The organism is Pseudomonas sp. P7779, assembly GCF_013386315.1.
In the GTDB taxonomy this organism is placed as follows: domain Bacteria; phylum Pseudomonadota; class Gammaproteobacteria; order Pseudomonadales; family Pseudomonadaceae; genus Aquipseudomonas.
This window is the reverse complement of sequence record NZ_JACARZ010000052.1, coordinates 265-57,935: the sequence shown is the minus strand read 5'-3', so window position 1 is coordinate 57,935 and position 57,671 is coordinate 265. Positions and strand designations below refer to the sequence as shown.

50 protein-coding genes (1 of these 50 running past the window's edge) are annotated in these 57,671 nt (G+C 60.9%); 24 read left to right on the top strand and 26 right to left on the bottom strand.

Going from position 1 to position 57,671, the window contains the following annotated elements; all coding sequences use genetic code 11:
* Positions 1-2,693 carry the 3' portion of a nitrate reductase gene (locus tag HX869_RS16375; protein ID WP_178903344.1) on the top strand. The gene continues 16 nt to the left of window position 1, outside the view, so only the last 2,693 of its 2,709 coding nucleotides appear in the window; its start codon lies off the left edge, out of view; it ends in the stop codon at positions 2,691-2,693.
* A gap of 9 nt (positions 2,694-2,702) precedes the next feature.
* The gene (gene cobA / locus HX869_RS16370) at positions 2,703-3,446 is read left to right on the top strand and encodes a uroporphyrinogen-III C-methyltransferase (protein ID WP_003215019.1); all 744 of its coding nucleotides are present in this window, start codon (positions 2,703-2,705) and stop codon (positions 3,444-3,446) included.
* 60 nt (positions 3,447-3,506) lie between these two features.
* On the opposite strand, the gene HX869_RS16365 is transcribed toward cobA, so the two are convergent.
* The 8 genes from HX869_RS16365 to ppsA form a co-directional block, all read right to left on the bottom strand.
* The gene (locus HX869_RS16365) at positions 3,507-4,490 is read right to left on the bottom strand and encodes an OmpA family protein (protein WP_003215016.1); all 984 of its coding nucleotides are present in this window, start codon (positions 4,488-4,490) and stop codon (positions 3,507-3,509) included.
* A 107-nt stretch (positions 4,491-4,597) separates the two neighbouring features.
* A complete protein-coding gene (sigX, locus tag HX869_RS16360; protein ID WP_003215014.1) occupies positions 4,598-5,188 on the bottom strand; it encodes an RNA polymerase sigma factor SigX in 591 nt (196 codons plus the stop codon).
* Between the two features lie 87 nt (positions 5,189-5,275).
* The gene (locus HX869_RS16355) at positions 5,276-6,100 is read right to left on the bottom strand and encodes a mechanosensitive ion channel domain-containing protein (protein ID WP_008432650.1); all 825 of its coding nucleotides are present in this window, start codon (positions 6,098-6,100) and stop codon (positions 5,276-5,278) included.
* A gap of 2 nt (positions 6,101-6,102) precedes the next feature.
* Positions 6,103-6,348 carry a hypothetical protein gene (locus HX869_RS16350; protein WP_003215011.1) on the bottom strand — a complete coding sequence of 82 codons (246 nt, stop codon included), beginning with the start codon at positions 6,346-6,348 and terminating at the stop codon, positions 6,103-6,105.
* 86 nt (positions 6,349-6,434) lie between these two features.
* A complete protein-coding gene (locus HX869_RS16345; protein WP_003215009.1) occupies positions 6,435-7,430 on the bottom strand; it encodes a zinc transporter ZntB in 996 nt (331 codons plus the stop codon).
* 25 nt (positions 7,431-7,455) lie between these two features.
* Positions 7,456-7,947 carry a ribonuclease E activity regulator RraA gene (gene rraA, locus HX869_RS16340; RefSeq protein ID WP_003215007.1) on the bottom strand — a complete coding sequence of 164 codons (492 nt, stop codon included), beginning with the start codon at positions 7,945-7,947 and terminating at the stop codon, positions 7,456-7,458.
* A 222-nt stretch (positions 7,948-8,169) separates the two neighbouring features.
* The gene (locus HX869_RS16335) at positions 8,170-9,159 is read right to left on the bottom strand and encodes an alpha/beta fold hydrolase (RefSeq protein WP_178903343.1); all 990 of its coding nucleotides are present in this window, start codon (positions 9,157-9,159) and stop codon (positions 8,170-8,172) included.
* Positions 9,160-9,266: 107 nt separating this feature from the next.
* Positions 9,267-11,642 (bottom strand): phosphoenolpyruvate synthase, encoded by a 2,376-nt coding sequence (ppsA, locus tag HX869_RS16330; RefSeq protein ID WP_003215003.1) that lies wholly within the window; start codon positions 11,640-11,642, stop codon positions 9,267-9,269.
* 178 nt (positions 11,643-11,820) lie between these two features.
* Between ppsA and HX869_RS16325 the strand changes: the two genes are divergently transcribed.
* On the top strand, positions 11,821-12,639 hold the full coding sequence (locus HX869_RS16325) for a pyruvate, water dikinase regulatory protein (RefSeq protein WP_003215001.1): 819 nt from the start codon (positions 11,821-11,823) through the stop codon (positions 12,637-12,639).
* 190 nt (positions 12,640-12,829) lie between these two features.
* On the opposite strand, the gene HX869_RS16320 is transcribed toward HX869_RS16325, so the two are convergent.
* Positions 12,830-14,254, bottom strand: a complete 1,425-nt coding sequence (locus HX869_RS16320; protein ID WP_032899027.1) for a PLP-dependent aminotransferase family protein — start codon at positions 14,252-14,254, stop codon at positions 12,830-12,832.
* Between the two features lie 150 nt (positions 14,255-14,404).
* On the opposite strand from HX869_RS16320, the gene HX869_RS16315 reads away from it, so the two are divergent.
* The 7 genes from HX869_RS16315 to HX869_RS16285 all read left to right on the top strand — a co-directional run bounded on the left by HX869_RS16315 (position 14,405) and on the right by HX869_RS16285 (position 23,157).
* Positions 14,405-15,298, top strand: a complete 894-nt coding sequence (locus HX869_RS16315; RefSeq protein WP_166742189.1) for a DMT family transporter — start codon at positions 14,405-14,407, stop codon at positions 15,296-15,298.
* A gap of 1 nt (position 15,299) precedes the next feature.
* Positions 15,300-17,162, top strand: coding sequence for a molybdopterin-synthase adenylyltransferase MoeB (gene moeB / locus HX869_RS16310; RefSeq protein WP_178903342.1), 1,863 nt, complete (start codon positions 15,300-15,302; stop codon positions 17,160-17,162).
* A 24-nt stretch (positions 17,163-17,186) separates the two neighbouring features.
* A complete protein-coding gene (locus HX869_RS16305; RefSeq protein WP_043225528.1) occupies positions 17,187-18,101 on the top strand; it encodes a PLP-dependent cysteine synthase family protein in 915 nt (304 codons plus the stop codon).
* Positions 18,102-18,123: 22 nt separating this feature from the next.
* Entirely contained in the window at positions 18,124-19,116 is a 993-nt protein-coding gene (locus HX869_RS16300) for a serine O-acetyltransferase (protein ID WP_003214992.1), read from the top strand.
* A 2-nt stretch (positions 19,117-19,118) separates the two neighbouring features.
* On the top strand, positions 19,119-19,847 hold the full coding sequence (locus HX869_RS16295; RefSeq protein WP_177027950.1) for an alanyl-tRNA editing protein: 729 nt from the start codon (positions 19,119-19,121) through the stop codon (positions 19,845-19,847).
* 227 nt (positions 19,848-20,074) lie between these two features.
* Positions 20,075-21,820: an ABC transporter permease subunit gene (locus HX869_RS16290; RefSeq protein ID WP_178903341.1), complete on the top strand. Its 1,746-nt coding sequence runs from the start codon at positions 20,075-20,077 to the stop codon at positions 21,818-21,820.
* Positions 21,821-21,834: 14 nt separating this feature from the next.
* A complete protein-coding gene (locus HX869_RS16285) occupies positions 21,835-23,157 on the top strand; it encodes an AAA-associated domain-containing protein (RefSeq protein WP_008432668.1) in 1,323 nt (440 codons plus the stop codon).
* A 113-nt stretch (positions 23,158-23,270) separates the two neighbouring features.
* Here HX869_RS16285 and prpD read toward each other — a convergent pair whose 3' ends face one another.
* From prpD to HX869_RS16255, 6 genes are all read right to left on the bottom strand, one after another.
* Positions 23,271-24,755: a 2-methylcitrate dehydratase gene (gene prpD / locus HX869_RS16280; RefSeq protein ID WP_177116836.1), complete on the bottom strand. Its 1,485-nt coding sequence runs from the start codon at positions 24,753-24,755 to the stop codon at positions 23,271-23,273.
* A 166-nt stretch (positions 24,756-24,921) separates the two neighbouring features.
* Entirely contained in the window at positions 24,922-26,112 is a 1,191-nt protein-coding gene (gene prpF, locus HX869_RS16275) for a 2-methylaconitate cis-trans isomerase PrpF (RefSeq protein ID WP_178903340.1), read from the bottom strand.
* A 42-nt stretch (positions 26,113-26,154) separates the two neighbouring features.
* The gene (gene acnD / locus HX869_RS16270) at positions 26,155-28,749 is read right to left on the bottom strand and encodes a Fe/S-dependent 2-methylisocitrate dehydratase AcnD (protein WP_177116835.1); all 2,595 of its coding nucleotides are present in this window, start codon (positions 28,747-28,749) and stop codon (positions 26,155-26,157) included.
* Between the two features lie 201 nt (positions 28,750-28,950).
* Positions 28,951-30,078, bottom strand: a complete 1,128-nt coding sequence (gene prpC, locus HX869_RS16265) for a 2-methylcitrate synthase (RefSeq protein ID WP_008432675.1) — start codon at positions 30,076-30,078, stop codon at positions 28,951-28,953.
* Positions 30,079-30,118: 40 nt separating this feature from the next.
* Positions 30,119-31,012: a methylisocitrate lyase gene (prpB, locus tag HX869_RS16260; protein ID WP_003214976.1), complete on the bottom strand. Its 894-nt coding sequence runs from the start codon at positions 31,010-31,012 to the stop codon at positions 30,119-30,121.
* Positions 31,009-31,722: a GntR family transcriptional regulator gene (locus tag HX869_RS16255; protein WP_008432676.1), complete on the bottom strand. Its 714-nt coding sequence runs from the start codon at positions 31,720-31,722 to the stop codon at positions 31,009-31,011. Before HX869_RS16255 ends, prpB begins: the two co-directional genes overlap by 4 nt.
* A 272-nt stretch (positions 31,723-31,994) precedes the next feature.
* Between HX869_RS16255 and HX869_RS16250 the strand changes: the two genes are divergently transcribed.
* The 6 genes from HX869_RS16250 (at position 31,995) to HX869_RS16225 (ending at position 37,285) form a co-directional block, all read left to right on the top strand.
* Positions 31,995-32,528 carry an ATP-dependent zinc protease gene (locus HX869_RS16250; RefSeq protein ID WP_023659091.1) on the top strand — a complete coding sequence of 178 codons (534 nt, stop codon included), beginning with the start codon at positions 31,995-31,997 and terminating at the stop codon, positions 32,526-32,528.
* A gap of 5 nt (positions 32,529-32,533) precedes the next feature.
* Complete coding sequence (locus HX869_RS16245; protein WP_003214971.1) at positions 32,534-34,066, top strand: inactive transglutaminase family protein; 1,533 nt, start codon at positions 32,534-32,536, stop codon at positions 34,064-34,066.
* Entirely contained in the window at positions 34,066-35,052 is a 987-nt protein-coding gene (locus HX869_RS16240; RefSeq protein WP_003214969.1) for an alpha-L-glutamate ligase-like protein, read from the top strand. The genes HX869_RS16245 and HX869_RS16240 overlap by 1 nt, the downstream gene beginning before the upstream one ends.
* A gap of 5 nt (positions 35,053-35,057) precedes the next feature.
* Positions 35,058-36,398 (top strand): aminodeoxychorismate synthase component I, encoded by a 1,341-nt coding sequence (gene pabB / locus HX869_RS16235; protein WP_178903339.1) that lies wholly within the window; start codon positions 35,058-35,060, stop codon positions 36,396-36,398.
* 228 nt (positions 36,399-36,626) lie between these two features.
* Positions 36,627-36,929: a type II toxin-antitoxin system HigB family toxin gene (locus HX869_RS16230; protein WP_003214964.1), complete on the top strand. Its 303-nt coding sequence runs from the start codon at positions 36,627-36,629 to the stop codon at positions 36,927-36,929.
* Positions 36,929-37,285: a type II toxin-antitoxin system HigA family antitoxin gene (locus tag HX869_RS16225; protein ID WP_178903338.1), complete on the top strand. Its 357-nt coding sequence runs from the start codon at positions 36,929-36,931 to the stop codon at positions 37,283-37,285. The genes HX869_RS16230 and HX869_RS16225 overlap by 1 nt, the downstream gene beginning before the upstream one ends.
* Before the next feature lie 115 nt (positions 37,286-37,400).
* Here HX869_RS16225 and thrH read toward each other — a convergent pair whose 3' ends face one another.
* A complete protein-coding gene (gene thrH / locus HX869_RS16220; protein ID WP_102368354.1) occupies positions 37,401-38,018 on the bottom strand; it encodes a bifunctional phosphoserine phosphatase/homoserine phosphotransferase ThrH in 618 nt (205 codons plus the stop codon).
* A gap of 152 nt (positions 38,019-38,170) precedes the next feature.
* On the opposite strand from thrH, the gene HX869_RS16215 reads away from it, so the two are divergent.
* From HX869_RS16215 to HX869_RS16205, 3 genes are all read left to right on the top strand, one after another.
* A complete protein-coding gene (locus HX869_RS16215) occupies positions 38,171-38,905 on the top strand; it encodes a phosphoadenylyl-sulfate reductase (RefSeq protein ID WP_003214958.1) in 735 nt (244 codons plus the stop codon).
* 352 nt (positions 38,906-39,257) lie between these two features.
* Positions 39,258-40,787 carry an NCS1 family nucleobase:cation symporter-1 gene (locus tag HX869_RS16210; RefSeq protein ID WP_178903337.1) on the top strand — a complete coding sequence of 510 codons (1,530 nt, stop codon included), beginning with the start codon at positions 39,258-39,260 and terminating at the stop codon, positions 40,785-40,787.
* A gap of 13 nt (positions 40,788-40,800) precedes the next feature.
* Positions 40,801-41,529, top strand: coding sequence for an aspartate/glutamate racemase family protein (locus HX869_RS16205; protein ID WP_003214954.1), 729 nt, complete (start codon positions 40,801-40,803; stop codon positions 41,527-41,529).
* 118 nt (positions 41,530-41,647) lie between these two features.
* Here the strand turns inward: HX869_RS16205 and HX869_RS16200 are convergent, their stop codons facing one another.
* The gene (locus HX869_RS16200) at positions 41,648-42,571 is read right to left on the bottom strand and encodes a LysR family transcriptional regulator (protein ID WP_008432691.1); all 924 of its coding nucleotides are present in this window, start codon (positions 42,569-42,571) and stop codon (positions 41,648-41,650) included.
* A 114-nt stretch (positions 42,572-42,685) separates the two neighbouring features.
* On the opposite strand from HX869_RS16200, the gene HX869_RS16195 reads away from it, so the two are divergent.
* Both HX869_RS16195 and HX869_RS16190 read left to right on the top strand, forming a co-directional pair.
* Positions 42,686-43,432, top strand: a complete 747-nt coding sequence (locus HX869_RS16195) for a 3-oxoacyl-ACP reductase family protein (protein WP_003214950.1) — start codon at positions 42,686-42,688, stop codon at positions 43,430-43,432.
* 120 nt (positions 43,433-43,552) lie between these two features.
* A complete protein-coding gene (locus HX869_RS16190) occupies positions 43,553-47,023 on the top strand; it encodes a PAS domain-containing hybrid sensor histidine kinase/response regulator (protein ID WP_003214948.1) in 3,471 nt (1,156 codons plus the stop codon).
* A gap of 102 nt (positions 47,024-47,125) precedes the next feature.
* On the opposite strand, the gene rmuC is transcribed toward HX869_RS16190, so the two are convergent.
* Entirely contained in the window at positions 47,126-48,490 is a 1,365-nt protein-coding gene (gene rmuC / locus HX869_RS16185) for a DNA recombination protein RmuC (RefSeq protein WP_173406092.1), read from the bottom strand.
* A 175-nt stretch (positions 48,491-48,665) separates the two neighbouring features.
* Entirely contained in the window at positions 48,666-48,989 is a 324-nt protein-coding gene (locus HX869_RS16180) for a sel1 repeat family protein (protein ID WP_023659092.1), read from the bottom strand.
* Between the two features lie 846 nt (positions 48,990-49,835).
* Here HX869_RS16180 and HX869_RS16175 point away from each other — a divergent pair.
* From HX869_RS16175 to HX869_RS16165, 3 genes are all read left to right on the top strand, one after another.
* A complete protein-coding gene (locus HX869_RS16175) occupies positions 49,836-50,060 on the top strand; it encodes a hypothetical protein (RefSeq protein WP_003214941.1) in 225 nt (74 codons plus the stop codon).
* Between the two features lie 265 nt (positions 50,061-50,325).
* On the top strand, positions 50,326-50,808 hold the full coding sequence (locus tag HX869_RS16170; protein WP_178903336.1) for a hypothetical protein: 483 nt from the start codon (positions 50,326-50,328) through the stop codon (positions 50,806-50,808).
* Positions 50,809-50,954: 146 nt separating this feature from the next.
* A complete protein-coding gene (locus HX869_RS16165) occupies positions 50,955-52,244 on the top strand; it encodes an OmpP1/FadL family transporter (protein ID WP_177067724.1) in 1,290 nt (429 codons plus the stop codon).
* Between the two features lie 65 nt (positions 52,245-52,309).
* Here the strand turns inward: HX869_RS16165 and HX869_RS16160 are convergent, their stop codons facing one another.
* The 7 genes from HX869_RS16160 to cobU form a co-directional block, all read right to left on the bottom strand.
* Complete coding sequence (locus HX869_RS16160; RefSeq protein ID WP_008432697.1) at positions 52,310-52,861, bottom strand: glutathione peroxidase; 552 nt, start codon at positions 52,859-52,861, stop codon at positions 52,310-52,312.
* Positions 52,862-53,011: 150 nt separating this feature from the next.
* A complete protein-coding gene (locus HX869_RS16155) occupies positions 53,012-54,211 on the bottom strand; it encodes an MFS transporter (RefSeq protein WP_178903347.1) in 1,200 nt (399 codons plus the stop codon).
* A gap of 62 nt (positions 54,212-54,273) precedes the next feature.
* On the bottom strand, positions 54,274-54,678 hold the full coding sequence (locus HX869_RS16150; protein ID WP_178903335.1) for a MarR family winged helix-turn-helix transcriptional regulator: 405 nt from the start codon (positions 54,676-54,678) through the stop codon (positions 54,274-54,276).
* 42 nt (positions 54,679-54,720) lie between these two features.
* A complete protein-coding gene (locus HX869_RS16145) occupies positions 54,721-55,449 on the bottom strand; it encodes an adenosylcobinamide-GDP ribazoletransferase (RefSeq protein ID WP_003214923.1) in 729 nt (242 codons plus the stop codon).
* A 2-nt stretch (positions 55,450-55,451) separates the two neighbouring features.
* The gene (cobC, locus tag HX869_RS16140) at positions 55,452-56,027 is read right to left on the bottom strand and encodes an alpha-ribazole phosphatase family protein (protein WP_178903334.1); all 576 of its coding nucleotides are present in this window, start codon (positions 56,025-56,027) and stop codon (positions 55,452-55,454) included.
* Positions 56,024-57,079, bottom strand: a complete 1,056-nt coding sequence (cobT, locus tag HX869_RS16135; RefSeq protein WP_178903333.1) for a nicotinate-nucleotide--dimethylbenzimidazole phosphoribosyltransferase — start codon at positions 57,077-57,079, stop codon at positions 56,024-56,026. The genes cobC and cobT overlap by 4 nt, the downstream gene beginning before the upstream one ends.
* Positions 57,076-57,597 carry a bifunctional adenosylcobinamide kinase/adenosylcobinamide-phosphate guanylyltransferase gene (gene cobU / locus HX869_RS16130; RefSeq protein WP_178903332.1) on the bottom strand — a complete coding sequence of 174 codons (522 nt, stop codon included), beginning with the start codon at positions 57,595-57,597 and terminating at the stop codon, positions 57,076-57,078. The genes cobT and cobU overlap by 4 nt, the downstream gene beginning before the upstream one ends.
* Positions 57,598-57,671 lie beyond the last annotated feature (74 nt).

Genomic DNA, 57,671 nt, shown 5'->3' with positions numbered 1-57,671 from the left:
CCGCGTCCACCTGCTGCTACTGCGGGGTCGGTTGCGGCGTACTGATCGAGCATGATGGCTCGCAGATCCTCGGCGTCAGTGGCGATCCGAGTCATCCAGCCAACTTCGGAAAATTGTGCAGCAAGGGCTCCAGCCTGCACCTCACCGGAGACCTCACGGCCCGCGCGTTATACCCGGAACTGCGGCTGGGCAAAGGCCTGGCCCGCAGCCGCACCGACTGGGATACCGCCCTGGAGCACGCGGCGAACGTGTTTGTCGAAACCATCGCTGAACACGGGCCGGACAGCGTCGCGTTCTATATTTCCGGGCAGTTGCTGACCGAGGATTACTACAGCTTCAACAAACTCGCGCGAGCGCTGGTGGGCACCAACAATATCGACAGCAACTCGCGGCTGTGCATGTCTTCGGCGGTGGTCGGCTACAAGCGCAGCCTGGGGGCCGACGCGCCACCGTGCAGCTACGAGGACCTGGAGTCGAGCGACTGCGTGATGATCGTCGGCAGCAATATGGCCTACGCGCATCCGGTGTTATTCCGACGCCTGGAGGAAGCCAAGGCCCGCCGGCCACAGATGAAAGTGCTGGTAATTGATCCCCGGCGCACCGACACCTGCGACTTGGCGGACCTGCATCTGGCGATTCTGCCGGGTACGGATGTCGCATTGTTCCATGGGATCCTGCACTTGCTGTTGTGGGAAGACTGGATCGACCGCGACTTTATCCAGGCCCATACCGACGGCCTGGTCGAACTCAAACGCCTGGTTCACGACTACACACCGCAAATGGTCACGCAGTTGTGCGGGATCAGTGTCGAGCAACTGCGTCTGTGTGCGGAATGGGTCGGCACCTCGGCGAGTTTTCTGTCGTTGTGGTGCATGGGGCTCAATCAGTCCACCGCCGGCAGCGCGAAGAACAGCGCCTTGATTAACCTGCATTTGGCGACCGGCACCATCGGCCGCCCTGGCTGCGGACCTTTCTCCCTGACGGGTCAGCCGAATGCCATGGGTGGGCGGGAAACCGGCAGTTTGTCGAATTTACTGCCTGGCCATCGTGAGGCTGCCAACCCCGAACATCGGGCAGAAGTAGCCGCGTATTGGGGGGTCGACCAACTGCCGGCCATCACCGGGCTGACCGCCATCGAATTGTTTGAACAGATGCAGGCCGGCAAGATCAAGGCCTTGTGGATCGCGTGCACCAACCCCGCCCAATCCCTGCCCGACCAGAACACCGTGCGCCAGGCCCTGGAAGCGTGTCCGTTCGTGGTGCTACAGGAAGCCTTTCGTACAACCGAGACGGCGCGTTACGCCGACCTGTTGCTGCCAGCCGCGAGCTGGGGCGAGAAGGAAGGCACAGTGACCAACTCTGAGCGGCGCATTTCCCACGTTCGCCGAGCCATCGCCCCACCTGGGGAAGCGCGGCCGGACTGGGCAATCACCGTGGATTTCGCCCAACGCCTGGAGCAGCGTCTTTGTCCCGGAAAACCGGGGCTTTTTGCCTTTGAGCAACCGGCGCAGATCTTTGATGAATACAAGCTGCTGACCCGTGGGCGGGACCTGGACCTGTCGGGTATCAGCCACGCGCTGCTGGACCGGATAGGCCCGCAGCAATGGCCATTCCCGGCCGATGCGGTGGGCGGAACACCAAGGCTGTACACCGACGGATTTTTCCCTACGGAGACTGGCCGCGCGCACTTTGTCGCCGACCCTTATCGCGCCGCCAAGGAGCAGCGTGACGCGCGCTTCCCACTCACCCTGATCACCGGCCGCCTGCGGGACCAATGGCATGGCATGAGCCGCACCGGTACCGCTGCGCAGCTGTTCGGCCATGTCAGTGAAGCAGTGCTCAGCCTGCACCCGGACGAACTGCGTCGCCATCGCTTGAAGGAAGGGGATCTGGTCAGCCTGAAAAGCCGGCGCGGCAGCGTGATTGTGGCCGTCGGCAGCGATGACAGCGTGCGTCCCGGCCAGGCTTTCCTGCCGATGCACTGGGGCGACCGTTTTCTTAAAGGCGGCGTAAATGCGCTGACCCAGCCGGCATTCGACCCGCTGTCCAAACAGCCGGAACTCAAGCACAGCGGCGTGCGCCTGGAGGAGGTGCGACTGCCCTGGCACTTGTTTGCGCTGATTGAAGGCGATGTGCAGCAACACTTCGAAGCGTTGCGACCGCTGTGTGACGGCTTTGCCTACGTCAGCCTGAGCCTGACCGGACGCGAGCGGCCTGCCCTGCTGATTCGTGCGGCGCATCACGAGGCGCCCGCCCTTGAACTGCTCAAGCAGATCGACCAACTGCTGGGCCTCAACGACGGCCCCGTGATGGCGTACGACGACCCGCGGCGCTCCATTGGCAAGCGGGTAAAGATTGAAAAAGGCCGTATCACCGCGATCCGCCTGGCTGGCGAAACCCTGGCTCGCCACTGGCTGCAAAGCCTGTGGCTGGAAGGTCGCACCGATGAGCAGTTACGCCGCTGGTTGTTGGCGCCATTGAGTGCGCCACCGGGGGGCGGCTCAAGCAGCAACAAGACGCTGTGCAACTGCAAGAACGTCAGCGAAAGCGCGGTCTGCGCCGGCATTGCCCGGGGCCTGGACCTGAACGGGCTGAAGCAGGAACTGGGTTGCGGCACGCAATGCGGCTCCTGTGTGCCGGAAATCAAACGGTTATTGGCGAGTGGCAAGCAGCCAATCGCGATCAGAGTGTGAGGCAAGCATATGAGCGCAAAAGTCTGGCTGGTGGGCGCAGGCCCCGGCGATCCGGAACTGCTGACACTCAAGGCGGTGAGAGCCCTGCGGGAAGCCGATGTGGTGCTGATCGATGATCTGGTCAACCCGGCGCTGCTGGAGCATTGCCCCGCTGCACGGCTGATCACCGTGGGCAAACGCGGTGGCTGCCGTTCCACCCCACAGGCATTTATCCATCGCCTGATGTTGCGTTATGCCCGGCAGGGTAAGTGCGTGGTGCGGCTCAAGGGCGGCGACCCGTGCATTTTTGGTCGCGGCGGCGAAGAGGCGGCGTGGCTCAGGCAGCAAGGGGTGGAAGTGGAGTTGGTCAACGGCATTACGGCAGGGCTGGCCGGGGCAACGAACTGCGATATCTCGCTGACGTTGCGCGGTGTCAGCCGTGGCGTCACGTTGGTCACGGCCCATACCCAGGACGACAGCAGCCTCAATTGGCGGGCCCTGGCCGAGGGCGGCACGACGCTGGTGATCTATATGGGGGTGGCGAAACTGGGGGAAATCCGCCGGCAATTGCTGGAAGGTGGCATGAGCGATGACATGCCGGTGGCGATGATTGAAAACGCTTCACTGCCACAACAGCGCGAATGCCGCAGCAGCCTCGCCCGGATGCAGGATGATGCGCACGAATTCGCGCTCAAGAGCCCGGCTATCCTGGTGATTGGCCGGGTTGCGCAAGCGACGCAGGCGCTTGCGGCCCTGGCCAGCGCCACGGCCTGAGGCAAATTGCAGGCGAAAAAAAGCCCGGCCTAAGCCGGGCTTTTTTCTACAACTCAGTAATTACTGAGCTGCTTGTGCTTCTACCGAGGCTTCTACGCGACGGTTGATAGCACGGCCAGCTTCAGTTGCGTTGTCAGCAACTGGGCGGGATTTGCCATAACCAACCGAGCTTACACGGTTAGGAGCGATACCGTCTTTGACCAGGACTTGCTTAACAGCGTCAGCACGACGCTGGGACAGCTTCTGGTTGTAAGCGTCAGGACCGACGGAGTCAGTGTGACCTTCAACAACGGTGGTGGTTTGTGGGTACTGTTTCATGAAGTCAGCGAGGTTTTTCACGTCGCCGTAGCTGTTAGGCTTAACAACCGACTTGTCGAAGTCGAACTTCACGTCCAGCTCAACACGAACAACCTGAGCAACCGGAGCTTCTGGCTCTGGGGTTGGCTCTGGAGCTGGTGCTGGGGTAGGAGCTGGAGCAGTTTTGCCAGCGTTGCCGCCGAAGTTTACGCCCAGGCCAACCAGTGCGGAGTAGTCCCACTTGCCGTTGTCGATAGCGTAGTCAGCTTCAACACCAGCACGTGCGAACAGGTTGTCGGTGAAGTAGTACTTCACACCAGCGCCAGCGATAGCCAGGGTCGATTGATCGCGACCTTTGTGACCATCAGCTTCAACGTTGGTACGGCTCTGGTGGCCGAAACCGCCCTCTACGTATGGACGCAGGGAGTCGACGCCAGCTTGACCGAAGTGGTACTGGGCAGTAACGCTGCCGGTATCACCTTTGATCTTCTGGTTGCCAGTACCGTCGTTCGAACGGGTGTGGTTGGTAGTGTCGTAGTTCAGGTTGATCGACACGTCGTCGGTCAGGAAGTAACCGATGCTGGCGCCAGGATTGAAGCCGTCTTCGATATGTTTGACGCTATCGTTGAACTGCTTTTTGTAAAACAGCTGGCCTTCAACTGCGCCTTGGCCTTGTGCCAGAGCGCCGACAGAAGTGGCAGCAATAAGAGTACCAATGGCCAAGCCCAAGGTGTTTTTCAGTTTCATCCGTTAAATCCCCATCTGGTGATTGTAAAGCAGTCCCACATACCGGGGGACAACTCGGCGACAAGTCTAACAGAACTTGCCTACACGTAAGAGATATTTGCCACGCACTAAGTTTCAGTGCTGCCCGCAAATTTCTCACGTAATTTATCAAGAGCGCGTTTGTAACGCATTTTTGTAGCACTCAAACCCATATGCATGATGTCAGCGATCTCCTGAAACTCCAGCTCTGCGACAAATCGTAGCACCAGAATTTCCCGGTCAATCGGATTCACATGCACCAACCAGCGATCGAGTCCGCCCTTTTCTTCCGGGGTAGGCGCCTTTTCCTCAGACGCTTCCTCAAGGGGGTCCAGACTCAAAGCATCCATCAAGCGACGCTTTCGCCGTTCCTTCCGATACTGCGTGATGCACTCGTTGTACGTGATGCTATAGAGCCATGTCTTGAACTTCGATTTTCCCTCGAAGTTCTTCAGGCCGTATAGCACCTTGAGCATCACTTCCTGACAGACATCATCCGCATCTCTATCGTTCCCTAAATACCTTGAACAAACGTTGAACAGAGTGCGTTGATACCTGCGCATCAATTCTTCGTACGCGCGTGTTACGTGAAACAGCTCCGTGTGCGAGCGCGCGACCAACTCCTCATCAGAGAGCTCACGGGGGTCATAGCGCGTGGACAGCGTTTGGGCTTTATTCAAAACAAGTCGTGCCGACAGTCAGGTCAATGTCCGCCATGGCCTGGATACCCAGGTTTGCGGCGGCGTACATTAGCAGGATTCGCCGGGTTAGCGGCTAGTCACATGCTGTTCCAGCAGGATCCGGTTCGAAAGCGACACCAGTTCGCCATCGTCCGTCAGCACTGTCGTCTTGACCGTGCCGATCTCCTCGATCTGCCCTTCGACCTCGCCCACACGCACTTGTTGCCCAACCTGATATAGCTCACGCACATAGATTCCCGCAAGAATCTGCCCGGCAATTTCCCGGCTTCCCAGTCCCATGGCCAGCGCAACGGCCAGACCAACGGTAATCAAAACAATCACAATCACATGGTTCAGCAGGTCGGTCTTGACCTCCAGCTGGCTGATCGCGACCGAAATACTGATGATAATCACCAGACCCTGGGCAATTCGCCCCAGGCCGCTGGCGTAATCCAGACCCACGCCTTCAGCCGCGCCACGCACCAGGCCATTGGCCAGTTGCGCCAGCAAAACCCCTACCAGCAACACCAGCGCGCCACCGAATACTTTCGGCAAATACAGCGCCAGCATGTCGAGCGTAGCTGAAACTCGCTCAAGTCCAAGGGATTCAGCCGCAGAAACCAGAAAAATCAGCAAAACAAACCAATAAACGATCTTGCCGATCAGTGTCGAGATCGGCACTTGCAACCCGGCACGCCCCAAAATCTTGGTCAGGCCGGTGCCACCCATCAATCGATCAAGACCCAGCTTAGCCAGCAATTTGGAAAGCAGGGTGTCGAGCAGCTTGGCCACGACAAAACCCAGCAGTACCACCACCAGTGCACCAAACAGGTTGGGAATGAAATTCGCCACCTTGGTCCACAACGCAGTCATTGCAGTTACCAGACTCTGGGTCCAGAGATCGAGTTCCATATTCATTCAGCCTTATCAGCAGTGCGAGCAAGAGGTTTACGACGGGAAACCGGTGAGACATGGGCCGAACCATTGTTCAAGGCCATCATCAACGCCGGCAACCAGCGGCCAAGCAGACCGAACAGATCCCCCGCCCCGACCTGGCGGTTGGCGGTTTTCAAGACGCGACCCAGGCAAGCATCGTCGTCCCGGTTGGACGGCGAGGCATTGAGCATGTCACGCAAAGACTGTTCGAACGGATCGTGCATAAAAAACCTCTCGCAAGTGATTTAAAAGACGAGGGTAAAATTCTTCGGGTCACATGACCTCTTTCCACGTTCAGGTCACATTCAGCTCAAACCCAACGTAACCGTCGAAACAACCACCATTGCCCGACCGCCACCGTGACCATCATCAGGCAGGCAATCAGGAACCCGTAAGGGCTGGAAGAGAATGGAATTCCGCCTACATTGATGCCCAGCAAACCGGTCAGGAAACTCATCGGCAGGAAGATCCCGGTGATGATCCCGAAGCGGTACATGGTGCGGTTCATGCGCAGGCTCAAACGCCGGTCTTCGGTCTCCAGCACAAGCCCCACGCGCTCCCGGGCCAGCTCAAGCTCTTCCAGGTAGCGGGTCAGGCTGTTGTTCAATTCGTTCCAGTAGTCAGCATCGTCGTCACAGAACCAGGGCAATTTGATCCGGGTCAACTGCGCGAAAATATCCCGCTGCGGCGACAGGAAACGTTTAAGCCCGGCGGCGCGCCGACGGATCTGCAAAACGCTGCCGTGCTCCGGAGTATACCGTTCGTCGGCATCCAGTTTTTCTTCTTCGATATCGACGATTTCGGACAAGTCGCTGACCAGATCCTGAACCTTGTTGGTCAGGTACTGCGCCATATACAGGACCAGTTCCGAGGAAGTCTTCGGCCCCTTGCCGTCTGCCAGTTGCACCAGCAACTCGTCGGTGGCGCGCAATGGGCGCAAACGCAGGGAAATCACCCGCGCTGCCGAGGCAAAGATCCGCACCGAGACCATGTCTTCCGGTTCGGCGCCGGGATTGAGGTTGACCCCGCGCAAAAACAGCAGCAGTTCGGCATCCGGCAGCGGCAACAGGCGTGGGCGAGTGTTCTCCTCCAGCAGCAGGTCACAGGCGAATTCGCTGAGGCCGCTGGATTTGCGCAACCAGGTCTGGGTCTGGGGATGGCTACGGTCCCAATGCAGCCACAGGCTTTCCTGAGGCTGCAGTTGCAGCTCATCAAGCTCTGTCCGGGCAATCGAACGCGCACCACCTTTACCGTCCAGCACCAGGGCATGCACCAGCCCCCACTGCGCGTTTTCTTCCTCGAACATCCTCACCCCTGTCGGCTACTGCTGTTTATTCAGGCATTTTCAGCGGGCTTGGGGAGACGATCACGCCGTTATTGTCGGCGTACACGTACTCACCCGGGCGGAAGGTCACGCCGGCGAATGTCACCGCCACGTTCAAATCGCCAATACCGCGCTTGTCAGTCTTCATCGGGTGGCTGGCCAGGGCCTGCACGCCCAGGTCGGTCTGGGCGATTACGTCGACATCGCGGATGCAGCCGTAGATCACCAGCCCTTCCCAGCCGTTTTTCGCGGCTTTCTCGGCGATCATGTCGCCCAGCAACGCGCGGCGCAGGGAACCCCCACCATCGACCACCAGCACCTTGCCGGCCCCATTGAGCTCGGCTTGTTCCTTGACCAGGGAATTGTCTTCAAAGCACTTGATGGTCACGATCTCGCCACCAAAGGAGTCCCGGCCGCCGAAATTGCTGAACATCGGCTCAACCACCTGCACCAGCTCCGGATAGGCGTCACACAGGTCGGGGGTAAGGTAATGGTTCATCGAGAAACTCCTGTAGGTGAAAGAAGGTGTCAAACATCCCACTGTTTACTTACATTTGGAAACGCTTTGCCGTGAAGGTTCTTTAATCCGGGCCGAATAGTCGGGCCCATCGGATAGCAACGCAAGACCCACTGCGCGACTGAATATGACCAGAACCACCCAACGCGTCATATCTTAGCCTCTACGGCAAACAAGCGAAACGCCCCTGATAGAGCCTTGCGCTCAAACCGCTGCCAGTTCCTGCGCCTGCGCCCCCAGCAAAGGTGTAAGCGGATTTTTCAACCAGCGCTTCACCAGCGGCCACACTTCAGCCTGGGCGGCCTTGCTGACGAGCATCTCGACATGCCCGAAATCCCCGCTGAACCCTTGCTGGCGCCCCAGGCACAGGTATTGGCGATGCTCGGAGCCGACCTGCTCAAAGAGCTTGCGACAGGCCCAGTCCGGGTCCTGGTGATCGCCGGCGGCGCTCACCGCCAACAGCGGCACGTCAACCTCGGCCAGGCCCTTCCACCAATCCTGCTTACCTTCGCCAAAGCGGCCGAACAGCCCATTCCAGCGCATGGCTTCAATCAATACACCCGCCGGCTCGTCCTCCGGGCCGCGTTTCCACCGAGCGCCGGACAATTGGCCGAAACGTTTCAAGAGCAGGCGACCGGTCCACTCCACCGGTGGCAACTTCAACGGCCAATGCGTGCGACTGACCTGGCAGCCAAACAGCGCCACCGAGGCCACTGCCGGCGCGCCAAGGTGCTGCCCACCCAGGGCCGCAGCCAGGGTTGTGCCACCCAGGGAATGCCCGATCCAGTGGGGAATCTGCCCGCTTTGCTCACGCACGAAGGCGGCAATGGCCGGCAAGTCGTAGCGAGCATAGTCGGCGACACGATTCCTGGCGTAGTCCTGATTGCGCCGGGACAGCCCGTGACCGCGCATTTCCAGGATCCAGACGTCAAACCCTTCGCGCGCCAGGTAGGCGCCCAGGCCGATCCCCTTGGGCGAGTACCAGAAGCGGCGGTTGGAAAAACTGCCATGCAACAAAACCACCGGCACGCCCCGGTTTTCCGGGACGTCAGCCAGGCCCAGGCGGGTCACGGCCAGCTCGACGGTACCGTCAGGGCTGTTGCCGGGTTTCAGCCGATACACATCTTCACTCAGGTCGCCACGACGCTCAGCGCTGATCAAGGCGACGGGAAACAGGTTGCTGCTGCTTTGCATAATGCTCTTGCACAAAAAAGGGCGGCGTCCGGAAGGAGTTCCGCCCTGTACAGAATGAGAAATGCCGGCCAACCGCAAGGTTGACCGGCACTTTTGGGTGTTGCGTATTACGCCTGGGCTTGACCTTCAGCCAGGAAGAACCAAGTTTCCAGTACGGAATCGGGGTTCAGCGAGACGCTTTCGATGCCCTGCTCCATCAGCCACTTGGCCAGATCCGGGTGATCGGAAGGGCCTTGGCCGCAGATCCCGATGTACTTGCCGGCCTTGTTGCACGCCTGGATGGCGTTGGCCAGCAGCTTCTTGACCGCAGGGTTACGCTCGTCGAACAGGTGGGCGATGATCCCGGAGTCGCGGTCCAGGCCCAGGGTCAGCTGGGTCAGGTCGTTGGAACCGATGGAGAAGCCGTCGAAGAACTCCAGGAATTCTTCAGCCAGGATGGCATTGGATGGCAGCTCGCACATCATGATGACGCGCAGGCCGTTCTCGCCACGGGACAGGCCGTTTTCAGCCAGCAGGTCCACCACCTGGCTCGCTTCACCCAGGGTGCGCACGAACGGCACCATGATTTCGACGTTGGTCAGGCCCATCTCGTTGCGCACGCGCTTGAGGGCACGGCATTCCAGCTCGAAGCAGTCGCGGAAGGCTTCGCTGATGTAGCGCGAGGCGCCACGGAAGCCGAGCATCGGGTTTTCTTCTTCCGGCTCGTAAAGCTTGCCGCCGATCAGGTTGGCGTACTCGTTGGACTTGAAGTCCGACAGGCGCACGATGACCTTTTTCGGGTAGAACGCCGCTGCCAGGGTGCTGATGCCTTCCACCAGCTTCTCGACGTAGAAGCCCACCGGGTCGTTGTAGCCGGCGATGCGCTTGTCGACGCTTTCCTTGATGTCCGGCGGCAGGCCGTCGTAGTTCAGCAGGGCCTTGGGGTGCACACCGATCATGCGGTTGATGATGAACTCCAGGCGGGCCAGGCCCACACCGGCGTTCGGCAATTGCGCGAAATCGAAGGCGCGGTCCGGGTTGCCGACGTTCATCATGATCTTGAACGGCAGGTCGGGCATGGCGTCGATGGAGTTTTGCTTGATATCGAAGCCCAGCTCACCTTCGAAGATGAAGCCGGTGTCGCCTTCAGCGCAGGACACGGTTACGCCCTGGCCGTCTTTCAACAGTTGGGTGGCGTTACCGCAACCGACCACTGCCGGAATCCCCAGCTCGCGGGCGATGATCGCCGCGTGGCAGGTACGCCCGCCACGGTTGGTGACGATGGCGCTGGCGCGCTTCATCACCGGTTCCCAGTCCGGGTCGGTCATGTCGGAGACCAGCACGTCGCCTGGCTGGACCTTGTCCATCTCGGACACGTCCTTGATGATCCGCACCTTGCCGGCGCCGATGCGCTGGCCGATGGCACGGCCTTCCACCAGCACGGTGCCGGTTTCTTTCAACAGGTAGCGTTCCATGACGTTGGCCGAGGTGCGGCTCTTCACGGTCTCAGGGCGGGCCTGGACGATGTATAGCTTGCCGTCGTCGCCGTCCTTGGCCCATTCGATGTCCATCGGGCACTTGTAGTGCTTCTCGATGATCATCGCTTGTTTGGCCAGTTCGCTGACTTCGGCGTCGGTCAGGCAGAAACGCGCGCGTTCGGCCTTGTCGACATCAACGGTTTTCACCGAGCGACCGGCCTTGGCCTCGTCGCCGTAGATCATCTTGATCGCCTTGCTGCCCAGGTTGCGGCGCAGGATGGCCGGGCGGCCGGCTTCAAGGGTGTGTTTGTGGACGTAGAATTCGTCCGGGTTCACCGCGCCTTGTACGACGGTTTCGCCGAGGCCGTAGGCGCCGGTGATGAACACCACGTCGCGGAAGCCCGATTCGGTGTCCAGGGTGAACATCACGCCGGCGGTGCCGGTTTCCGAACGCACCATGCGCTGCACACCGGCAGACAGGGCCACCAGCTTGTGGTCGAAACCCTGGTGTACGCGGTAGGAAATAGCACGGTCGTTAAAGAGGGAGGCAAACACTTCCTTGGCTGCGCGGATCACGTTTTCCACGCCGCGGATGTTCAGGAAGGTTTCCTGCTGACCGGCAAAGGAGGCGTCCGGCAGGTCTTCGGCGGTGGCCGAGGAGCGCACGGCGACAGCCATGTCGGGGTTACCGGCCGACAGCGTGGCAAACGCGGTGCGGATCTCGGCGTTGAGCTTCTCGGGGAACTCGGCTTCCATGATCCATTGACGGATCTGGGCGCCAGTCTTGGCCAGGGCGTTGACGTCATCGACGTCCAGCGCATCGAGGGCGGCATGGATCTGATCGTTGAGGCCGCTCAACTCGAGGAAATCACGGTAAGCCTGGGCAGTGGTGGCAAAACCACCTGGCACCGATACACCGGCACCCGCAAGATTACTGATCATCTCGCCCAGGGATGCGTTCTTGCCCCCTACGTGCTCTACATCATGGACGCCGAGCTTATCGAGGGAAACTACGTACTCTACCAAGGTGATCTCTCCACTTTCTGTGTTGGAAAAGCTCAGGACGCCGGCGGCTCAGTAGGAGCGGTTACCGGCGTTTGTGGCCTGGACCTGGAAAATAAGTGAGAATGCGGCCCACTGCGGGACGGCAAAATCGCGCCTATCATATCCAAGATTCGTCATCAGCTTAAGGCCCAAGGCTCAAATGAAACGATCTGCTTTCTTTATCTCCGACGGCACCGGCATTACAGCCGAAACCCTGGGTCAAAGCCTGCTGGCGCAGTTCGAAAACATTACCTTCAGCAAATTCACGCGACCCTATATCGATAGCGTGGATAAAGCGCGAGCCATGGTACAACAAATCAATCTGGCGGCCGAAAAAGACGGATTTCGTCCGATCATTTTCGACACCATCGTCAATCAGGACATTCGTGAGATCCTCGCCACCTCCAATGGTTTCATGATCGACATCTTCTCTACCTTCCTGGCGCCGCTGGAACAAGAGTTAAGTGAACATTCGTCATACTCTGTCGGAAAATCTCACTCCATTGGCCATAACTCCAACTATATGGAGCGGATCGAGGCGGTGAACTTCGCCCTCGACAACGACGACGGCGCCCGCACCCACTACTACGACAAGGCTGATTTGATCCTGGTGGGCGTGTCCCGCTGCGGCAAGACGCCGACCTGCCTTTATATGGCCATGCAGTTCGGGATTCGCGCGGCCAACTACCCGCTGACCGAAGACGACATGGAGCACCTGACGCTGCCGAGCGCCCTGCGCGCGCACCAGCACAAGCTGTTCGGGCTGACCATCGACCCGGACCGCCTGACGGCGATTCGCAACGAGCGCAAGCCCAATAGCCGTTACTCCAGCTATGCGCAGTGCGAATTTGAAGTGCGGGAGGTGGAAAATCTGTTCCGCCGGGAAAATATTGCGCACATCAATTCCACGCATTTTTCGGTGGAAGAGATTTCGGCGAAGATTCTGGTGGAGAAAGGGGTGGAGCGGCGGTTCAAGTAACTCCGCGCCCTGGCCAAGGTGCTTGTGTGGCGAGGGAGCTTCTGTGGCGAGGGAGCTTGCTCCCGCTCGACTGCGCAGCAGTCGCAAACCAGACGACTGGTATTTAGTGAATGGCTTTGGGGCTGCTTCGCAGCCCAGCGGGAGCAAGCTCCCTCGCCACAGGGGTCATGTTCACAACAAGCTGTTGGGTTCACAGATGAAACCGCCCCCCGCCCTGCCCCAGCGCCGTCGCCAGCGCATCGAACCCATCCAGCAGCAACTGATCATCCCCCGACGTATTGCAGATGCTCGCCCGAATGAATTGCGGCACCGCCGTCTGCCCCACGGCAAACGCTTCGGCTGTCGCGATCAGGTAATTGTTCTGCTTTAACTCCGCCTCGATTTCCGACGCGCGCCATGGCTCCGGGACTTCGATCCAGAAGTGCGGGCTGTTCAGGTGAGTGCGGTACTCCAGCCCAATCAACAAACCTTCCACCAGTGCCTTGCGGCGGCTGATTTCCTGGATCTGCTGGTGCAACAGGTGTTCCGCCGTGCCGTTTTCGATCCACTGGGTCGCCAGTTCCAGGGTGACCGGCGTGGCCATCCAGCAGGTGGAACGCAAGGCCGCAGAAATCCGGCTGACCAGCGCCGGCGGTGCATGCACGTACCCAACGCGCAAGCCTGCCGATACCGCCTTGCTCAGGCTGCTGATCAGAATCGTACGCTCCGGGGCAAAATGACTCAGGGGCGGCGGACGGTCTTCCACCAGCACACCGTGGGCCTCGTCCTCGAGAATCAGCAGGTTGTGTTCCCGACAGACCTTCACCAATGCCTCACGGCGCGCGACCGATAGCACCGCTGTCGTAGGATTCTGGATGGTCGGCGTGCAGTACAACGCCGACACCCGGTGATTGCGGCAGACTTCATCCAGCGCCCCCGGCAGCAGCCCTTCTTCATCCATTTCCAGGCCGATCAGGCGGATGCCCAGCATGCGCGCGGCGGTGATCAGCCCCGGATAGGTCAACTGTTCGGTCACCACCGTATCGCCGGCTCGCAACAGCGCCATCATTGCGCAGAGCAACCCATGCTGGCCGCCGTTCACGCAAATCACCTGCTCGGGAATCGGGTGGAAATCCCGCTGCACCAACCACTGCGCACCCGCCGCCCGGTAACGCGGCAGCCCGGCATCCGGGGTGTAGGCACTGATGTCCTGCAAGAACTTCGCGTTGTTCGCCAGCGTCTGGAAGCTCTGGGCCAGGAACGTGGTCTCCTGCCCGGGGATGTGCATATTGCGGCTCATATCAAAGTATTGCCGCGGCTCGTCGCTGAAGTTGCGAAAGCCTTCATCCCGCTGGCGCTCCATCCCACGCTTGCGTACGAAGGTGCCGTCGCCGACCCGCGCAACTACCAGCCCCAGGCGTTCCAGCTCGCCGTAGGCGCGGCTGATGGTGCCAATGGTGACCCCCAGATTGTCGGAAAGCACCCGATGAGGCGGCAGTTTTCTTCCCGGTTCAATCAAGCCTTCAAGGATGCCTCGCTCCATGACATCGGACAGGCGCTTGTACTTCACGCCCTGCCCGTTGGAGAGTCCTTCTCGCATAATTGACACCATGTCAATATTTGTTTTGACAGCCATCATTCGCCCTAATAGTGTGCTTTTACGGGTTCAATCACCGAATCATGGCACTCAATATAGAGGTCAATTCGGTCTCATGGAAGCAATGTCACGATGCCAATGTCCGCCGTTCTCGAAAATGCTGAAAAAACAAAAACTCACAAGCAGTGGTTGGCCGGGCTGATTACCAGTGTGATGTTCCTGATCGTGTGTCTCAGCTGGGGCACTACCTGGCTGGGCATCAAGATCGCCGTGGAAAGCGTGCCACCGCTGACCTCCGCCGGGCTGCGGTTCCTGATCGCGTTTCCGCTGTTCCTGTGTTTCGCCTGGGTGCGCCGCGAGCCGATCCTGTTTCCCCGGGAAAGCCGCTGGTTCTTCGTGTTTGTGACGCTGTCCTACTTCAGCGTTCCGTATTACCTGCTCAACTACGGCGAAATGCATGTCTCGTCCGGCCTCACCGCACTGCTGTTCAGCTGCATGCCGGTATTTATCCTGATTTTCTCCGCGCTGTTCCTGCGCGAGCGCATCTACTTTTCCCAGGTGATCGGTATCGCCATCGGGTTCGGCAGCCTGTACATGATCATCAAGAGCCAGGGCCTGCACCTGGACCATGCCGAGTTCTTCGGCGTGCTGGCGATCCTCGCTGCGGCGATCATGCACGCCTTGTGCTACGTGATAACCAAGAAACAAGGCAGTGCCATCAGCGTGATCACCTACAACACCCTGCCCATCGGCATCGCCGGGTTGATGCTGTTTGTCGCCGGGCTGTGGTTTGAAACCCCGACCTTTGAAGACATCACCCTGCGTTCCTGGAGTGCGCTGTTCTACCTCGGGCTGGTGGCCTCGGTGGGCGGCTTTATCGTGTATTTCATGCTGCTCAAGCGCCTGAGCCCGATCATTTTGTCCTTCGTGTTCATCATCTTCCCGGTGTTCGCGGTGATCATCGGGGCCTGGTACGAGGGCGTGCAGATTTCCAGGGACCTGATGATGTATTCGGCGATCCTGCTGGCCGGCTTTGCCATCACCAAGCTGCCCATCGAAAAGCTCCTGGCGAAGAAAAACTGAGATGAAGGTCCTGAGCCCAAGCGCACTGGAGCAGATCTACGCCCACGCCGACCGCAGCTACCCCGAGGAATGCTGCGGCTTTGTTTTCGCCGATGGCAGCGTGTACCTGGGCAGCAACATCCAGAACGAGCTGCACCGCAAGAACCCCGAGATGTATCCACGCAGCGCCGCCAACGGCTACACCTTTTCGGTGGCCGACACGCTGATGATGAACAAGGCGTTTCGCGGTGATAACCCGGTGGTGGTGATCTACCACTCCCACCCTGACGTCGGCGCGTATTTCAGCGACGAAGACCAGGACAAGGCCCTCTTCATGGGCGAGCCGATCTACCCCGTAAGTTACCTGGTGGTGGATGTTCGCCAGGGCAAGACCCAAGGTTCCAAGCTGTTTGCCTGGGATGGCAAACGTTTCGCCCAAAACCCCTTCAACGACCTGCAAACGGAGTTGTGCATGAACGCTGTCTCTTTCCCCGACATCCTGGTCCGCGTGGCCAAGCTGCCAGCATCGACCCTCGAGGGTGCCGGATCGACATTGCGCGAAGTCATTGAAAACCTGTGCGATAACCATCCGAATTTACGTGCGCACCTGTTTCACGAAAATAACAACCAGATCAAGGAGCACTTCCTCTTTATCGCCGAAGAAGAGTTGATCAGCGCCGATGACAGGTTACCGGAAGAAGCCAAAATCGAAGTACTGCTGGCCACCTCCGGCGGCATGGACGTCGACCAACTGAGCAACGAAGAAGTGCAGCGCTACGTGCGCCACATCACCCTGCCCGGCGTCGGCCGCGAAGGCCAACTGAACCTGAAGAAAGCCAAGGTGCTGATCATCGGCACCGGCGGCCTCGGTTCGCCCATCAGCCTGTACCTGGCGGCAGCCGGCATCGGCACCCTGGGGCTGGTGGATTTCGACGTGGTGGAAAGCAGCAACCTGCAACGCCAGATCGTCCACGGCAACAGCACCCTGGGCCTGCCCAAGGTCGAGTCCGCCAAGCAGCGCTTGCAGGACCTCAACAGCCACATCCAGATCAACACCTACGACACCGCCTTCAACACCGACAACGCCCTGGAACTGGTGGGCGCCTATGACCTGGTGATCGACGGCACCGACAATTTCGAAACCCGCTACCTGGTCAACGACGCTTGCGTGCAGTTGGGCAAGCCGTTGGTGTACGGCGCCATCTACCGCTTCGACGGGCAGATCAGCGTGCTCAACTATAAAGGCGGGCCGTGCTATCGCTGCCTGTTTCCCCAGGCACCACCGGCGGAACTGGCGCCCAACTGCAGCGCCGGCGGGGTCATCGGCGTATTACCCGGGGTGGTCGGGATGATCCAGGCCACCGAGGCGATCAAGCTGCTGATCGGCATTGGCGAACCACTCTCGGGCCGGCTGATGCGCTTTGATGCGCTGGCGATGAAGTTCAGCGAGATCCGCTTCAAGCGCCGCGCCGACTGCCCTTGCTGCTCGGAACTGCGCCACAGCCAAACCATCGCCCCCGCCGTCTGCGCCGACGCCCTGCCAAGCCAACCTTCCCTGGCCGAAGAACGCTACATCAAGCCGCGGGTGCTCAAGCAACTGCTCGAGCAACACAGCAAGGCCGACGTACTGCTGGATGTGCGGGACGCCAGCGAGCTGGAAGTGTGCAAGTTGCCGGGGGTGGTGCACATCCCGCTGGCCGAGCTCGACGGGCAACTCGCCAACCTCAGCCGCGACAACACGCACTACCTCATCTGCTACGCCGGGACCCGCGCGGAGCAAGCCGCCAGCACCTTGCTGGCCGCCGGATTCGCCAACACCAAAGTACTGCAAGGTGGCATGAAACACTGGGTTCGCGACGTCGAACCCGACATGCCTTTGTACTGATCAGCGGCCATGGGCTCTTACTTGATGTTGCATAACTCGATACTCGACGCCATTGGCCAAACGCCCATCGTGCGCCTGGAACAGTTTTCCGAAGACCTCGGCATCGAGGTCTACGCCAAGCTGGAATCCCTCAACCCCGGCGGAAGCCACAAGGCACGCATCGCCCTGGGCATGATCCTCGACGCCGAGCGCCGGGGCATTCTGATTCGTGGCTCAGGGCAAACCATCATTGAGCCCAGCGGCGGCAACACCGGCATCGGCCTGGTGATGGCCGGTAACGTGCTGGGCTATAAAGTGGTGCTGGTGATCCCCGACAACTACAGCCCCGAGAAGCAGAAACTGCTGCGCCTGTACGGCGCCAGGGTGGTGCTGTCGGACAGCCGCCTGGGCAACAATTCCCACGGCGAAAAGTGCATGGAGCTGCAGCTGGAAAACCCCAGCTACGTGATGCTCAACCAGCAGCGCAACGGCGCCAACCCGCAGACCCACCGTGACACCACCGCCCGGGAAATCATCCGCGCCTTCGGCGAGCTGCGTGTGGACTACTTCGTCAGCGGCATCGGCACCGGGGGCCATATCACCGGCATCGGCGAAACCCTCAAGAGCACCTGGCCGGCGATCCGCGTGATGGGGGTGGAGCCGGAAGAGTGCGACCTGCTCAGCGACCGCCATGCGCCGCACCATATCCAGGGCCTGTCGATCGGCTTGATCCCGAGCATTCTCAACGTCGCGATCATTGACGGGATGCTCAAGGTTTCGCGCCAGGAATGCCTCGACATGATCAAACGCATCATGCGCACCGACGCCATCAGCCTCGGGCTGTCGTCGGCCGCCAACATGGTAGCCATCGCCAAGCTGGCGCCGGAGCTGCCCACCGACACCGTCGTGCTGACCATGGTCTACGACAGTGCCGACAGCTATCTGCCCTGTTTTGAATAACAACTATTGCGGGGGTGCCTCCATGGGGGGCTTTATCGACATGCAACAACTGCACGATGAGTTGCTCACCCACCTCATCACCACGCTCACGCCTGCGCAGTTGAAGCAGCTGGAGGCGCATCTCGCGCCGCTGATCCAGGCGGCGGCCCAGGCGGTGGCCGAAGACCTGATCGCCTATGCCTGGCGCGACCCGGCGTCCCGTGGGCGCGGAGAGCTGATCCTGGAGTCCTACGCCTCGTTCAAGGCCGTGCTGTATTACCGCCTGGCCCACCTGGTGTGGAATTTCCCGGACAAGAACAACGGCGTGTTTTCCGCCATCGCCCTGAAGCTGAGCAACCAGGGCAAGATCCTGTCCGGCGCCGAAATTCACCCCGCGGCGCGGATCGGCCGGCGCTTTGTGCTGGACCACGGTTACGGCACGGTCATCGGTGAAACCTGCGAGATCGGCAACGACTGCTACATCCTCTGCGGCGTGACCCTCGGCGCCCGGGGCATCGCCAACAACCCGGACGGCAAGCGCCACCCGCGGCTGGGCAACAACGTGGAAGTCGGCTCCGGCGCACGGGTGCTCGGTTACGTGCTGATCGGCGACAACGTGTTCATCAGCCCGTCCTGCGTGATCACCCAGGACGTGCCGGCCGGCACCAAGGTCAAGGTGGTCAACCAGATCCAGTTGCAGAAAAACGATGAGTCGGACCACAGCAATTACCTCGGCGCGTTTGCCCTCGACGAACGCCTGCACGTGGTGGGCGAAGTCAACGCCAGCCACAAGGTGACGGTATTGGACGCTGACTTTCATCCCCTGCCCGGCCTGCTGCTGGAGCCGACAGTCAAGGAACGTCATCACCTGCAATTCCGCCTGCGGCACATCGAAACCAACGCCTACCCGCCGCGCCTGCCGCTGAACCTGAAAGTGACCGGGCCCGAATTTGAAATCACCCTGCTATCTCCTCCTGGCTTGAGCGCGATGGTTCGTCGCCTGCTGCAAGCCAGCCCACTGATCGTCGGAGGTTGAACATGTCCGTGCACACCATGGAAACCCTCGCGCTGTTCGACAGCGCGCCTTACCAGAATGCCTTCAGTGCGCGGGTGATTGCCGTCAGCGAACAGGGAATCGCCCTGGAGCACACGCTGTTCTACCCCACCGGCGGCGGCCAACCGGGGGACACCGGTCATTTCATCCTGCCCGACGGCAGCCGCGTCGACATCACCGGCACCGTGCGTGACCCGGTGCTGCGCTCGATCATCTGGCACCAGGTAGAACACTGCCCCGAGCAACTGGCCGCCGGGATGCAGGTAGACGCCAGCCTGGACTGGGAACGTCGCTACCGGCACATGAAAATGCACACCTGCCTGCACCTCCTGTGCTCGATCATCGACGCTCCGGTGACCGGTTGCAGTATCGGCGCCGACAAGGGCCGCCTGGATTTCGACCTGCCGGAAATGACCCTCGACAAAGAGACCATCACCCGTGACCTCAATGCCTTGATCGAACAGGCTCATGGGGTGAAAACCCTGTCCATGCCCGCCTCGGAGTATTCAACCCTGCTGCAGATCACTCGCACCCAGGCGGTGGCGCCACCGGTCATCCAGGGGGCAGTTCGGGTGATTGAAATCGCCGGGATCGATATCCAGCCCTGCGGCGGCACCCATGTGACCAATACCGAGGAAATCGGCCGGGTGTTCTGCGAAAAAATCGAGAAGAAGAGCAAACACAATCGCAGGGTGATCCTGCGGTTTGAATAACCGCCGAGCGACGACCGGGGCGCCGACGCCCTAGTCGCCGTTCGTACAGGAAACTGACAGCAAATTTATGCGCTTGTAACATTCAGAAACGTACAATCCCGCCAGCAACGCCTCGTTGCCCCTGACTCGCGAAAACAGCGCCCGCCCTTCTCGGTGGGTCATTCGTGCAGCAGCTAAGCTCACTCCCATCACGCCCCTGAACCTGAACGCTGCAGGAATGACTGCCTATGAAAAGAGTGTTCCGTCACTACATCCCTGCATCCACATTGCGCTTGCTACCCAACCGCTGGGATTTGGTCGCCCTGCCCCTGGTGATCGGCTTTTTACTGTTTTTCTCCATCACTGCGCGGGAAACCTGGGCGCCTATCGCCACCCTGCAGAGTGAAGTGATCTCGCTGGACCCGGCCAACCTGCCGGAATACGCGATGCGCACCACGATGCGCATGCTGGCGGCGATGGTTGCAGCGCTGGTGTTCACCCTGTTGTACGGCACCCTGGCCGCCAAAAGCCGGCGCGCCGAGAAACTGCTGGTGCCCGTGCTCGACATCCTGCAATCAGTACCAGTGCTGGGTTACATCTCGTTCACAGTGACGTTCTTCCTGCTGCTGTTCCCCGGGCGTGTGCTCGGCGCGGAGTTCGCGGCCATCTTTGCGATTTTCACCAGCCAGGCCTGGAACATGACGTTCAGCTTCTACCAGTCGCTGCGCATGCTGCCCCATGACCTGGTGGAAGTGTCGACCAACCTGCGACTTTCCGGTTGGCAGCGGTTCTGGAAGCTCGACGTGCCCTTCGCCATGCCCGGGCTGGTGTGGAACATGATGATGAGCATGTCCGGCGGCTGGTTTTTCGTGGTCGCCTCCGAGGCCATTACCGTCGGCGACAAGACCATCACCTTGCCGGGCGTGGGCTCATACCTGGCCCTGGCGATTGCCCAGAAAGACCTGCACGCCGTGGGCTACGTGATCCTGGCGATGATTGTGGTCATCCTGATGTACGACCAGTTCCTGTTCCGCCCACTGGTGGCCTGGGCCGACAAGTTCCGCATGGAGACCACCGCCTCCCAGGGTGCCGCGCCGCAATCCTGGCTGCTGAACCTGATCCAGCGCACGCGCATCGTCCAGCGCATCCTGCGGCCTGTCACCCGCGCCATCAGCCGCATTGGCAACAAGCGCTTCAGCCTGGCGGGCGGTGCACTCAAGGCGCTGCCGGCAGAAACCCCGAAAGCGTCAAAAGTGATCGACTGGGTATGGGGCGCACTCATCGCGCTGCTGGCCGCTTATGCGCTGTACCACATCGTGCAGTACGTCGGCACCGAAGTGACCCTGGCCGAAGTCGGCCATGTATTCGTGCTAGGGCTGATCACGTTGTTGCGGGTGGTCGGCCTGATCCTGATCGCCTCGCTGATCTGGGTGCCGCTGGGCGTGATGATCGGCTTGCGCCCTGCGCTTGCGGAAAAAATCCAGCCGCTGGCGCAGTTCCTTGCGGCCTTCCCGGCGAACCTGCTGTTCCCGGTGTTCGTCATCGTGATCCTGCACTACAACCTCAACCCGGATATCTGGCTGAGCCCGCTGATTGTGCTGGGCACCCAGTGGTACATCCTGTTCAACGTGATCGCCGGAGCCAGCGCGTTCCCGAATGACTTCAAGGAAGCCGCCGCCAACTTCCGCATTCGCGGCTGGTTGTGGTGGCGCAAGGTGATGCTGCCGGGGATTTTCCCGTACTACGTCACCGGCGCCATTACCGCCTCGGGGGGTGCCTGGAACGCCAGTATTGTGTCCGAGTACGTGTCCTGGGGCCAGGACAACGTAGTCGCCCACGGGCTGGGCGCCTACATCGCCCAGACCACCGCGGCCGGCGACTTCCCGAAGATCGCCCTGGGCGTGGTGGTGATGTCGATCTTCGTGGTGGCGTTCAACCGCGCTGTGTGGCGGCCGATGTACGCCATGGCTGAAAACAAACTTCGTCTGAATTGATGGGACTCGCTGTGATGACTACCTATACCGAGCATGCCGCCGACACTCCGGAAATCTACTCGTTGAAAAACGTGAACCGGGTGTTCGGCAAAGGTAAAGACGAGCTGCAAGTCCTCAGCGGCGTGAACTTGAGCCTGCACGAAGGCGAGATTGTCGGCATGCTCGGCCGGTCCGGCTCGGGCAAGTCGACCTTGCTGCGCATCATCGCCGGGCTGATCCAGCCGTCGTCGGGCGAAGTGCGCTACAACGGCGCGCCGCTCACCGGCCCGGCCGAAGGCGTGGCCATGGTGTTCCAGACCTTCGCACTGTTCCCGTGGCTGACCGTGCTGGAAAACGTCGAGGCCGGCCTGCAAGCCTTGCAGGTCGAGCGCAAGGAGTCCCGCAGGCGCGCCCTGGCGGCCATCGACCTGATCGGCCTGGACGGCTTTGAAAACGCCTACCCGCGCGAACTGTCCGGCGGCATGCGCCAACGCGTGGGTTTCGCCCGTGGGCTGGTGGTGAACCCGACCCTGCTGCTGATGGACGAACCGTTCTCGGCGCTGGACGTGCTCACCGCTGAAACCCTGCGCACCGACTTGCTGGATCTGTGGAGCGGCAAGCAACTGCCGATCAAATCGATCCTGATCGTGACCCACAACATCGAAGAAGCGGTGCTGATGTGCGACCGCATCCTGGTGCTGTCGTCCAACCCTGGCCGGGTGGTGGCCGAGATAAAGGTGCCGTTTGCCCACCCGCGCAACCGCCTGGACCCGACCTTCCGGCAAATGGTCGACGACATCTATGCCCTGATGACCGACCGCCGCAGCGCTGACGCCAGCAGAGGTTTGCCTGAGCTGAAAATGGGCAGCCTGTTGCCGGAAGTCTCCACCAACCTGATGGCCGGCCTGATCGAAACCCTGGCCGCCGAGCCCTACAACGGCCACGCCGGCCTGCCGACCGTGGCCGAACGGCGTTTGCTGGAAGTCGACGATCTGTTCCCGGTGGCGGAGATGCTTGAGCATTTGGGCTTCGCCGAACTCAAGGGTGCCGATATCACCCTGACCGATGCCGGCAAACTGTTCGCCGACTACGGCACCCAGGAGCGTAAAACCCTGTTCGCCGAACACTTGATCCGCCACGTGCCATTGGCCGCGCGCATTCACCAGGTGTTGCTTGAGCGCAGCGGCCACCGGGCGCCACGGGTGCGCTTCGAGCAGGAACTGGAAGACTCGATGACGGAAGCCTTTGTGGAGAAAACCCTGGAAAGCGTGGTGGCCTGGGGGCGGTATGCGGAGATCTTCTCCTATGACGACCATACCGAGACGTTCAGCCTGGATGATGTGGAAGGCAGCATGTAGGTTTAATGTGGGAGCGGGCTTGCTCGCGAATGCGGAGTGTCAGCCAATGCATATATGGCTGATCCACCGCATTCGCGAGCAAGCCCGCTCCCACATTTGACCAGTGGTGTTCTTCAGATGACGAACAGGTCCACAAACCGGTTTACCGCAGTGGCCTCAAGCCGTGCCTGATCCTTGCACAGCGCAAAAATCTCGGCACTGCGCTGCGCGGTAAACCGGGTCGCCAGATTGGCCTTGAACTTGTCTTCCAGCAACGGAATGCCATCCACCCGACGGCGACGGTGGCCAATCGGGTATTCCACGGCCACCTGTTCGGTGCTGGAACCATCCTTGAAGAACACCTGCACCGCATTGGCGATGGAGCGCTTGTCGGCCTCCAGGTATTCGCGGCTGTAGCGCGGCTCCTCGACGATGACCATCTTTTCGCGCAGCTCATCGATGATCGGATGGGCCGCGTGGAATTCATCTTCGTATTGCTCGGCCACCAGGTTGCCAAACGCCAGCGGTACGGCGGTCATGTACTGCAGGCAATGATCGCGGTCCGCCGCGTTGGCCAACTGCCCGACCTTGGAGATGATCCGGATCGCCGATTCGTGGGTGGTGATCACAATCCTGTCGATCTCATGCAGGCGGTGCTTCACCTGTGGGTGCAGGGTGACTGCTGCCTCGCAGGCGGTTTGTGCGTGGAACTCGGCGGGGAAGCTGATCTTGAACAGTACGTTCTCCATCACATACGTGCCGTAGGGCTGCGACAGGCTGAAGGCGCGCTTGTCTTCGGGCTTGAGCGCCAGGTCCTTGTTGGTGTGGCTGAACAGCACGTCATAGAAGCCCCACTGCGGCGCGCTCAACACACCGGGAATGCCCATCTCGCCGCGCATGGCGATATCCGCCAGGCGCACCCCGCGACTCGACGCATCCCCCGCCGCCCACGACTTGCGCGAACCGGCGTTCGGCGCATGACGATAAGTACGCAATGCCTGGCCATCGACAAACGCCTGGGACAGGGCCGACAGCAGTTGCTCACGGTTGGCGCCCATCAGCTTGGCGGTGACGGCGGTGGAGGCGACTTTCACCAGCAGCACGTGGTCAAGGCCGACACGGTTGAAGGAGTTTTCCAGGGCAATCACACCCTGGATTTCGTGGGCCATGATCATCGCCTCCAGCACGGCCCGCACGGTCAGCGGTGCGTCGCCGTTGGCCAGGCGTTTTTGCGAGAGATGGTCGGCGACCGCGAGGATGCCACCGAGGTTATCGGAAGGGTGACCCCATTCGGCAGCAAGCCAGGTGTCGTTGTAGTCGAGCCAGCGCACGATGCAGCCGATGTCCCATGCGGCCTTGACCGGATCCAGGCGGAACGAGGTGCCCGGCACCCGTGCGCCGAACGGCACCACCGTGCCTTCGACGATCGGCCCCAGGTGCTTGGTGCACTCCGGGAAACGCAGGGCCAGCAGGCCGCAACCGAGGGTGTCCATCAGGCAGTTGCGGGCGGTGTCGAGGGCATCGCGGGATTCGATCCTGAAATTCAGTACGTAGTCGGCGATGTCCTGCAGGACCTGGTCGTAGTCGGGGCGGTTGTTCTGGTCGACGTTGGCGCTCATGGCAGTACTCCAAAGTGGGTTAGGTGTGGTCCATCCTCAGGGTCAGGGTGTTCGTTCCCACGCTCTGCGTGGGAATGCCGCCTTGGACGCTTCGCGTCCCGTACGGCGCAAGGGTGACGCAGAGCGTCACGGGATGCATTCCCACGCAAAGCGTGGGAACGATCGGTTAGAAAGCGTCGCCGGGGACGCGTACGAACCCTTCCATCAACACTCGCGCACTGCGGCTCATGATGGCTTTTTTCACGACCCATTCACCGTCGATCTGGCTGGCCTCGGCGCCTACGCGCAACGTCCCGGAGGGATGCCCGAACCGCACCGCATTGCGCTCCACGCCGCCCGCTGCCAAATTCACCAGCGTGCCGGAAATCGCCGCCGCCGTGCCAATCGCCACCGCCGCCGTGCCCATCATCGCGTGGTGCAACTTGCCCATGGACAGCGCCCGCACCAGCAGGTCGACATCACCCGCCTTGATCGCCTTGCCGCTGGACGCCACGTAGTCCGCAGGCCGCGCCACAAACGCCACCTTCGGCGTGTGCTGACGCTGGGCCGCCTCGTCCAGGTGTTTGATCAAGCCCATGCGCAGCGCACCATGGGCGCGGATGGTTTCAAACATCGCCAGGGCCTTGGGGTCGCCATTGATCGCGCCCTGCAACTCGGTGCCGGTGTAGCCCAGGTCCTGGGCGTTGATGAAGATGGTGGGAATCCCGGCATTGATCAGCGTCGCCTTGAACGTGCCGACACCCGGCACTTCCAGATCATCCACCAGGTTGCCGGTAGGGAACATCGAGCCACCGCCGCCCTCTTCTTCCGCCGCTGGGTCCATGAATTCCAGCTGCACCTCGGCGGCCGGGAAGGTCACGCCGTCGAGTTCGAAGTCGCCGGTTTCCTGCACCGCACCGTCGGTGATCGGTACGTGAGCGATGATGGTCTTGGCGATATTCGCCTGCCACACCCGCACCACGGCCACGCCGTTGTGCGGAATGCGCGCGGCATCTACCAGGCCGGCGCTGATGGCGAACGAACCCACCGCCGCCGACAGGTTGCCGCAGTTGCCGCTCCAGTCCACGAACGGTTTGTCGATGGACACCTGGCCGAACAGGTAATCCACGTCGTGATCGGCGCGGGTACTTTTGGCCAGGATCACGGTTTTGCTGGTGCTGGAAGTCGCGCCGCCCATGCCGTCGATTTGCTTGTCATACGGGTCGGGGCTGCCGATCACCCGCAACAACAACGCATCCCGCGCCGCGCCCGGCACCTGGGCCGACTCGGGCAAATCCTTGAGGCTGAAAAACACGCCTTTACTGGTGCCGCCACGCATGTAGGTGGCGGGAATCTTGATCTGCGGTACGTGTGCCATGGTGGTCCTCATGGGCCGGGGCGTTGACCCCGGCCGCAGTTATCAGGCAGTTACAGCCGATTCCAGGAAGTCTTGGGCAAAACGTTGCAACACGCCGCCCGCCTCGTAGATCGACACTTCTTCAGCCGTGTCCAGCCGGCAGGTCACCGGCACCTCGACACGCTCGCCGTTCTTGCGGTTGATCAGCAACGTCAGTTGCGCACGCGGGGTGCGTTCGCCGATCACGTCGTAGGTTTCCGTGCCGTCGATCTTCAGGGTCTTGCGGTCGGTGCCCGGCAGGAACTCCAGCGGCAGCACGCCCATGCCCACCAGGTTGGTGCGGTGGATGCGCTCGAAACCTTCGGCGGCAATCGCCTCAACACCGGCCAGGCGTACGCCCTTGGCCGCCCAGTCCCGGGACGAACCCTGGCCGTAGTCGGCGCCGGCAATGATGATCAGCGGCTGCTTGCGCTCCATGTAGGTTTCGATGGCTTCCCACATGCGCGTGACCTTGCCTTCCGGCTCCAGGCGCGCCAGCGAACCCTGCTTGACCTTACCGTCTTCAACCACCATTTCATTGAACAGTTTCGGGTTGGCGAAGGTGGCGCGCTGCGCGGTCAAGTGGTCGCCACGATGGGTCGCGTAAGAGTTGAAGTCGACTTCCGGCAGGCCCATTTTCGCCAGGTATTCGCCCGCGGCGCTGTCGAGCATGATCGCGTTGGACGGCGACAGGTGATCGGTGGTGATGTTGTCCGGCAGCACCGCCAGCGGGCGCATGCCCTTGAGCGGACGTGCACCGGCCAGGGCACCTTCCCAGTACGGCGGGCGACGGATGTAGGTGCTCTGCGGGCGCCAGTCGTACAGCGGCGTGACCTTCGGGCCGGTGTCTTCGTGGATCGCGAACATCGGGATGTACACCTGGCGAAACTGCTCCGGCTTGACCGACGCCTTGACCACCGCGTCGATTTCTTCGTCGCTTGGCCAGATGTCCTTGAGGCGGATTTCCTTGCCATTGGCGTCCAGGCCCAGCACGTCTTTTTCGATGTCGAAACGGATGGTGCCGGCAATCGCATAGGCCACCACCAGCGGCGGCGACGCGAGGAACGCTTGCTTGGCGTACGGGTGGATACGGCCGTCGAAGTTGCGGTTACCCGAAAGCACGGCGGTGGCGTACAGGTCGCGGTCGATGATCTCTTGCTGGATCACCGGGTCGAGTGCGCCGGACATGCCGTTGCAGGTGGTGCAGGCGAACGCCACCACGCCGAAACCCAACTGCTCCAGCTCGGTGGTCAGCCCGGCTTCGTCGAGGTACATCGCGACGGTTTTCGAACCCGGTGCCAGGGACGACTTGACCCACGGCTTGCGGGCCAGGCCGAGCTTGTTGGCATTGCGTGCCAGCAGGCCGGCGGCAATCACGTTGCGCGGGTTGCTGGTGTTGGTGCAACTGGTGATGGCGGCGATGATCACCGCGCCGTCGGGCATTTGCCCCGGCACGTCATCCCACTGGCCGGAGATGCCCTTGGCCGCCAGGTCGCTGGTGGCGACGCGGGCGTGGGGGTTGCTCGGGCCGGCCATGTTGCGCACCACCGAGGACAAATCGAAGCTCAGGCCACGCTCGTATTGCGCGCCCTTGAGGTCGTCCGCCCACAGGCCGGTGTGGCGAGCATATTGCTCCACCAGGGTGACTTGTTCGTCGTCACGGCCGGTGAGCTTGAGGTAGGCGATGGTCTGCTGGTCGATATAGAACATCGCCGCCGTGGCGCCGTATTCCGGGGCCATGTTGGAGATGGTGGCGCGGTCGCCCAGGGTCAGCGCGGAGGCGCCTTCACCGAAGAACTCCAGCCACGCACCGACGACCTTCTGCTTGCGCAGGAACTCGGTCAGCGCCAGCACCATGTCGGTGGCGGTGATGCCCGGTTGCAGCTTGCCCGTCAGCTCCACGCCAACACTTTCCGGCAGGCGCATCCACGAGGCGCGGCCGAGCATCACGCTCTCTGCTTCAAGGCCGCCAACGCCGATGGCGATCACGCCCAAGGCATCAACGTGAGGCGTGTGGCTGTCGGTGCCGACGCAGGTATCCGGGAAGGCCACGCCGTCACGTACCTGGATCACCGGAGACATTTTCTCCAGGTTGATCTGGTGCATGATGCCGTTGCCCGGCGGGATCACGTCGACGTTCTTGAAGGCCTTTTTGGTCCATTCGATAAAGTGGAAACGGTCTTCGTTGCGACGGTCTTCGATGGCGCGGTTTTTCTCGAACGCCTGCGGGTCAGAACCACCGGCTTCGACGGCCAGGGAATGGTCGACGATCAGTTGGGTCGGCACCACCGGGTTGACCTGGGCCGGGTCACCGCCTTGCAGGGCGATGGCGTCGCGCAGGCCGGCAAGGTCCACCAGGGCGGTCTGGCCGAGGATGTCGTGGCACACCACGCGGGCCGGGAACCACGGGAAGTCGAGGTCGCGTTTGCGCTCGATCAGTTGGCTCAAGGAGGCATTGAGGGTTGCGGGGTCACAGCGACGCACCAGGTTTTCCGCGAGCACGCGGGAGGTGTACGGCAGTGTGGCGTAGGCGCCGGGGGTGATTGCATCGACTGCCGCGCGGGCGTCAAAGAAATCGAGGCGGCTGCCGGGGAGCGGTTTGCGGTGTTCAGTGTTCATCGTCAGGACTCGGTCACGGTAGTTGCAAAAGGAAGAACCGGTGCTGATCCAAGGTGGAATGCGATCAAAATGTGGGAGCGGGCTTGCTCGCGAAAGCGGTGTGTTATGCAACACACATGGCGACTGTCGCACCGCCTTCGCGAGCAAGCCCGCTCCCACCTTTTTGATCCGTTTTCACCCCAAGATCAGCGGTTTCTCCACTCAGCGACGTTCGATTGGCACGAACTTGCGCTGCTCAACGCCGATGTACTCGGCGCTCGGACGGATGATGCGGTTGTTGGCTCGCTGCTCGAACACGTGAGCTGCCCATCCTGTCAGCCGCGAGCAGACGAAAATCGGGGTGAACAGCTTCGTCGGGATGCCCATGAAGTGGTACGCCGAGGCATGGTAGAAGTCGGCGTTGGGGAACAGTTTCTTCTGCTCCCACATGGTCTTGTCGATGGCTTCAGAAACCGGGAACAGCACGGTGTCGCCCACTTCGTCCGCGAGTTTTTTCGACCAGGCCTTGATCACCTCGTTTCGCGGGTCGCTGTCTTTATAGATCGCGTGGCCAAAGCCCATGATCTTGTCCTTGCGCGCCAGCATGCCGAGGGTGCCTTCCACCGCTTCCTGGGCGGAAGAGAAACGCTCGATCATCTCCATCGCCGCTTCATTGGCGCCGCCGTGCAGCGGGCCACGCAGGGAGCCGATGGCGGCAGTCACGCAGGAATACAGGTCCGACAGGGTCGACGCACACACGCGGGCGGTGAAGGTCGAGGCGTTGAATTCGTGCTCGGCGTAGAGAATCAGCGACACGTTCATCACCTTGACGTGCAAGTCGCTGGGCTTCTTGTCGTGCAGCAGGTGCAGGAAGTGCCCGCCGATGCTCGGCTCGTCGGTCACGCAGTTGATGCGCTGGCCGTCGTGGCTGAAGCGGTACCAGTAGCACATGATCGCCGGGAATGCGGCCAGCAGGCGGTCGGTCACGTCGCGCTGCACGGAGAAGTCTTTCTCCGGCTCGATATTGCCCAGGAACGAGCAACCGGTGCGCATCACGTCCATCGGGTGCGCGTCGGCGGGGATGCGTTCCAGCACTTCTTTCAGCGCCTGGGGCAGGTCGCGCAGTTTGCCGAGCTTGGCGGTGTAGGCGGCCAGTTCGGCTTTGGTCGGCAGTTCGCCGTAGAGCAGCAGGTAGGCGACTTCTTCAAACTGGGCATCGGCGGCGAGTTCGCGCACGTCGTAGCCGCGATAGGTCAAGCCGGCACCGGCCTGGCCCACGGTGGACAGTGCGGTCTGCCCGGCAACCTGGCCACGCAGGCCAGCTCCACTGAGTACTTTTGCTTCGGCCATGGTTATCTCCAATCTTTTAGTTATTAGTGAGGCGCTCGCGTTACTTCTTGGCGGCGAACAGCGCGTCGAGCTTCTGCTCGAAGGTGTGGTAGTCGATGCGATCGTAAAGCTCCATACGGGTTTGCATGGTGTCGATCACGTTCTGCTGGGTGCCGTCGCGACGGATCGCGGTGTAGACGTTCTCGGCGGCCTTGTTCATGGCGCGGAAGGCCGAGAGCGGGTACAGGACGATGGAAACATCCGCAGATTTCAGTTGATCGACGGTATAGAGAGGCGTCGCACCGAATTCGGTGATGTTGGCCAGGATCGGCGCTTTCACGCGAGAGGCGAACAGCTTGTACATCTCAAGCTCAGTGATGGCTTCCGGGAACACCATGTCGGCGCCGGCCTCAATGCAGGCGGCCGCACGTTCCAGGGCGGATTCCAAACCTTCCACGGCCAGTGCGTCGGTGCGGGCCATGATCACGAAGCTGTCATCGGTACGCGCATCCACCGCAGCCTTGATGCGGTCGACCATTTCCTGCTGGGACACGATTTCTTTGTTCGGGCGATGGCCGCAACGCTTGGCGCCCACCTGGTCTTCGATATGGATCGCCGCCGCGCCGAACTTGATCATCGACTTGACGGTGCGCGCCACGTTGAACGCGGAGGAGCCGAAACCGGTGTCCACGTCCACCAGCAGCGGCAGGTCGCACACGTCGGTGATGCGGCGCACGTCCGTCAGCACGTCATCCAGGCCGGTGATGCCCAGGTCCGGCACACCGAGGGAGCCGGCAGCCACCCCGCCACCCGACAGGTAGATCGCCTTGAAGCCGGCGCGCTTGGCCAGCAGCGCATGGTTGGCGTTGATCGCGCCGACTACCTGCAACGGGTGCTCGCTGGCAACCGCGTCACGGAAACGCTGGCCTGGAGTGGTGTTGTTATTGGAACTCATGACTCACCTCGTGATTGGGGAGCGCCGTCCGGGAAGTGACGGGCAATGTTGCGTTTGGAGGCACCGATATGCCGGCGCATCAACAACTCGGCCAGTTCACCGTCGCGATCGGCAATCGCGTCAAGAATGCGGTGATGCTCGGCAAAGGCCTGGCGTGGACGATTGGGGGTGGCGGAGAACTGGATGCGGTACATGCGCACCAACTGATACAGCTCGCCGCACAACATTTGGGTCAGGGTGCGATTACCGGCGCCTTGAATTATCCGGTAATGAAAATCGAAGTCGCCTTCCTGCTGGTAGTAGCCGACACCGGCCTGGAAGGCCGCATCGCGCTCGTGGGTGTGCAACACCTGGCGCAGCTCTTCGATCTCGGCGTCGGTCATGCGCTCGGCGGCCAGGCGGCAGGCCATGCCTTCCAGGGATTCGCGGATTTCGTAGAGTTCGATCAGTTCTTCATGGCTCAACGAGACCACTCGCGCGCCCACATGGGGGATGCGCACCAGCAGGCGCTGGCCTTCCAGGCGATGAATCGCCTCGCGCAGCGGGCCACGGCTGATGCCATAGGTGCGCGCCAGTTCCGGCTCGGAGATCTTGCTGCCGGGGGCGATTTCGCCCTTGACGATGGCGGCCTGGATACGCCGGAAGACGTTCTCGGACATGGTCTGGGAATCGTCTTGGGCCATCACTGGGGTTTCCAGTTGATCCAGCATATTGTCGACACCTTTAAAAGCAATGCCGCAAAAACTAGCCAATCAGCCCCGAATAGTCAAAGAATAAATACACATTGTCGACAATCGTCTAATAACCCGCCTTGCACTCTATCGGGGCATGGCCGGCTGCCAGCGCTGGCGCCAGAAAACCTTCATGTTAGAATGCCGGCCACTTTTGCCTCACATCCCTGGATGAAAAGGCGCACGAGGGAGCTTGCGCAGCAATGCCAGTCGCCTTGAATTGAACATCGCACTGCACCGCGTCAGGATTTATGAGACTCAAGCCCTTCCCCCTTTTGCTTCTACTGTTTATCCCGGGCCTTGGCGTTGCTGCCGAGAAGACCGTTTATGGACTCAATGAATACGCCAAGTTGGCCGGCATTGACCTGGAAGTGGCCGCCAAGCTCGACACCGGGGCCAAGACCGCGTCCTTGAGCGCCCGCGACATCAAGCGCTTCAAGCGCAACGGCGAGTCCTGGGTGCGCTTCTACCTGGCCATCGACACCGCACACTCCCACCCCATCGAGCGTCCCCTGGCCCGCGTGAGCAAGATCAAGCGCCGCGCCGGTGACTACGACCCCGATGAAGACAAGAACTACACCGCCCGTCCAGTCATCGCCCTGGACATCTGCATGGGCACCGCTTTACGCAGTATCGAAGTGAACTTGACTGACCGCAGCGCCTTCCAATACCCGCTGCTGATCGGCTCCGAAGCGCTGAAACGCTTTGATGCGCTGGTCGACCCCAGTCTTAAATACGCGGCGGGCAAACCTGCCTGCGCCTCCGACGCTCATACCGCTGAGTAATTTGAATGCGCTCTCTTAATCTGCACCTGAAAATCCTGATCGCCGTTTTGGTGGTCTTGGGCATTTCGGTCACCGCCTATCAGATTTTCGTGCTGGGGATTCCCGTCACCGAGGACGCCACCGACGACCTGTGGAACATCGACGCCAAGGTCGAGTTCGTCGCCAGCGCCAAGGACCCGGTGAAAATCCAGATGTTCGTGCCGCCCCTGAGCCGCGACTTCGTCAGCCTGAATGAAAGCTTTATCTCGAATAACTACGGCGTCAGCGTCAATCGCCTCGACGGCAACCGCAAGGTCACCTGGTCGGCACGCCGGGCCAAGGGCAACCAGACCCTCTACTACCGCCTGGTGCTGACCAAGCGTTACAGCGGTGAAAAGGTCAAGGTCAAGGGCCCGACCTTCCGCGACAGCATCGCCGTCGAAGGCCCGGAAAAAATCGCCGCCGAAGCCCTGCTGGCGCCGATCCGCCAGCACTCGGCCGACGTCGAGACCTTTATCAGCGAAGCCATCAAGCGCACCAACAACCTCAACGACGACAACGTGAAGCTGCTGCTGGCGGGCGACCCGTCGACGCCGCACAAGGCCAAGATCGTCGAGTTGCTGCTGTCCATCGCCCATGTGCCGGTGGAAAAGGTTCACACCATCCGCCTGGTGGCCGACCAGCCGCAAACCCCGGAACTCTGGCTGCGCAGTTTCAATGGCAACGACTGGCTGTACTTCAACCCCGACACCGGCGAACAAGGGCTGCCAGCCGACCGCCTGCTGTGGTGGACCGGTGATGAAAACCTGATCACCGTCGACGGCGGCAAGAAGGCCATGGTGACCTTCAGCCTCAACAACAGCGAAATGAACGCGATTCGCCTGGCCAAGCTGACGGACGAAAACACCGACGCCAACTTCCTCGAATACTCGCTGTACGGCCTGCCGCTGCAAACCCAGCAGACCTTCATGATCATGGTGATGATCCCGATTGGCGTGCTGGTGATCCTGATCCTGCGCAACCTGATCGGCCTGCAGACCCTAGGCACGTTTACCCCGGTGCTGATTGCCCTGGCGTTCCGCGAGACACAGCTGGGCTTCGGGATTGTGCTGTTCACCATTATTACGGCGCTGGGGCTGTCGCTTCGGTCTTACCTGGAACACTTGAAGCTGCAGATGCTGCCGAGGCTCTCGGTGGTGCTGACCTTCGTGGTGGTGCTGATCGCCGCCATCAGTCTGTTCAGCCACAAGCTCGGCCTGGAACGCGGGCTGTCGGTGGCATTGTTCCCGATGGTGATCCTGACCATGACCATCGAACGCCTGTCGATTACCTGGGAAGAACGCGGTGGCGGCCATGCGATGAAAGTCGCGATCGGCACGCTGTTCGCCGCTTCCCTGGCGCACATCATCATGAGCGTGCCGGAACTGATCTACTTCGTGTTCACCTTCCCGGCGATCCTGTTGATCCTGGTGGGCTTCATGCTGGCCATGGGTCGTTATCGCGGCTACCGCCTGACCGAACTGGTGCGTTTCAAGGCCTTCCTCAAGGCTGACTCGTAATGTTCGGCTTCTGGAAGACCTGGAAGGCCCTGGAAGCGCGGGGGATCATGGGCATCAACCGGCGAAATGCCGACTACGTGCTCAAGTACAACAAGCGCAGCCTGTATCCGATCGTCGATGACAAGATCATCACCAAGGAACGGGCCATGGCCGCCGGCATCCACGTGCCGGAAATGTACGGAGTCATTTCCACCGAGAAGGAAATCGACAAGCTCGACGAGATCATCGGCGGGCGCAGCGACTTCGTGATCAAGCCGGCCCAGGGCGCCGGTGGTGACGGTATCCTGGTGATCGCCGACCGTTTTGAAGGGCGCTACCGGACCGTCTCCGGCAAGATCATCAGCCATGAAGAAATCGAGCATCAGATTTCCAGCATCCTCACCGGCCTGTATTCCCTCGGCGGCCACCGTGACCGCGCGCTGATCGAATACCGGGTGGTGCCCGACCAGATCTTCAAGAGCATCAGCTACGAAGGCGTACCGGACATCCGCATCATTGTGCTGATGGGCTACCCGGTGATGGCCATGCTGCGCTTGCCCACCCGCCAGTCCGGCGGCAAGGCCAACCTGCACCAGGGCGCGATTGGCGTGGGTGTCGACCTCGCCACCGGCCTGACCCTGCGCGGCACCTGGCTGAACAACATCATCACCAAGCACCCCGACACCACCAATGCGGTGGACGGCGTGCAACTGCCCAACTGGGACGGGTTCATGAAGCTCGCCGCCGGCTGCTACGAGCTGTGCGGCCTGGGCTATATCGGCGTGGATATGGTGCTGGACCAGGAAAAGGGTCCGTTGATCCTGGAGCTTAACGCTCGCCCGGGGCTGAACATCCAGATTGCCAACGACTGCGGCCTGACCTTGCGCACCCATGCCGTGGAGGCTCGACTGGAAGAGCTGAAGGCGGCGGGCGTAACGGAAACACCGGAGGAACGGGTTAAGTTTGTGCAGGAAATGTTTGGGCATATTCCGGCGGTCGAGGGATAAACCCAGTGACCTGCTCCGTACACCCGCTGCCCTACCAGGCCAACCCTGCCGAATACTTTGCAGCAATCCGCCATGCGCCCGGCGCGGTGCTGCTGGACAGTGGCCGACCGGCGGCCGAGCGCGGCCGTTATGACCTGCTGAGCGCCTGGCCCGAGACGACCCTGGCGGTACTGCCCGACGAAAGCGGCAGTGATTTCCTACAGCGCCTGCGGGAAAACCTGACGTTGCTGGGTGAAGCCACGATCCCCGCGCCCTACGAACTGCCGTTTGCCGGCGGCCTCATCGGCTACCTGAGCTACGACTTCGGTCGTCATCTTGAGCACCTGCCGCACCTGGCGGTGGACGACCTGCACCTGCCGGATGCACGCTTCGGCCTGTACGCCTGGGCCTTGATCAGCGATCACCAGGCGCAGACCAGCCAACTGGTGTTCCACCCCAAACTGGCGGAAAGCGAACGGCAACGCCTGATTACCTTGTTCGGTCAGCCGACCATCAGCGCATCGGCCACCTTCAAGCTGCAAGGCCCAATGGCCCCGGACGTGACAGCCGACACCTACCAGCACGCCCTCGCCCGTATCCAGGACTACATCCAGGCCGGTGACTGCTACCAGGTCAACTTTGCCCAACGTTTCCGTGCTCCGTGCAGTGGCGATCCGTGGGTGGCCTACTGCGCCTTGCGCGAAGCCTGCCCAACACCGTTTTCCGGGTTCCAAAGCTTGCCGGATGATGGCGCGGTATTGAGTTTATCGCCGGAGCGCTTCGTCAAAATCAGCCAGCGCCAGGTGGAAACCCGCCCGATCAAGGGCACCCGGCCAAGGGGTGCGACGCCTGAGGAAGATGCAGCCAACGCCGCTGAATTGCTGGCCAGCCCCAAGGATCGTGCCGAAAACCTGATGATCGTCGACCTGCTGCGCAACGACCTGGGCCGCACCTGCCGTACCGGCTCGGTGAAAGTGCCGGAGTTGTTCAGCCTGGAAAGCTATCCCAACGTGCATCATCTGGTGAGCAGCGTCACCGGTGAGCTGGCGGACGATAAAGACGCCCTCGACCTGATCGCCGGCAGCTTCCCCGGCGGCTCCATCACCGGCGCACCGAAGATTCGCGCGATGCAGATCATCGACGAGCTGGAGCCGACCCGGCGCGGGTTGTATTGCGGTTCGCTGGTGTATCTGGACGTGCGCGGCGAGATGGACAGCTCCATCGCCATTCGCAGCCTGTTGGTCAAGGATGGTCAGGTGTGCTGCTGGGGCGGCGGCGGGATTGTCGCGGACTCGGAGTGGCAGGCGGAGTATCAGGAGTCGATGACCAAGGTGCGGGTGTTGTTACAAACCTTGGAAAGCCTGTAGCACCCAGCCCCTTCCTGGCTCGCTGACGTAGAGCCACGCAGCAGAAAAGACCTGAATCAGTACCGAAGTAGACGGGGTCGAAGCCGGAGGATAGCGTCCGGTTTCAACCGTCCACCAGCCGTCTGTGAAGGATCACATGAAACGACTGCCTACTTGTCAGGAAAGATTTCCGAGATTGCATCTGCCCTCAACCGCACCTATTATCTCCCAAATTGGGAGGTCGCAGCGATGCGGATAATCGCTCTGTCTGCCCTACGAATATTCTGGGAAAACCACCCTGGTTGCATGGATGCCAAAACGCCGCTGGTCGAGCTGTATCGCCATATGGAAAAAGCTGTTTACCCAACCCCTCAGGCCCTCAAGGCAGAGCTAAGGACAGCGAGCATTCTCAAAGGGGGCAGGGTTGTGTTCAACATAGGCGGCAACAAGTATCGAGTGATCATGGCGATCAATTATCAGCGACAGCTTGCGTTCATACGCTTTGTGGGGACCCACGCGCAGTACGATCAGATCAATGCGGAGACCGTGTGATGAACATCAAACCCATTCATTCCCAGGAAGACCTGACCGCTGCGCTCGCGCGCGTCGAACAGCTATGGGAAGCGGAAATCGGCTCGCCCGAGGGTGACGAGCTGGAAATTCTCGCGATACTTATCGAAAAGCACGAAGCGGAGCATTTCCCAATGCCGCCTTCGGATCCCGTAGAAGCGATTAAATTTCGAATGGAGCAACTAGGCCTGACCGCCCGTGACCTGGAGCCTTTCATAGGTCCGAGCGGGCGGGTTTCCGAAGTGTTGAATCATAAGCGCAAGCTGAGCTTGTCGATGATCAAACGCCTGCATGAAGGCTTGCGCATTCCTTATGAGAGTTTGCTGGCAGGGGTCTAGGCTGTGCAGTGGCCATACCGGCCCCATCGCGGGCAAGCCCGGCTCCCACATGGGAGCGCGGTCAACATGTGGGAGCTGGCTTGCCTGCGATGAGGCGTCAGCCACGCCAAATAACTTACAGGCTCAACTGCCGATTCGACGCCTTGATGAACTCTTTCTTCAAATCCTCAAACGTATGCACCGCCGGGAACTGCGGGAACTCGCGAATCACGTTCTCCGGCGCGTGGAACAGAATCCCACGGTCGGCCTCACCCAGCATGGTGGTGTCGTTGTAGGAATCACCGGCGGCAATCACCCGGTAGTACAGGGTCTTGAAGGCCAGCACCGACTGACGCTTGGGATCTTTCTGACGCAGCTGGTAGCTCACCACCCGGTCACTCTCGTCGGTGATCAACCGGTGGCACAGCAAGGTCGGGAAACCCAGTTGGCGCATCAGCGGCTGGGAGAACTCATAGAAGGTGTCAGACAGGATCACCACCTGGAAGCGCTCGCGCAGCCAATTGACGAACTCGATGGCGCCGTCCAGCGGCTTGAGGGTGGCGATCACTTCCTGGATGTCGGAGAGCTTCAGCCCATGCTCATCAAGAATGCGCAGGCGCTGTTTCATCAGCACGTCGTAGTCGGGGATGTCCCGGGTGGTGGCCCGCAAGGATTCAATACCGGTTTTTTCGGCGAAGGCGATCCAGATTTCCGGAACCAGCACCCCTTCCAGGTCGAGACAGGCAATTTCCACAAGACACTCCCATTTAAAGTTATTGAGTTGAGCGAGCAAAAGGACTGCCGAACTCTAGCGATTCACGCTGGCCGCCGCAACGCAGGCGGGATTTTGTTACCATCGCCCCCCTATAGAGCGCTCAGCGCCACTGACCTGTAGGAACCGTCCTGATGAACCAAGCCTTCGACGTCGCTGAACTCGCCGCGACTTACGCCAACAAATCCGCCCAGGACATTCTCAAGCTGGCCTTCAGCCAGTTTGGCGACGACCTGTGGATCTCTTTCAGCGGTGCCGAGGACGTGGTGCTGGTAGACATGGCCTGGAAGCTGAACAAGAACGTCAAGGTGTTCAGCCTCGACACCGGTCGCCTGCACCCGGAGACCTACCGGTTTATCGAGCAGGTGCGTGAGTTCTACAAGATCGACATCGAACTGATCTCGCCGGACCAGAGCAAGCTGGAACCCTTCGTCAAGGAAAAGGGCCTGTTCAGTTTCTACAAGGACGGCCATGGCGAGTGCTGTGGCGTGCGCAAGATCGAACCGCTGCGCCGCAAGCTGTCCGGTGTAAGCGCCTGGGCCACCGGCCAGCGCCGCGACCAGAGCCCCGGCACCCGCAGCCAGGTGGCCGCGCTGGAAATCGATACGGCTTTTTCCACCCCGGAACGCACCCTGTACAAGTTCAACCCGCTGGCGCAGATGACCAGTGAGGAAGTATGGGGTTACATCCGCATGCTGGAGTTGCCGTACAACAGCCTGCACGAGCGCGGTTTTATCAGCATCGGCTGTGAGCCGTGCACCCGTCCGGTACTGCCGAACCAGCACGAACGCGAAGGCCGTTGGTGGTGGGAAGAAGCAACCCAGAAAGAATGCGGGTTGCACGCCGGGAACATCATCAGCAAGGCGTAACGCCTGAGCCAGAATCCTGTACACAGAAATGTCACCATCGGTGCCATTTTTGTGTGCACTTATAAAATCCTGCACCGAAAAGTTACATCCTCCCTCGTCACACCTCTTCTAAAATCCCCGCGCATCTCTGCGCTACAAAATAAATAGCTGTTCAAACGGTCAATTTATATCGCTTCAAATTCAGCCGGTTATTTCCAATCACGCTAAAAACCAAATCGCCGTGTATTTCACCCGGCGAAAATCTGGCACGCATGTGGCTTAAGGCAAAACACACTTTGTATACAATTAATAAAAAAGATACATACACTTTGACATCAGCCGCTCTCCTGCTGATGTCCAGGAGCCTGCCGGAATGCGTACAAGTCTCTCCAATAACATCGCACTGGATCTGCCCTCCTCCACCCTGAACCCCGAGGCCACGAGCCCCGGCCCGTTGGTCCTCAGCCCGCGCCTGCACAACAAGGACCTGGCGCCTACCAAGGCCGAAGGCCGGCGCTGGGGCCGCTACAGCATCTTTGCCTTGTGGACCAACGATGTGCACAACATCGCCAACTACTCCTTCGCCATCGGCCTGTATGCGCTGGGCCTGGGTGGCTGGCAGATTCTGCTGTCCCTGGGGATCGGCGCGGCGCTGGTGTACTTCTTCATGAACCTGTCGGGCTATATGGGGCAGAAGACCGGCGTACCGTTTCCAGTGATCAGCCGCATCAGTTTTGGCATCCATGGTGCGCAGATTCCTGCACTGATTCGTGCGGTGATCGCGATTGCCTGGTTCGGGATACAGACCTACCTGGCCTCGGTGGTTTTCCGCGTGCTATTGACAGCGGTTCATCCAGGTTTTGCCGACTACGACCACAACTCGATCCTCGGCCTGTCCACCCTGGGCTGGGCGTGTTTTGTGGCGATCTGGTTTGTGCAGCTCGCCATCCTCGCCTATGGGATGGAGATGGTGCGCCGCTATGAAGCCTTCGCCGGGCCGGTGATTCTGCTGACAGTAGCGTCCCTGGCCGGCTGGATGTATTTCCAGGCCGGCGGCCAGATCGCCTGGTCGATCCGCGAGCCGCTGACCGGTGGTGAGATGTGGCGCAATATCTTTGCCGGCGGCGCGCTGTGGCTGGCGATCTACGGCACGCTGATCCTGAATTTCTGCGACTTCGCCCGCTCCTCGCCGTGCCGCAAGACCATCAAGGTCGGCAATTTCTGGGGCCTGCCGGTGAATATCCTGGTGTTCGCGGCCATCACCGTGCTGCTGTGCGGCGGGCAGTTCCACCTCAATGGCCGGGTGATCGAGAGCCCCACGGAAATCATTGCGGCGATTCCGAATACGTTCTTCCTGGTGCTGGGCTGCCTGGCGTTCCTGATTGTGACCGTGGCGGTGAATATCATGGCCAACTTCGTCGCGCCGGCCTTTGTGCTGAGCAACCTGGCGCCCAAGTACCTGAACTTCCGCCGCGCCGGGCTGATCAGCGCCACCGTGGCGGTGTTGATCCTGCCGTGGAACCTCTACAACAGCCCGCTGGTGATCGTGTATTTCCTCTCGGGGCTGGGCGCACTGCTGGGGCCGTTGTACGGGGTGATCATGGTCGACTACTGGTTGATCCGCAAAAGCCAGGTGGACGTGCCGCAGCTGTATAGCGAAGACCCGAATGGCGCTTATTACTACAGCCGCGGGATCAATTTGCGCGCCGTGGCGGCCTTCATTCCTGCCGCGGTGATCGCCATTCTCCTGGCCCTGCTGCCCGGTTTCGCCCTCGTCTCGCCCTTCTCCTGGCTGATTGGCGCCGGTATTGCAGGGCTGCTGTACCTGCTGTTCGCCAAGCGCCAGCCGTACTACGCCGATGTGAGCGGCGAAAGCATTGCAGTCGATAATATCAGTCATTAAGTAAGGACATTCCATGCGCATCCTTGTGGTCAACGTCAACACCACCGAGTCCATCACCGAGGCCATCGCCAAACAGGCACGGGCGGTGGCGTCCCCCGGCACCGAGATCGTCGGCCTGACTCCGTTTTTCGGTGCCGAATCGGTGGAAGGCAATTTCGAAAGCTACCTGGCGGCCATCGCGGTGATGGACCGGGTGATGGCTTACGACCAGCCGTTCGATGCGGTAATCCAGGCCGGCTACGGCGAACATGGCCGCGAAGGCTTGCAGGAGTTGCTCAACGTGCCGGTGGTGGACATCACCGAAGCGGCCGCCAGCACCGCGATGTTCCTCGGGCATGCCTATTCGGTGGTGACCACCCTGGACCGCACCGTGCCGCTGATCGAGGACCGGCTGAAACTGGCCGGCTTATATCAGCGGTGCGCGTCGGTACGGGCCAGCGGCATGGCGGTATTGGAACTGGAGGAAGACCCGCTGCGGGCCATGGAGGCCATCGTGCGCCAGGCTGAATTGGCGATCAGCGAAGACAAGGCCGAAGTGATCTGCCTGGGCTGCGGCGGCATGGCCGGGCTGGATGAGCAGATTCGCTACCGCACGGGTGTGCCGGTGGTGGACGGTGTGACCTCGGCTGTCACGATTGCCGAAGGCTTGGTGCGGTTGGGGCTGTCGACCTCGAAGATCCGCACGTATGCGACGCCGAGGCCGAAGAAAGTGATCGGCTGGCCCGGAAAGTTCGGACACTGAAGATCCAGAATGTGGGAGCGGGCTTGCTCGCGAAAGCGGTGGATCAGTCGATGCATGTGGTGACTGTCACACCGCCTTCGCGAGCAAGCCCGCTCCCACACTTTGATCCCCACAAGGATCAAATGGCGCTGAACCGCCGCCCCAACTCGCGTTCGACAAACTGCTCCAGGATGAAATCCACAAACGCCCGGGTCTTGCCGGGCAGCAGCTTGTGTTCGGCGTAGTACAGCGAGATGTTGCCGTCGTCGACGTACCAGTCGGGCAGCACTCGCACCAGTTGGCCGCTGTCCAGATACGGCACCGCCATCGGCATGCTGACCAGCGCAATCCCCAGGCCCTGGGCACTGGCGCAGCAGGCAGCGCCCGAGTCGCTCATGGTCATGCGCGGCTTGAGCACCAGCGGGCGTTGTTCGCGCGTGCGGTGGGTGAGTTGCCACGAACGCACGCGGCCGGTTTGCGGTGAGCGGATCAGGATGCCGTTGCACACAGACAAGTCCTCGGGCACGACCACCGGCTTGCGTTTGGCGAGGTATTCCGGTGAGGCCAGCAGGATCCGGTGCGCCGGCGCCAGCTTGCGCGCGACCACGCCCTGGGGCAGCTCAAAACCACCGCCGATCGCGGCATCGAAGCCCTGGCCGATCAGGTCCACCTGGCGGTTATCAAAATGCCAGTCGGGGTTGATATCAGGAAAGCGCTTTAGAAACTCCCCCAGCAACGGCACCACATAACGGTTGCCGAACACCGTGCCCATGCTCACTTTCAGCGTGCCCACTGGCCGCCCTTCGGCACTGGCCAGGTTAGCCACGGCGTTTTGAATGGTGGTGAGGCTGCCGCTGACTTCTTCGAGGAAGAGCTTGCCGGCCTCAGTCAGCGTCAGGCGCCGGGTACTGCGCTGGAACAGCCTTACACCCAGGCGCGCCTCCAGCTTGGCCACACTTTTGCCCACGGCCGCCGGGGTCAGGCTCAGGTGCCGGGCAGCTTCGGCAAAACTGCCGCCTTCGGCGCTGCGCACGAAGCATTCGATACTGCCAAAGCTTTCCATATCGCCCCACTCTAAACTTTTGGTTTACACAGACTATAGCAATCACGGTCTACCGGGCGCGCCGGGTGAGGTCGATACTCGACTCCAACCTCAACACACCTTTTGGAGATCGACATGACCACACAGAACCTCAGCGGCAAAGTCGCCTTGATCCAGGGCGGTTCTCGCGGTATCGGCGCCGCCATCGTCAAGCGCCTGGCCGCACAGGGCGCTGCCGTCGCGTTCACCTATGTCAGCTCGGCCGCCAAGGCCGAAGCATTGCAGAACAGCGTGATCAGCGAAGGCGGCAAAGCCCTGGCGATCCACGCTGACAGCGCGGACGCAGCCGCCATCCGCAGCGCCGTCAACGCCACCGTCGAAGCCTTCGGGCGCCTGGATATCCTGGTCAACAACGCAGGCGTGCTGGCCGTCGGCCCGCTGGAAGATTTCAAGCTGGAAGACTTCGACCGCACCCTCGCCATCAACGTACGCAGCGTATTTGTCGCCACCCAGGAAGCCGCGCGGCACATGGGCGAAGGTGGCCGCATCATCAACATCGGCAGCACCAATGCCGATCGCATGCCGTTTGCCGGTGGCGGCCCGTACGCCATGAGCAAATCGGCGCTGGTCGGCCTGACCAAAGGCCTGGCCCGCGACCTGGGCCCACGGGGCATCACCATCAATAACGTGCAGCCAGGCCCGGTGGACACCGACATGAACCCGGCAAGCGGTGATTTCGCCGAAAGCCTGATCGGCTTCATGGCCGTGGGCCGTTATGGCCATGTAGAAGAGATCGCCAGTTTCGTCGCCTATCTGGCAGGCCCTGAGGCCGGCTACATCACCGGCGCCAGCCTGACCATCGACGGCGGTTTCGGCGCCTGAACCAACGCTGCGACATCACACCACGCTCCGACCTTGGTCGACACTGACTAACGCCAAGCATCATGCGAGACTGTTCGCCCGGGCCGGGAATGCCCGGGCGTTCTTATGTCTGGAGTTCTCATGACGCTGTCCAGCGGGCTGATCGCCGCCGTTGCCCTGGCCTATATGGCCATTATGTTTGCCATCGCCTTTTACGGTGACCGTCGCCATGCGCCGCTGCCGCCGCGGATGCGTGCCTGGGTGTACAGCCTGTCGCTGGCGGTGTATTGCACCAGTTGGACATTCTTTGGTGCTGTAGGCCAGGCAGCCGAACAGTTGTGGGCGTTTTTACCGATCTACCTGGGACCGGTGCTGCTGTTGGTGCTCGCGCCGTGGGTCCTGCAGAAGATGGTGCTGATCAGCAAGCAGGAAAACATCACCTCCATCGCCGACTTTATCGCCGCCCGTTACGGCAAATCCCAATCCCTGGCGGTGGTGGTGGCGCTGATCTGCCTGGTGGGCGTCCTGCCTTATATAGCCTTGCAACTCAAAGGCATCGTGCTGGGGGTGAACCTGCTGATCGGCGCCAGCGCCGACACTACCGGCACCCGCTCCCAGGACACGGCGCTGATCGTGTCGCTGGTATTGGCGTTGTTCACCATTGTGTTCGGTACCCGCAACCTGGACGCCACGGAACACCACCGCGGCATGGTGCTGGCGATTGCCTTTGAATCGTTGGTCAAGCTGTTCGCGTTTCTCGCCGTCGGTGCGTTTGTGACCTACGGCCTGTACGACGGTTTCGACGATTTGTTCAGCCAGGCGATGCTCGCGCCACGGCTGGAGGAATACTGGAAAGAGACCGTCAACTGGCCCTCGATGGTGGTGCAGACCGGCGTCGCGATGATGGCGATCATCTGCCTGCCCCGGCAGTTCCATGTCACCGTGGTGGAAAATATCGACCCCCAGGACCTGCGGCTGGCCAAGTGGGTGTTCCCGGCCTATCTGATCCTGGCCGCCCTGTTTGTGATCCCGATTGCCCTCGGCGGGAAGATGCTGCTGCCGGGTTCGGTATTGCCGGATTCCTACGTGATCAGCCTGCCGTTGGCCGAAGCCCATCCGGCGCTCGCCGTGCTGGCGTTTATCGGCGGCGCCTCGGCGGCTACGGGCATGGTGATCGTCGCGAGCATCGCCCTGTCGACCATGGTCTCCAACGACATGCTGCTGCCTTGGCTGCTGCGCCGTTCCAGTGCCGAGCGGCCGTTCGAAGTGTTCCGTCACTGGATGCTGTCGGTACGCCGGGTGAGCATTGTCATCATCCTGCTGCTGGCTTACGTCAGTTACCGGCTGCTGGGGTCCTCCGCCAGCCTTGCAACCATTGGCCAGATTGCGTTCGCCGCCGTGACCCAGCTGGCACCGGCGATGCTGGGTGCGCTGTACTGGAAACAGGCCAACCGGCGCGGCGTGTTTGCCGGATTGGCGGCGGGTACGTTCCTGTGGTTCTACACCTTGGTCCTGCCGGTCACCGCGAAAAGTCTGGGCTGGTCGTTCAGCCTTTTCCCGGGCATGACGTGGCTGCATTCGCACCCGCTGGGCTTGTCTGTAACTTCTCTGACGCTGGGCACCGTATTTTCCCTGGCGGGTAACTTCACACTGTTTGTGTGGGTCTCAATGCTGTCCCGCACGCGCGTGTCGGAACATTGGCAGGCCGGGCGTTTTATCGGCCAGGAAATCAGCCAGCGGGCCAGCGCTCGCTCGATGCTTTCGGTGCAGATCAACGACTTGCTCAGTCTCGCAGCGCGGTTTGTCGGTGAAGAACGGGCTCACCAGAGTTTTGTGCGCTTCGCCTATCGCCAAGGCAAAGGGTTTAACCCCAACCAGAACGCTGACAATGACTGGATTGCCCACACCGAACGCCTGTTGGCCGGTGTGCTCGGGGCTTCATCGACCCGCGCAGTGGTGAAAGCCGCCATTGAAGGCAGGGAAATGCAGTTGGAGGACGTAGTACGCATCGCCGACGAGGCGTCGGAAGTGCTGCAGTTCAACCGGGCATTGCTGCAAGGCGCCATCGAAAACATCACCCAGGGCATCAGCGTGGTCGACCAGTCCCTGCGGCTGGTGGCGTGGAACCGGCGGTACCTGGAGCTGTTCAATTACCCCGAAGGCCTGATCAGTGTGGGCCGGCCGATAGCCGACATCATTCGCTACAACGCCGAGCGCGGGCTGTGCGGCCCGGGCGAGGCCGAAGTGCACGTGGCGCGCCGCCTGCACTGGATGCGCCAGGGCCGTGCGCATACCTCCGAGCGGCTGTTTCCCAATGGCCGGGTGATCGAGCTGATCGGCAACCCGATGCCGGGTGGCGGGTTTGTGATGAGCTTCACCGACATCACCGCGTTCCGCGAAGCCGAGCAGGCGTTGACCGAGGCCAATGAAGGCCTGGAACAGCGGGTGACCGAGCGAACCCACGAACTGTCGCAACTCAACGTCGCGCTGACCGATGCCAAGGGCGTGGCCGAGACCGCCAGCCAGTCGAAAACCCGGTTCCTCGCAGCGGTCAGTCACGACTTGATGCAACCGTTGAACGCCGCAAGGCTGTTCTCTGCCGCCCTCTCCCACCAGAACGACGGCATGTCGCCGGATGCCCGGCAGTTGGTGCAGCATCTGGACAGCTCGTTGCGTTCGGCGGAAGACCTGATCAGCGACCTGCTGGATATTTCGCGCCTGGAAAATGGCAAGATCAATCCGCAGCGCCAGCCCTTCGTGCTCAATGAACTGTTCGATACGCTGGGCGCCGAGTTCAAGGCGCTGGCTCAGGAGCAGGGTTTGCGCTTCCGCCTGCGGGGCAGTCGTTTGCGGGTGGACAGCGACATCAAATTGCTGCGGCGGGTGTTGCAGAATTTCCTCACCAACGCGTTCCGGTATGCCGACGGGCCGGTGCTATTGGGTGTGCGGCGCCGTCGCGGCGAGTTGTGCCTGGAAGTATGGGACCGTGGTCCCGGGATTCCCCAGGACAAGCAAAAAGTCATCTTCGAGGAATTCAAACGCCTGGACAGTCACCAGACCCGTGCCGAGAAAGGCCTGGGACTGGGCCTGGCGATTGCCGATGGCCTGTGCCGCGTGCTCGGGCACCGCTTGAGCGTGCGTTCATGGCCGGGCAAAGGCAGCGTGTTCAGCGTGCGTGTGCCGTTGGCGCGCACTCAGGTCAGCGCGCCTGCCAAGCCGGCGCAGGAAAGCGGCCAGCCGTTGAGCGGTGCGCAGGTGCTGTGCGTGGATAATGAAGAAAGCATCCTGATCGGCATGCGCAGTTTGCTCACGCGCTGGGGCTGTGAAGTCTGGACCGCCCGCGACCAGGCGCAATGTGCCGCGTTGCTGGCCGAGGGTGTGCGGCCGCAACTGGCCCTGGTGGATTACCACCTCGACCACGGCGAGACCGGCACCGAGTTGATGGGCTGGCTGCGGGCACAACTGGCAGAGCCGATTCCGGGTGTGGTGATCAGTGCCGACGGGCGGCCGGAGATGGTGGCCCAGGTGCATGCGGCAGGGTTGGATTACCTGGCCAAGCCGGTGAAGCCGGCGGCGTTGCGGGCCTTGTTGAGCCGGCACCTGCCGCTTTAGCCCATGTGGGAGCTGGCTTGCCTGCGATGGCATCGCCTCGGTGTATCTGGAGGAACGAGGTGTCTGCATCGCAGGCAAGCCAGCTCCCACAGAGACCGGTGACTATTCTGGCAACTGCGCCACGCCGTCTTCATCGGTCATCGCCCGTTCCAGCAGGTCGGCCGGCAGGCTTTTGCTGGCGCGGGCGCCGAGCAGCTTCAGTTGCTCGGTACGGCTCACCAGGTTTCCGCGTCCGTCGGTCAGCTTGTTGCGCGCTGCACTGTAGGCTTTATCCAGCTGCTGCAGGCGGTTGCCTACCTCGTCCAGGTCCTGGATAAACAGCACGAACTTGTCGTACAGCCAACCGGCGCGCTCGGCAATTTCCCGGGCGTTCTGGCTTTGCCGTTCCTGTTTCCACAGGCTGTCGATCACCCGCAAGGTGGCCAACAGCGTGGTCGGGCTGACGATCACGATGTTGCGGTCGAAGGCTTCCTGGAACAGGTTCGGCTCGGCTTGAAGCGCCGCCGAAAATGCGGCTTCAATGGGCACGAACAGCAGCACGAAATCCAGGCTGTGCAGGCCTTCCAGACGTTTGTAGTCCTTGCCGGCCAGGCCTTTGACGTGGTTGCGCAAGGACAGTACGTGCTGCTTGAGGGCTGCCTGGCCGATCGCCTGGTCGTCCTCGGCGACGTACTGTTGATAGGCGGTCAGGCTGACCTTGGAGTCCACCACTACCTGCTTGTCCCCCGGCAGCATGATCAACACGTCGGGCTGGAAGCGTTCGCCGTCCGGGCCTTTGAGGTTGACCTGGGTCTGGTACTCGCGGCCCTTTTCCAGACCGGCATGTTCCAGCACCCGCTCCAGGATCAGCTCGCCCCAGTTGCCCTGGGTTTTCTGGCCCTTGAGGGCGCGGGTCAGGTTGGTGGCTTCATCGGACAGGCGCAGGTTCAGCTGTTGCAGGCGCTCCAGCTCCTTGGCCAGGGAAAACCGCTCGCGGGCTTCGCTCTGGTAGCTTTCTTCGACGCGCTTTTCGAACGACTGGATGCGCTCCTTGAGCGGGTCGAGCAATTGGCCGAGGCGCTGTTGGCTGGTTTCGGCGAAGCGTTGCTCGCGCTCGTCGAAGATCTTCCCGGCGAGTTCAGCGAACTGCGCCCGCAGCTCATCACGGGAACCTTGCAGGTCGCTGAGGCGTTGCTGATGGCTTTCCTGTTGCTCGCGAAGTTCGGCGCGCAGGGACGCGGACAAGGCATCCAGGCGGCGTAGTTCGGTTTCCTTGGCGGAACGGTCGAGGTTCCAGGCGTGGGCGGCGTCGCGGGCGTTGTCACGGTCGATCTGCAGCAGTTCGACTTCCCGGCGCACGGCGGCCAGATCAGCCTGTTTGGCAGCGTTGGCCTGGCTCAGGTCGCTGATTTCGTCACGGCTGGCGTCCAACTGCGCGGCGAGCCCTTCCTGGGCCAGTTGTGCGGTGGCCAGGCGCTCTTCGAGCAATTCCCAGCCGGCCATTCGCGCGCTCAGTCGGCGCTGAATCTGCCAGCACAGCCCCAACAGCGGCAACCCAGCAGCGGCGAGACCCAGCACAACACTGGTCCAGTCAAAAGCCATAGCGATTCCTGCCGTCACCCGAAAAGAAGAAGGTTAACCAAGCCAGCGCATTGAGGACAGCTCAGTCTTCGATCTGGCCCAGTTCACGCTGGGCGATGCGGTCACCGGCGCGGGCGGCCTGGCGCAGCAGTTCGTGGCCGATACGGCGGTCGCGGGCATTGCCGCACTCGCGGCACATCAACTGGCCCAGACGGCTTTGCGCCACTACTACGCCAGCACGAGCGGGTTGCTTGAGCAAATGCCCGGCGAAGTGCTTGACGTTGGGGCTGTGGCCCAGGCGCGGGCTGTCGAGCAACCACAAGGCAACTTTCAGGGAAAAACGCTTGGGTGCGGTAACAACCTGAGGGCTGTCGGTAACAGAAGGTGATACTGAGCGAAACTTCATAAAGCACTGTGGGACAGAACGGAAGGCGCGCCACTCTACTCTTTTTTTCGTACAGGTAAAGCTGAAAAAAGCCTGCACGCCCGTTCTAGAGCAAGCGCTTGGGACAATCCACAGAAGCTGTGGATAACTCAGTGGACAACCGTTCTGTAAGTCCCGCAAAGGCCCATGGAACGGGGGCCGCAGTCAAACTGACGATTTTTTCACCAATAAAAAAAAGCTCGATTTTTCATTGACTTAAATTTTAGTTGCAGGCACCCGGGCGCTTTGCGGGGCGTATGTCAGTTCAGTTACACAGGGCGCCACCAATGTGCACAACTACCCACTCGCCGGTTATATCAACCGCGTTTTTTGCTCAGGCAGCGGCTAAGGAATGTTACCGCAGGCCCAGGACCCGAAAAGTTTTTTGCCTATCACACTTCCTTTCATCGTTTCAATCCGTTACTATCCGCGGCGTTAGTACCAAGCTGAAAGTCAATTCTGGTCGAACAACTCCCTCACGGCACCGCCGACAAAAAGGGATCGACCACCTCGATGGTTTCCAGGTATCACTTGCGACGACACGGCCTTTGAACAATGCAAAGGGTGTCGCGAAGTTTCCATACTCTGAAAGAACCAACCTGCAAATTGATCAGGATCTTCACCCCGGGCCCAGAACCTTTGCCCCTGTTGTGTTGCCTGCCCTCCTAAGTACCTACCTGCCAGCCCAAGCGCGCCAACTTAATAGCGCTTCAAACTGGCTGCTTTGTTCCAGTCGGGTTCTTCGTTCGATCAATGGTGATCAACGTCACTGGAACGTTTTAACGTTGCACGGTTCTTAACCGTGTCATTTGTAGGAACACCAATAATATGTCCACTCAAATCCACACTCAGGATGCCATTCGCACCCTCACCAACGCTTTTGCACCAATGAACTGCCTGATCATGGCCGCTCGCAAAGGCTGCTTCAGCTTTACCCTGGTCAACGAACACGGCATCGCTCGTCACAGCGAACGCCTGTACCCCGATCAATACTCCAGCGCAGAACCGCTGCAGGCCGTGATCGATCGTACTCGCCAGGCACTGGTTGCCTGATCGACCCGAATCGCTGAAACACAAAAACCCCGGTTAAAACCCGGGGTTTTTTATTGCCTGAAATTCAGGCGCGCTAAGTTTAAATTGATATAAACGCTATAACTAAATGATGAAAATATTTTAAAAACAGTCCTTTACATCGTAAATATGACACTACACTTCAACTCAAGCGGCATGATCCGCTTCCGGCGGACCTGAGATCCGATTCACCGCTGCCAAGCCCTCGCTCAGGTATCGCCGATTAATTTCATGGATTGAGGCATTTATGGGCATCGCCGCCAGCGAATTGTGTCGTTATGTGATCCGGCCCACCCTGCTTTACCTGGGTCGCCATAACCAGACGGCTGAATCCCTGCTGCTGGGCATCGCCGCCAGCCAGTCGGCGCTCGGCTCAGCCCTGCACGACCGCCGCGGCCATGGCCTCTACAGCATCACCGAGCCGCGCCATCGCGCGCTGTGGGATAACTACCTGGCGCTGGACCCCGAGCGCGCCAGCCTGGTACGCGGACTCGCCAGCCAGCATGCCTTCCTCAGCGGGCCGCAGCTTGAGCTGACGGTCAACCTGCGTTACGCCACCGCCATCGCCTGGCTGCTGGTGGAACAACACCGCCCAAACCTGCCACCGGCCGACGACGTATTGGCGATGGCGCGTATCTGGAAAGAAATATTTCACCCTCAAGGCCGGCTCCGGAATTTCACCCAGGCCTGGCAAACCTGTGTTTCACCCATGAATCACGTCGCCTGTTGACCGGGCGATTTGCAAGATTCGGCTAAAAACGTTGATTTTGGTCGGATTGTCCTACAAAACCGCTCTATCTCCTGTGTTTGAGCCTATAGCGCAAACATAAATTTATTGTTACTTTCCGCAGCGGTGATCACCACGGAGTTCTAATAATGAAAAAAGTAATGCTCAAGACGACACTTAGCCTCGCCGTTGCAATGGCATCCTCCCACGTGTTCGCGAGCGGCTTCGCCCTCAACGAACAAGACGTTGCCGGGATGGGTACCGGTTTTGCGGGACGTTCTTCATCTGCCGATAACGCAAGCACTGTTTATGGCAACCCTGCCGGTATGGCTCGCCTTGAAGGCCAGCAAGTTACAGGTGGTGTTGCAGCGATTGATGCTTCCACCAACATCAAAGATGTCAGTGGTCGCTCCAGCGGTAGCAATAAAGGCGACATGGTCCCTTTCACTGCCGTTCCTTTCGGTTTCTACACCAATAAACTCAATGAGCAATGGGCTGTCGGTTTCGGCGTCTATGCACCCTTTGGCCTGGTGACTGACTACGAAAGCGGCTTCCAGGGCAAAGCATTCGGCAGTAAGAGCGAAGTGAAGGTCATCACCTTCCAGCCAACCGTCAGCTATGCCTTCAACGACCGGGTGTCGATTGGTTTTGGTCCGACTATCAACCGTATCGCCGGTACGCTTGAGTCCGATATCAACCTGCCAATCGCCGGGACCGGCTCCAACAACGTCAAGATCAAGGGTGATGACACCGCACTCGGCTTCAATGCCGGCCTGCTGGTACAAGCCACTGACACCACTCGAGTGGGTCTGACCTATCACTCGAAAGTGAAGTACAAGCTCGAAGGCCATACCGAAGTGACCAAGGGGGCCAACGTTCCCGCCAGTCTCTTGAACAACGGTCGTTACGACGCTTCGTTGAAGATCGACACCCCTGAATCCTGGGATCTGTCTGTTACTCAAGACCTGAGCGACGCCTGGAAACTCTATGCGGGCGCAACATGGACTCGCTGGAGCCGCCTGAAAGACATCACCGTCAATAACGAAGGCGTATCGGCCGCTGCAGGCAGTGGCGCTCTGGCTCCGCAAATTGTCGGCACCATCAAGGAAGACCAGAACTGGCACGACACCTGGGCCTACGCCCTGGGTACTTCGTACCGCGTGACCAAGCAGGTGGTACTGCGTACCGGCCTGACGTTCGACCAGTCTCCGACCAACAACACTGATCGCTCGCCTCGCATCCCTACCGGTGACCGGACGATCTTCAGTCTCGGCCTGGGCTACGACGTCATGCCGAACATGACCGTCGACCTGGCTTACTCCTACCTCAAGGAAGAACCTGTCAAAGTTGCACGCGCTAACGCACTGGGCCAGTCCTACAATGCCAAGTACGAAAACAGCGCCAACGGTTTCGGCCTGGGTGTGACGTACAAGTTCTGATGTAAAGCGACATAAAAAAGCCCCGCACTCTTGCAAAAGAGGCGGGGCTTTTTAGTGGGCGGTGATCAGGGTTTGGAGGCCAACGCGTCTTCCACCGCCTTGACCAGGTCCGGACTATCCGGCTTGGTCAGGCTGGAGAAGTTGGCGATCACCTTGCCCTGGCGGTCCACCACGTACTTGTAGAAATTCCACTTCGGCGCACTGCTCTGCTGCGCCAGGATCTTGAACAGATGCACCGCGTCCGGGCCCTTGACCTTCTGTGGTTCGGTCATGGTGAAGGTCACGCCGTAATTAACGTAACAAACCTTGGCAGTTTCCTCCCCGGTCTTGGCTTCCTGCTTGAAGTCATCGGACGGCACGCCAATCACTTCCAGCCCCTGGCCCTTGTAGCGCTGGTACAACGCTTCAAGCCCTTTGAACTGCGGCGCAAACCCGCAGAAGCTGGCGGTGTTGACGATCAGCAGCGGCTTGCCGGCAAAGCGCTGGCACAGGTCGATGGATTCCTTGGCGCGCAGCTTGGGCAACTGGCCTTCAAGCAACGGCGGGCAATCGGCAGCCATGGCGACACCGCCAAAAGCCACCATCAGAGCGGGTACTGCGAACCAGCGCATCTGCATGTGAGGTGTCCTTGAAAAGTCTCAGACACAGAACTTAACAGATCGCCATGCCCAACTGCATCAATGCCAGGCCGCCCTGTTGCCAGCCCCACCACGCCAGCAGCAGCAAGAGTCCTGCTCCTGCTGCGCCGAGCCAATGCCAGGCCGAATTCATGCCACCCCCATTTGCGCCTGCAAACGTGCCACCGGGCGCTCGCGCACCGGCCAGTTCAGCGCCGCTGCCACCAGGCTCAGGACGATTGCCACCTGCCAGATCAAATCGTAGCTGCCGGTTCGATCATAGACCACCCCGCCCAACCAGCCGCCGAGGAACGAGCCCAGTTGATGGAACAGGAATACGATCCCACCGAGCATGGAAAGGTTTCTGACACCAAACAAGGTCGCGACCGTGCCGTTGGTCAGTGGCACCGTGGACAGCCACAGGAAGCCCATCGCCATGCCGAACAGGTAGGCGCTGGTCTGCGTCACCGGCGCCCACAGGAAGATCACGATCACCACCGCCCGCAGCAGGTACAAACCGGTCAACAAACGGGGTTTGGACATGCGCCCGCCGAGCCATCCGGCGGTATAGGTGCCAAAGATATTGAACAGGCCGATCAATGCCAGCACCGTCGTCCCCACCGAGGCCGGCAAGTGCTGGTCCACCAGGTACGACGGCAAGTGCACGCCGATAAAGACCACCTGGAAACCGCAGACAAAAAAGCCTAACGCCAGCAGCCAGAACCCTGAATGGGAGCAGGCCTCACCCAAGGCTTCGCGCAAGGTCTGCTGGCCAGCCACCGCAGGCAACGGTCGGTCCTTGAGCATGGTCACCAACGGCACGATCAGCGCCACCATCAGGCCCAGCACCAGCAACGCGGCGGACCAGCCAAGCCAGCCGATCAAACCGAGGGTGCCCGGCAACATGGCGAACTGGCCGAACGAGCCGGCGGCGCTGGCGATACCCATGGCCATGCTGCGTTTTTCCGGCGCCACGGCACGCCCCACCACCCCGAGGATCACCGAGAACGAAGTACCCGACAGGCCAATGCCGATCAGCAACCCGGCACTCAGGGACAACGACCACGCTGAATCCGACAAGCCCATGAACACCAGGCCCAGCGCATAGAGCACGCCACCGATCATCACCACCTTGGCGGCGCCGAAGCGGTCGGCCAGGGCGCCGGTAAACGGCTGTGCCAGGCCCCAGATCAGGTTTTGCAGGGCGATGGCAAAGGCAAAGGTTTCACGGCCCCAGCCGAATTCGGCACTCATGGGCGCCAGGAACAGGCCGAAGCCATGTCGCACGCCGAGGGACAACGCGAGGATCAGCGCACTCCCCACAAGAATCCAGCCGCTGGTGCGCCACATCGAGGTCATTTCTTATTCTCCGTTCGCGGGTATATACCCGCTTATCATCGAACAAACTCGCGTCAAGCGAGTTCATCCAGCAAGGCCAACAGGGTTTCGCGCTTTTCGGCGCCCAACTTATCAATCAATTTCTGCTGCGCCGCTTCCCAGGCCGGCAATGCGACGGCGAGCCGTTCGATACCCGCCTCGGTCAGCAAGACCAGGCGGTTGCGCAAGTCATCGCCCTCCACCAACTGCACCAAGCCCTCGCCTTCCAGCACCCGCAGGTTGCGCCCCAGTGTGCTGCGATCCAGGCCCATGGCGTCGGCCAGGCTGGAAATGCTCGGTTGATCGAGGCGCTGCAGATTACACAGCAAAGAATACTGGGCAACGTTGATCCCGAAGCCGTCGAGAGCGCCGTCGTAATGCCTGCTGACGCCACGAGCGGCGCGACGCAGGTTTGTGCATAAACATTGGGAGGCAAGCATGGAGCGTGTATATACCCGGGATTAATGAAATGCAAGAAAGTGTTACAGCACCAGACTGATCAACACCGCCACTTCCAGCAGCTCCAACAGCGCGCCGGCGGTGTCGCCGGTGGTGCCGCCGAGGCGATTGACCATCAATTGGCGCAAGCCGATAAAACAAAGGGCAGCCACCAGCACGGCAATCCCGCCACTGAAACCGCCGATCAAGATACACGCCAGACCACTGAGGATCAGCACCTGTTGGCCGACGATCCGTGGCAAATGATCCGCCAGGGCCTGCCCCAGACCACCGGCGCGCACATAGCGCGTGGTGAGAAACAGCGCCAGCATCGAAGCGCGGCCAATCAACGGTGCGAGGATCAGCGCGGCGCCGTTGTGCTGCTCGATCAATGCCACCAGCGCGGTGAATTTGAGCAGCAACACCAGGCCCAGGGTGACCACCGCGATCGGGCCGCTGCGCGGGTCTTTCATGATGGTCAGGGTGCGCTCGCGGTCACCGAAGCCACCGAGCCAGGCGTCGGCGCTGTCGGCCAGGCCGTCCAGGTGCAGGCCGCCACTGAGCAACACCCACGCGGTCAACAGCAGCGCGGCGTGCAGCAGCAATGGCGCGCCCATCAACACGGCGTTCAAGCCCCACAGCAGTAGCCCGAACAGCAGCCCCACCACCGGATAAAACAGCAACGAACGCCCCAGTTCCTGGGGCTGCGGCATGCCCGGCAAGCGAATCGGCAGGCTGCTGAGAAACTGCAAGGCGATCCAGAACGGCAACATGCTCAGCGTCCTTCCCTTAATACGCCATTCGCCTCGACCTGCAGGCTGAACAGGCCACCATGGCCGACTTCGACATTCAACAGTTGCTCACGCGGCAGGCCACGCGCCTGGGCCAGCAGCAAACGCATGACTCCACCATGGCTGATCAGCAGCACTCGCTGGCCGGCATAGGCTTGATACAAGCGGCCGACAGCCCCCAAAACACGCGCGGAAAACTGTGAAACCGGCTCGCCCTGCGGCGGCGTGAAACTGTAGGGATCAGCCCAGAACAGGCCCAGCGCGTCGGCGTCGGTTTCCATCAAGGCTGCAGCGCTCTGCCCTTCCCAGGCGCCGAAGTGCAGTTCCTGCAGATCCTTTTCGAGGGTGACCGGCAGGTTCAGGCGCGTGCCCAACTCCTCGGCAAACCGCGCACAACGTTGCAGCGGCGAACTGACCAGACGCTCCCATGGGCCCTGCGCCACCACCGCCTCACGCATCTGCTCCCAGCCCTTGGCCGTGAGCGCATCGTCCAGGCTGCCGCGCAAGCCGTCGCCCAGTTCGGTTTCGCCGTGGCGCAGCAGGTCCAGGCGCAAAGTCATGCCGGGCGATCCGCTACGGCTGCTTCGGCGAAGGTCGCCATCTGCCCGTGCAGCGCGCAGGCCAGGCGCAGCAACGGCACAGCGAGCGCGGCGCCACTGCCTTCACCCAGGCGCAGCCCGAGTTCCAGCAAAGGCTCGGCGTTGAGGCTTTGCAGCACGTGACGATGGCCGGGCTCGGCACCGCGGTGGCCGAACAGCAGCCATTCACGACAGCCGGGGTTCAGGCGCGTCGCGACCAAGGCGGCGACGGTGCAGATAAAACCGTCCACCAGCACCACGACACCTTCTTGGGCACAGGCCAGATAGGCACCGACCAGTGCGGCAATCTCAAAGCCGCCGAGGTTGAACAGGGTTTTCAGTGCGTCGTCGCGGTCGCTGGCGTGCAGCGCAAGGGCGCGCTCGATGACGGCGACCTTATGGCTGACACCCTGGGCGTTCAGGCCGGTGCCGGGGCCGGTCAGGTCGCTGACCTGGCAATCCAGCAGCGCGCAGGCCAGGGCACTGGCGGCGGTGGTGTTGCCGATGCCCATTTCGCCACCGATAAACAGTTGCGCACCGCTGGTGATAGCGCGGTGCACGCTGTCGCGGCCGGCTTGCAGGGCAAGTTGGCCCTGGGCTTCGGTCATTGCCGGGCCGTTGACGAAGTTGGCGGTACCGAGACCGATATTCAGGTGGCGGACGCCCGGTAGGTTCAACTTCGGGGTGATGGTGCCGAGGTCGACCACTTCCAGCTTGGCGTCGAGTTGGCGCGCAAGCACGCTGATGGCGGCGCCACCGGTGACGAAGTTGTGAAGCATCTGGCCAGTGACTTCCTGGGGGAAGGCGGAGACACCTTCGGCGACGACGCCGTGGTCGCCGGCAAAGATCGCGATCCACAGGTGGTCGACGCTGGGTTTGACCTGGCCCTGGAGGCCGGCCAGTTGGACGGCCACGGCTTCCAGCCGGCCGAGGGAGCCGGCGGGCTTGGTCAGTTGCTGCTGGCGGGCCAGGGCTTGTTCGTGGGCTTGGGTGTCGATCGTTTTGCAGGGGTTGAGCCACCAGGTGTCGGTCATAACGCAGTACCTTTCAAAGTCAGGGGCAGGCCGGCGACGGTCAGGACAACGCGCTGACAACGTTCGGCCAAGGCTTGATGCAGCCAACCGGCTTCATCGACATAGCGGCGAGTCAATTCGCCCAGCGGGACGACACCCATTCCGGTCTCGTTGCTGACAAAAATGATTTCTCCTGGGAGGGTGGCCAGGGTTTGGAGCAAGGCCTCGCGCTCGTGGTTGAGACGGTCGGGGTCTTCGAGCATCAGCAGGTTGGTGAGCCATAAGGTCAGGCAGTCGATCAGCAGGCAATGGTTCGGGGTGGCGCTTTCCTTGAGAACACGGGCCAGTTCGATGGGCTCTTCGATCAGGCCCCATTCGGATGGGCGGCGTTCGCGGTGGTGGGCGACGCGTGCGGTCATTTCGCCGTCCAGGGGTTGGCTGGTCGCTATGTAGGTGACGCTTAGGCCGCTGTCGGTGGCGAGTTTTTCAGCCAGGCGGCTTTTGCCGGAGCGGGCGCCGCCGAGGATCAACTGGAGCATGGGTTGTGCCTCTGTTTTTGACGGTGTGTATATCCGTTATTTCGGTAACGGCATCTATTGGTTCCGCTCTTACA

Coding starts and splice junctions, on each gene's coding strand:
- prpF (WP_178903340.1), bottom strand. CDS start 26,112: ATGGCACACGTACCGCAGATCAAGATTCCCGCCACCTACATGCGTGGC.
- cobT (WP_178903333.1), bottom strand. CDS start 57,079: ATGACCGACACCTGGTGGCTCAACCCCTGCAAAACGATCGACACCCAA.
- cobC (WP_178903334.1), bottom strand. CDS start 56,027: ATGACTTTGCGCCTGGACCTGCTGCGCCACGGCGAAACCGAACTGGGC.
- HX869_RS16305 (WP_043225528.1), top strand. CDS start 17,187: ATGTTGCATAACTCGATACTCGACGCCATTGGCCAAACGCCCATCGTG.
- HX869_RS16365 (WP_003215016.1), bottom strand. CDS start 4,490: ATGAAACTGAAAAACACCTTGGGCTTGGCCATTGGTACTCTTATTGCT.
- HX869_RS16245 (WP_003214971.1), top strand. CDS start 32,534: ATGCGCTCTCTTAATCTGCACCTGAAAATCCTGATCGCCGTTTTGGTG.
- rraA (WP_003215007.1), bottom strand. CDS start 7,947: ATGAACCATTACCTTACCCCCGACCTGTGTGACGCCTATCCGGAGCTG.
- HX869_RS16320 (WP_032899027.1), bottom strand. CDS start 14,254: ATGGCTGTCAAAACAAATATTGACATGGTGTCAATTATGCGAGAAGGA.
- HX869_RS16195 (WP_003214950.1), top strand. CDS start 42,686: ATGACCACACAGAACCTCAGCGGCAAAGTCGCCTTGATCCAGGGCGGT.
- HX869_RS16165 (WP_177067724.1), top strand. CDS start 50,955: ATGAAAAAAGTAATGCTCAAGACGACACTTAGCCTCGCCGTTGCAATG.
- HX869_RS16295 (WP_177027950.1), top strand. CDS start 19,119: ATGTCCGTGCACACCATGGAAACCCTCGCGCTGTTCGACAGCGCGCCT.
- HX869_RS16155 (WP_178903347.1), bottom strand. CDS start 54,211: ATGTGGCGCACCAGCGGCTGGATTCTTGTGGGGAGTGCGCTGATCCTC.
- HX869_RS16170 (WP_178903336.1), top strand. CDS start 50,326: ATGGGCATCGCCGCCAGCGAATTGTGTCGTTATGTGATCCGGCCCACC.
- HX869_RS16205 (WP_003214954.1), top strand. CDS start 40,801: ATGCGCATCCTTGTGGTCAACGTCAACACCACCGAGTCCATCACCGAG.
- HX869_RS16190 (WP_003214948.1), top strand. CDS start 43,553: ATGACGCTGTCCAGCGGGCTGATCGCCGCCGTTGCCCTGGCCTATATG.
- HX869_RS16215 (WP_003214958.1), top strand. CDS start 38,171: ATGAACCAAGCCTTCGACGTCGCTGAACTCGCCGCGACTTACGCCAAC.
- HX869_RS16225 (WP_178903338.1), top strand. CDS start 36,929: ATGAACATCAAACCCATTCATTCCCAGGAAGACCTGACCGCTGCGCTC.
- prpC (WP_008432675.1), bottom strand. CDS start 30,078: ATGGCCGAAGCAAAAGTACTCAGTGGAGCTGGCCTGCGTGGCCAGGTT.
- HX869_RS16325 (WP_003215001.1), top strand. CDS start 11,821: ATGAAACGATCTGCTTTCTTTATCTCCGACGGCACCGGCATTACAGCC.
- HX869_RS16250 (WP_023659091.1), top strand. CDS start 31,995: ATGAGACTCAAGCCCTTCCCCCTTTTGCTTCTACTGTTTATCCCGGGC.
- HX869_RS16350 (WP_003215011.1), bottom strand. CDS start 6,348: ATGCACGATCCGTTCGAACAGTCTTTGCGTGACATGCTCAATGCCTCG.
- prpB (WP_003214976.1), bottom strand. CDS start 31,012: ATGAGTTCCAATAACAACACCACTCCAGGCCAGCGTTTCCGTGACGCG.
- HX869_RS16345 (WP_003215009.1), bottom strand. CDS start 7,430: ATGTTCGAGGAAGAAAACGCGCAGTGGGGGCTGGTGCATGCCCTGGTG.
- cobA (WP_003215019.1), top strand. CDS start 2,703: ATGAGCGCAAAAGTCTGGCTGGTGGGCGCAGGCCCCGGCGATCCGGAA.
- HX869_RS16210 (WP_178903337.1), top strand. CDS start 39,258: ATGCGTACAAGTCTCTCCAATAACATCGCACTGGATCTGCCCTCCTCC.
- cobU (WP_178903332.1), bottom strand. CDS start 57,597: ATGCTCCAGTTGATCCTCGGCGGCGCCCGCTCCGGCAAAAGCCGCCTG.
- HX869_RS16175 (WP_003214941.1), top strand. CDS start 49,836: ATGTCCACTCAAATCCACACTCAGGATGCCATTCGCACCCTCACCAAC.
- moeB (WP_178903342.1), top strand. CDS start 15,300: ATGAAGGTCCTGAGCCCAAGCGCACTGGAGCAGATCTACGCCCACGCC.
- acnD (WP_177116835.1), bottom strand. CDS start 28,749: ATGAACACTGAACACCGCAAACCGCTCCCCGGCAGCCGCCTCGATTTC.
- HX869_RS16160 (WP_008432697.1), bottom strand. CDS start 52,861: ATGCAGATGCGCTGGTTCGCAGTACCCGCTCTGATGGTGGCTTTTGGC.
- HX869_RS16150 (WP_178903335.1), bottom strand. CDS start 54,678: ATGCTTGCCTCCCAATGTTTATGCACAAACCTGCGTCGCGCCGCTCGT.
- HX869_RS16285 (WP_008432668.1), top strand. CDS start 21,835: ATGACTACCTATACCGAGCATGCCGCCGACACTCCGGAAATCTACTCG.
- HX869_RS16355 (WP_008432650.1), bottom strand. CDS start 6,100: ATGGAACTCGATCTCTGGACCCAGAGTCTGGTAACTGCAATGACTGCG.
- HX869_RS16200 (WP_008432691.1), bottom strand. CDS start 42,571: ATGGAAAGCTTTGGCAGTATCGAATGCTTCGTGCGCAGCGCCGAAGGC.
- HX869_RS16180 (WP_023659092.1), bottom strand. CDS start 48,989: ATGAAGTTTCGCTCAGTATCACCTTCTGTTACCGACAGCCCTCAGGTT.
- HX869_RS16145 (WP_003214923.1), bottom strand. CDS start 55,449: ATGTTGCCGTTCTGGATCGCCTTGCAGTTTCTCAGCAGCCTGCCGATT.
- HX869_RS16335 (WP_178903343.1), bottom strand. CDS start 9,159: ATGCAAAGCAGCAGCAACCTGTTTCCCGTCGCCTTGATCAGCGCTGAG.
- HX869_RS16240 (WP_003214969.1), top strand. CDS start 34,066: ATGTTCGGCTTCTGGAAGACCTGGAAGGCCCTGGAAGCGCGGGGGATC.
- HX869_RS16255 (WP_008432676.1), bottom strand. CDS start 31,722: ATGCTGGATCAACTGGAAACCCCAGTGATGGCCCAAGACGATTCCCAG.
- HX869_RS16290 (WP_178903341.1), top strand. CDS start 20,075: ATGAAAAGAGTGTTCCGTCACTACATCCCTGCATCCACATTGCGCTTG.
- HX869_RS16300 (WP_003214992.1), top strand. CDS start 18,124: ATGGGGGGCTTTATCGACATGCAACAACTGCACGATGAGTTGCTCACC.
- prpD (WP_177116836.1), bottom strand. CDS start 24,755: ATGAGCGCCAACGTCGACCAGAACAACCGCCCCGACTACGACCAGGTC.
- HX869_RS16230 (WP_003214964.1), top strand. CDS start 36,627: ATGCGGATAATCGCTCTGTCTGCCCTACGAATATTCTGGGAAAACCAC.